Raw genomic sequence first — 54,831 nt, 5'->3', positions numbered from 1 at the left:
CAGGCACCCCACACCGCGCGCGTCCTCGTCAGCGACGAGTGGACGCAGGCCTACCCGCGCGAACTCGCCGCGTACCCGCTGCGCTCGCTGCACCACGACAAGTACTTCCCGCCGGTGCGCAGGATCGACGGCGCTCACGGCGACCGCAACCTCGTCTGCTCCTGCCCGCCCATCGAAGCCTTCGAAGACTAGGAATCCCCATGAGCGAGCAGAGCAAACACACGGCCCTGTACACCCAGCACGAGGCGCACGGGGCGTCCTTCACCGACTTCGGCGGGTGGCAGATGCCCCTGAAGTACCGGAGCGAACTCGAGGAGCACCACACGGTCCGCCGGGCGGCCGGTCTCTTCGACCTGTCCCACATGGGCGAGGTCCTCGTCAGCGGACCCCAGGCCGCCGCGTTCCTCAACTACGCCCTCGTCAGCAACCTCGCGGTGATCGCCGTCGGGAAGGCCAAGTACTCCCTGATCTGCACCGCCGACGGCGGGGTGATCGACGACCTCATCACGTACCGGCTCGCCGAGGACTCCTTCCTCGTGGTGCCGAACGCCTCCAACGCGGGCGTCGTCGCCGAGGAGCTCCGGCACCGCGCCGCAGGCTTCGACGTGACCGTCGAGGACCAGTCCGACACCACGGCCCTCATCGCCGTGCAGGGTCCCACCGCCGAGGCCGTCCTCCTCGAGCTGGCACGCCCGGACGATGCGGCGACCATCCGCGAGCTGAAGTACTACGCGGCCGTCGAGGTGGAACTCGCGGATCTCCCGGTCCTGCTGGCCCGCACGGGCTACACCGGGGAGGACGGCTTCGAGATCTTCATCGGCACCAGCTTCGCGGTGCGCCTCTGGGACGCCGTCCTGCAGGCCGGGGGCGCCCACGGGCTCCTGCCGTGCGGCCTGGCGGCCCGGGACTCGCTCCGGCTGGAGGCCGGCATGCCGTTGTACGGCAACGAACTCGGCCTCGACATCAGCCCCTTCGAGGCCGGCCTCGGCCCCGTGGTCAGCACCAAGAAGGCCGACGACTTCGTGGGACGCGCCGTGCTCGAACCCCTCAAGGCCGCGGAGCCCGCCCGCCGCCTCGTGGGGCTGCGCGCCGTCGGGCGCCGTGCCGCCCGCGCCGGGTACGACGTCGTCGTCGACGGGACCGCCGTCGGCACCGTCACCTCCGGGCTGCCGAGCCCCACCCTCGGCTACCCGATCGCGCTCGCGTACGTGGACGCCGCGTTCGCCGCGATCGGCACGGAGGTGCAGGTGGACCTCCGGGGCCGCCCGGAACCGTTCACCGTGATCCCCACGCCGTTCTACCGGCGCGAGAAGCCTGCCGGTACACCGCAGTGACCATCAGCGCCTTCGACCTCTTCAAGATCGGCATCGGCCCCTCCAGCTCGCACACCGGTGGACCGATGACCGCCGCCTACCGCTTCACCGAGATGCTCCGCACCCAGGGACTGCTGACCGACGTGCAGCGCGTGCAGGTGGATCTCTTCGGTTCCCTCGGCGTGACGGGCCACGGCCACGGCACGGTGAAGGCCGTGCTGCTCGGCCTGGAGGGTGACCAGCCGCATCTCGTGGACCCGACCTCGGCGGACGCCCGGGTCGCCTACATCGGCGAGTGCCGGTCCCTCAACCTCGCGGGTGAGCGCCGGATCACCTTCGACCCCGAGACGGACGTGCTGCTGCACCGCGGACAGCGGCTCGACTACCACACCAATGGCATGCGTTTCTCGGCATATATCGTCGATGACGAGCCCATTCTGTCCAGGGAATACTTCTCGGTGGGAGGCGGATTCGTCCTGGATGAGGACGAGATCGGCTCGGAGACGGCGGCCGTGGAGCCCGTCCCGGTGTCCCACCCGTTCGACACGGCCGACCAGCTGGTGGAGCTCTGCCGGCGGACCGGCGGGTCCTTCTCGGACGTCGTCCTCGCGAACGAGCTGTCCTGGCGGTCCGAGGCCGAGGTCAGGGAGGGGCTGCTCGCGATCTGGGCGGTCATGCAGGACACCATCCGGCGCGGCACGACGACGGGCGGCATCCTGCCCGGCGGGCTGAGCGTCCGGCGCAGGGCGGAGCGGCAGCGGCAGCTGCTCGAGAAGGCCGACGATCCGACCGACCGCCTCGGCACGATGGAATGGGTCACGCTCTTCGCGCTGGCCGTCAATGAGGAGAACGCGGCCGGCGGGCGCGTGGTCACGGCACCGACCAACGGCGCGGCGGGCATCATCCCGGCCGTCCTGAAGTACTACACGGACTTCGTCCCGGGAGCCGACGACGACGGCGTGGTCCGCTTCCTGCTCGCGGCGACGGCCATCGGCTCCCTGTTCAAGAAGAACGCGTCGATCTCCGGCGCGGAGGTGGGTTGCCAGGGCGAGGTCGGCTCGGCGTGTGCCATGGCGGCCGGAGCGCTGGCCGAGGTGCTCGGTGGGACTCCGGAGCAGGTCGAGAACGCCGCCGAGATCGGGATCGAGCACAACCTCGGGCTGACCTGCGATCCCGTGGGCGGGCTCGTGCAGATCCCGTGCATCGAGCGGAACGCCGTCGGTGCGATGAAGGCCATCACCGCCGCGCGGATGGCCGTCCGGGGGGACGGGCAGCACCACGTCTCGCTCGACGTCGCCATCAAGACCATGCGCGACACCGGCGCCGACATGATGGACAAGTACAAGGAGACAGCGCGCGGCGGATTGGCCCTGAACGTCGTGGAGTGCTGAGCGCGCGTGCCTGAGCTCCCGGTCCGCATCGAGGTCATCCCCGGCGACGGCCTGGAGGAACGGCTCCGGGCGCACCTGCCCGCCCCCGCCGTCGTCACCGTGACCTGCCTGCCGCACCACGGTCCCGGCGAGGCCGTGGACACCGCCGTGGGGCTCGCGGCAGCCGGATACACCGCCGTCCCGCATCTCGCCGCGCGCTCCGTGGCGGGCCGATCGGAGCTGGCCGGGCACGTCCAGCGCTGCACGGACGCAGGGATCCGGGACGTCTTCGTGGTCGGCGGGGACGCCGCCCGTGCGGCAGGCCCGTACGCCTGGAGCGGCGCACTCATGGAGGACATCGCGGATCTCTCCGGCGGCGCCCTCCGCATGGGGATCGCGGTGTACCCCGAGGGCCACCCGGGAACGGCCGAGGACGAGCTGGCGAGGACGCTGCGCGCCAAGCAGGAGTTCGCGTCCTGGTGCGTCACCCAGCTCTGCTTCTCCCCGGACACCCTGCGCGCCTACCTGCCGCGGCTGCGGCGCGACGGAATCACGGTGCCGGTCTGGGCCGGCGTCCCCGGACCGGTCCGCATCAGCCGCCTGCTCCGGCTGGCCGGCACGATCGGGGTGGGATCGTCGATCGGGTTCCTCCGGCGCTCCGCCGGTGGGGCCGACACCGGGTCCGTGGTGCGGCAGCTGCTGTCCTCGGCGTCCTACGACCCGGCGCCCCTGGTGGCGGCGCTCGACGGCGCGGGCTACGAGGGGCTCCACGTGTACAGCTTCAACGACCTCGCGGGGCTCGAGCGGTCGGGCATGGCACGAGCGCCACTGGCGTGATGGTCAGGGCCGGCCGTGTTCGAGGGGGAAGTGGTCGGGCATGGAGGCGGCGGTGTCCGGGGTCCGGTACTCCTCGACCGTGAGGTCTGAGATGGCCAGGACGTCCTGCTGGGCTTGGCGGGCAGACCAGGGATGGCCGTCGAGCCGGTACTGGTGCGCCCGGTTCGGTGACTAGGGCTCGACGATGATGCCGGCGCTGTATCCATCGGTCGTGGGGTTGGCGCTCATCCCTGGCGCGTCGGGCGGACAGCCGGTGGCGCGTGCGCGCCTGCTGCGATCCAGGCGTCGAGGTCGCGTGGTCGCTGGAAGGACAGGACGGGAGGCATCGACGGGTCGGCCCTGATCTTCCCGATGGCGTCCCGTTTCCGGGTGAAGGTCCTGAAGTGCCAACCGATGATGGAGTCCTTCGCGAGGGCGCGGCGGAGGGTTTCGGTGTTGCCGTTGCACACCGGGTCTCTGCGGACGATGCGGCGGATGGTCCGGCGGATGAGGCGTCCGAGGGAGAGCCACCGGGGGTAGTCGAGGAACACGATGAGTTCGGTGCGGGCGAGGATGAGGTCCCGCCAAGACGAGTAGGCGCTGTCCAGGACCCATCGGTCCTGGGCGGCGATGCCGGCCGCGATCCGGTACTGGTCCTCGATGGGGCGGTTCTCCCAGCCGGGGAGCCATCCGAGGTCGTCGTCGGCCGAGAACTCAGGGATGCCGGTAACGGCGGAATAGGCGTGGGTGGCGGAGCTCTTCCCGCTGCCGGTCACACCATGGAACAGAACCCGTTGGGCCGGTACACCCGTCATGGGATCCACCGTAGTGCCCTCGGCAACTGGAACGAGGACGTCGTACCGACCTGAGCCCGGCTCCACCCCGTCGACAGCAACGAAGATCCTGCCGAGTCGGCAGCAGTCCCCGTGAGGCCGACCTGTCTCTCTCCGGTCACGCCGTCCCGGTCGGGAGGACGCGAACAGCGACCGCCCATTCAGGCGGTCGCTTCGAGTGCGTTTCCTGGCTGGGGCGTCAGACGGCGGCCGCGGCCGGCTTCTGACGCTGAGGAGCGAGTTCCCCGATGATGCCGCGCAGGAGCTTGCGGAGTTCGAAGGACTCGAGCCCCTCGCCGACCATCAGTGTGCGCTCGATGTCCTCGGCCTTGGCGAGTGCCTCGACGCCGGCCGGGGTGATCGTGATGCGCTGGCTGCGGCGGTCGATGCTGTCGCGGATACGGGAGATGAACCCCTGGCGCTCGAGCTTCTCGATGGTCTTGCCGATCGTCTGGGCCTGGACGTGGACCGCGAGCGCGAGCTTGGCGCCCGTCATGGTGCCCGTTCGGGACAGGACGCCGAGGGTGGTGTAGCCGGCATGGGTGATTCCGATGTCGAGCAGCCTCTCGTTCCACGCGTGATCCACGAGGCGGGCGGCGGTGGTGAGCAGGCGGCTGGTCGACCACTCTTCCAATTCAGACATGCGATCTCCTCCCGAAGATTTGGGGACGCCCCTCCGGTGCTGAGCAGTGCCGGCGGGCGCGGTGTCATCGCAACCGACCGGTGGAACGGGGAACGGGGTCGACTGCCTTAGGTCAACTATGCGCTTCGATCTTCAAGTTTTCCCGTCGGCCCGTCCGAAGCTTCGGGCAAGAAAGTCGAGGGGGCGAGGCTTGCGCCTGCTGAAAGCGGGGATCTCGGGGCGACCCGGCCCGCCCCTGGGCTCATCAGGGCGCAGGACGGGATCCCGGGCAGCCGGGAGGGTGACGTGTCCCACCTGAATGGTCCGGAGCGTGGTCGGTCGTATCCCGGCACGCTACTGCCGCGTCTCAACGTTTCCTCACGGTCTGTTCACGGGACGATCAATTCGTCCGCGCCGACGGGCGGAATTGTGTGAAAGTCTTGTCCCATGTCCGTTTCCACGTCGCAGCGCTCCGCGCTCATCGTCGAGGATGATCCGGATATCCGGGAACTGCTGGCGACGACCCTTCGCATGAACGGATTCAGGGTCATCGAAGCGTCCACGGGGCTCGAGGGCCTGGCCGCCCTGAAGGAGCACCGGCCGGACCTCATCACCCTCGACCTGAACCTGCCGGACCTCGACGGTGTCGAGGTCTGCCGCCAGAGCCGGTCCCTCAGCGACGCGTACATCGTGATGGTGACCGCCCGGCAGGACGAGATCGACCGGCTGATCGGCCTGGAGATCGGTGCGGACGACTTCATCGGGAAGCCCTTCAGCCCGCGGGAGTTCTCGGCGCGCGTCTCGGCGATGTTCCGCCGCCCCCGCACCGCGCTGCCGCAGCAACCCGAGGCGCCGGGCAACGACCTGCTGCAGCACGAGGAGCTCACCATGGACGTGGAGGGGCGCACGGTGACCCTGGCCGGCCGGGAGCTGGCATTGACCCGGATCGAATTCGACCTGCTCGAGACCCTCCTCAGCGGTGCGCAGCGCGTCTGGACGCGGGAGGCGCTCCTGAACCGCGTCTGGGGGGACGGCTGGAGCCAGGACCACCACCTCGTCGAGGTACATATCCGCAACCTGCGCAAGAAACTGGGCGAGGACATGAGCAACCCCCGCTTCATCCGCACCGTCCGGGGCGTCGGGTACCGGATGATGCCGGGGGACGCGCGACGTTGAGCGTTGCGAGGTTCGTCCTGGCCATGGATGGTACCGGGCGGGCCGGACGGTCCTCCATCGGCTGGTGCTAGGAACGCGCGGATACCAGTTCGGGGTCGCTGGGATAGTGCAGACCCATCTGACGGCGTGCCTCGTCCAGCAGTTCCATCATGGCCACCGACTCCGCGGGGGTCATGTGGGGGCTCTCGGTCATCCCGGCCTGCAGGCAACGGGTCACTTCCCGCAGCTCGTAGCCGAACCCGTTCCCGAATGTCTCGAAGTGCTCCGTCCGCAATGTGCCCTGCCGGGGTTGGATGATGAGCTCGGCGGGGTTGAACAGGGGCGCGGAGGATCGAAGCCACCCTTCCGTGCCTCCCACGGTGACGATACTTGGGCATTCGGCGCCGATGGACGTGATGAGTTGGGCCTGCGCACCGCCGTCGTAGGTGAGGGTGACGGCGTTCTGCAGGTCGATGCCGTCGGAGGTCAGGACGCCCGTGGCCCTCAGGCTGCGGGGTTCGCCGAGGGCTCCGAGTGCCCAGGTCAGCGGATACACCGCGAGGTCCAGGAGTGCACCACCGCCGGCGGCCGGGTCCCACGTCCGCGACGCCGGGTCGAAGGCGGGGGCGAAGCCGACGTCGGCCTGCAACCATCGGGGCTCGCCGATTTCACCCGACCGCAGGATCTTGACGGCCCGGCGGAAGCTCGGTAGGAACCGTGTCCAGACGGCTTCCATGAGGAAGAGTCCGCGGGCCCGGGCGAGGTCCGCGAGTTCGCGGGCCTGCGTGGCATCCATGGCGATGGGCTTCTCGCAGAGAACGTGCTTCCCGGCGGTTAGCGCGGCCAGGGCGATGCTGTGGTGCTGGGCGTGGGGCGTGGCGATGTAGACCACGTCGACGGCGGGGTCGGCGAGCAGGCGTTCGTAGCCCGAAGTGTCACCGGTGTCCGAGTAGGCCTTCGTGAACCCGAACCGGAGGGCGAAAGCACGGGCGGAAGCTTCGCTGCGAGAGCTGACCCCATGGAGGACCGCGTCGTCGAGGAGGGCGAGGTCCTGCACCACCCGGGCGGCGATGGAACCGGTGGCAATGACGCCCCAGCGGATGGGACGTCCTGTCGCGGTGGACGGGGCAATCGTGCTGACGGGAGCAGGAAGCATCGGAGTGCCTTTCAGGGCTTGATGGACGTGCTTGATGGGCGTGCTTGATGGATGTGGAGGTGATGGAGGCAGGAGCCCACGTGCGGCACGCGCGATGCACACGGTAGGACGGTGGAGGTGCTTCGGAAGGACTAGACGGACTCGCGGATCACGAGTGAGGTGGGCAACACTGTCACGCGGTCGGTGGGCCTGCCCTCGATGAGGCTCACCAGGGTCTCCGCCATCTTCTTGCCGAGTTCGACGATGGGGTGATGCACCGTCGTCAGGGCTGGGGTCACGGAGGTCGCGAAGGAATCATCGTCGAAGCCGACGACGGCGATGTCCTCCGGGATGCGCAGGCCCCTGCCCTGGATCGCGGTGTATGCGCCGGCCGCCATCTGATCGTTGCCCGCGAACACGGCATCGATGGGCATCCCGCGGTCCAGCAGCCGGTGCATCGCCCGGGCGCCGGAGGCGAGCGTGAAGTCCCCGACCTCCACGAGGCTGTCGTCGAGGCCGGCCTCCCGGACCGCGGTGCGCCAGCCGGCGAGCCGGTCCAGGCCCGGAGGCATGTCCTGTGGTCCTGCGACGGTGGCCACGTGCTTCCGGCCGCTGTCGGTCAGCTGCCGGGTGGCGCTGTACGCCGCCTGTTCGTTGTCGACTTCCACGTAGTAGCTCTCCATGCCGCCGATCAGGGGCCGTCCGGCGAACACCATGGGGAGCGAATCGGAGAGGTGCGTCCAGGAGTGGTCGCCGCTGTGGTGCGACACCACCAGGACACCGTCGACGTTGCCGCCGAGCAGGAAGCTGCGGGTCTTTCCCGGCTTGGATTCCGAGGAGATCACCATGTTCAGCGTGTAGTCGGTATCAGCCAGATACAGGGCGATCCCCTGGACCACCGACGCGAAGAAAGGATCGGCGAAGACCTTCGACGTCGACTCGGGGACGATCAGCGTGACGGCGTTCGCCCGGCGCTTGGCAAGTGAGCGCGCCGCACGGTTCGGCGTGTAGTCGAGTGCGAGGATGGCTCTCTTCACGGACTGCGCCAGCTCCGGATCCACGCTCGGGCTCTCATTGACGACACGGGATACGGTCGCCCGCGAGACCCCGGCCAGGGCAGCCACCATTTCGAGGGTGGCTGCCGGCCGGGTCCTTCCTGCGTCCTGCGTCATCGTCATCTCCGGAACGTCGAAAAGTATGCCGTGAGGGCTACTTTAGGCGTTCGCCGGTGCAAGGTCGGGGTACTTCGCCGCTGCGATGACTCGGGCGTACGCCAGTCCACTGTCCTTCACCGTCCGCTCGAAGGTGTCGTAGTCCACGCGGACCACCCCGAAGCGCTTGCCGTACCCCCAGGACCACTCGAAGTTGTCGAGGAGCGACCAGACGAAGTAGCCGCGCACGTCGGCGCCCTGGTCGATGGCCTCGCCGACGGCTGTGATGTGGTCGAGGACGAACTGCGTCCGCTCGGCGTCGTGGACCGCTCCGTCGGGGGTCACGACGTCGTCGTACGCTGCGCCGTTCTCCGTGATGTACAGCGGCGGGAGGGTCGGATACTCCTCGCCGAGGCGCACCAGGAGTGTGCGCAGCCCATCCGGGTTGACCTCCCAGTTCATGGCCGTGCGCGGCAGGCCACGGCTCGGGAACGTGATGTCCTCGGACCCGATCCAGCACGACGACGTCGGGCGGGTCGCACCGCCGGAGTGCCCGTCATCGTGCTCGGTCGCGGGGTGACCGCTGATGAGGTCGTCGTGATAGTGGTTGACGCCCAGGAAATCGATCGGAGCGCCGATGATGTCCAGATCACCGGGCCGGATGACGTCCCGGAGGCCGAACTGCTCGAGGTCGTCGAGGGTGTCCTCCGGGTAGGCGCCGCGGAGGATCGGATCGAGGAAGATCCTGTTCTGCAGCGAGTCGAACCGGCGCGCGGCATCGAGGTCGACGGGATCGGACGGGTCCCGGGGGATCGAATTGCTGAGATTGAGGGTGATCCCGAGCTGCTGGGCACCGCGCCCCCGCAGCTCGTTGACGGCGAGCCCGTGGGCGAGGTGCTGGTGGTGGATCGCGGCGACGGCCGCCCGGGGTTCCTGACGTCCCGGGGCGTGCACGCCGGCCGCGTAACCGAGCAGGGACGAGCAGAACGGTTCGTTGAACGTGGTCCAGTGCTGCACGCGGTCACCGAGTACCGAGTACACGTCGTTCGCGTACTCGACGAAACGGTAGGCGGTATCGCGATCGGCCCAGCCGCCCTTCTCCTCGAGCGCCTGGGGCAGGTCCCAGTGGTAGAGGGTCAACCAGGGAAGGATCCCGGCGGTGAGGAGTTCGTCGACCAACCGTGAGTAGAAGTCCAGGCCCTCGGTGTTCGGCCCGCGATCACCCGGCCGGACGCGGGACCAGCTCGTCGAGAACCGGTAGGAGCCCAAGCCCATCTCCTTCATGATCGCCACGTCTTCCGGCATGCGGTGATAGTGCTGCACGCCGTCCTTCAGGGTCTCGCCGTTGGCGATGGCGCCCGGGAGGCGAGCGAAGGCGTCCCAGACGGAATCCTCCTTGCCGCCCTCGTGGCTGGCGCCTTCGACCTGGGCCGCGGCGGTGGCCGAGCCCCAGAGGAAGCCCTCGGGCCAGGTCCTTGCGCTGGGTGGGACCGGCTGGTGGTGTGTTGCGTCGAGTGGCATTAGCCCTTCACTGCTCCTTGCATGATTCCGGAAATGAGTTGACGTCCCGCGATGACGAAGAGCACCAGGAGCGGGAGGGTGGCCATGACGGCGCCGGCGAGGACGATGGAGTAGTCCACGTAGCGGGCCGATTGCAGCTGGCTGAGCGCCGTCTGCAGGGTGGGGTTGCCAGGACCGAGCACCAGCAGCGGCCAGAGGAAGTCGGTCCAGGCCGTCATGAAGGTGAACAGGCCGAGGATCGCCATCGCCGGGCGTGCTGCAGGCAGTGCAACGTGCCAGAAGGTGGAGATCATGGACGCGCCGTCCATGCGGGCGGACTCGATGAGCTCGTCGGGGATGACGTCCACGAGGTACTGGCGCATGAAGAACACGCCGAACGCCGTGACGAGCGTGGGGATGACGACGGCGCCGATCTCACCGGTCCAGCCGAGCGTCCGCATCAGCATGAACAGCGGGATGATCCCGAGCTGGGTGGGGATCGCCATGGTCGCGATCACGGCGACCATGAGCCCGTTGCGGCCGCGGAAGCGGAGCTTGGCGAATGAATATCCGGCGAGGGTCGAGAACACGACCACCGACACCGTGATGATCCCCGAGATCAGCACACTGTTGCCGAGCGCGAGCCAGAACGGGACGGTGTCGAAGACCTCGCCGACGTTCGTCCAGAAATTACCGCCCGGGAGCAGGGGCGGCCACGTCTGGCCGAGCGCCTCGTTGGACCGGCTGCCGATGATCACGGACCACCAGAGGGGGTAGGCGGAGGCCAGGAAGAAGGCCATCAGCAGTCCATAGGTCAGGAACCCCGGCCTGCGGCCGTTGCCGAGCAGACCGCGCCGCAGGCCACGTCCCCGGCGCTGGGGTGCTGCCGTCGTCGTGCGCTGCCTGGTATCGATGGCCGTCATCGCGTGGTCCTCTCGTCCTTGCCTTGTGATGTACCGGCCGATGCAGTGGATTCCGGTGCAGACTCGGCAACGGGTGCCGGTGGCTGCGGACGGACGGCGGGTAGCACCAGCGCCGGAGGTGCGGAACGCCTACGGCGCCGGCGGGGTTTCCTGCCCGATCCACGGTCGTCGCCGGTGGTGGCGATCCTCCGTGAGATCAGGTAGTTCACGAGACCGAACAGGACGATGATCAGGAACAGGAGCCACGCGATGGTGGATGCCTTGCCGAAGTTCGACCTCTGGAAAGCCATCTCGTAGAGGTAGAGCACCGTTGTCTGGAACTGCGCCGACGTTCCCCCGTACGTCCGCGGATCGAAGAGGCGGGGCTCGGTGAAGATCTGCAGCCCGCCGATCGTGGCGGTGATCACCACGAAGATCATGGTGGGCCGGATGCTCGGCAGCGTGATGCTGAAGAAGCGGCGGAATGTTCCGGCTCCGTCGATCGCAGCGGATTCGTAGATGTCGCGGGGTACGGACTGCATGGCTGCCAGCAGGATCAGGGCGTTGTAGCCGGTCCAGCGCCAGTTCACCATGGTGGCGATCGCGATGTGGCTCGGCAACGTCTCGTTCAGCCAGAGGATCCGGTCGATCCCGAAGCTCTCCAGGATGTTGTTGATCAGCCCGTACTGCTCACCGAACAGATTCGAGAAGATCAGGGCGACGGCGACGGGGGTCACGATGTAGGGAAGCAGGATGCTCATGCGCCAGAACGTCTTGGCGCGGATGTGCTGGTCCAGCACCGCCGCGATCGCAGTGGCGACGATCAGCTGCGGGATGGTCGAGAGCAGGAAGATGCTCATCGTGTTGAACAGCGAGTTCCAGAAGAAGCGGTCCTGGAGGACTTCCTGGAAGTTCCGCAGGCCCACGAATTCGCCCTGCCCCTTGAGCAGGTGCCAGTCGAAGAGCGAGACGAAGAAGGTGTAGCCGAGAGGGAACAGGCCTACCAGGGCGAAGAGGATGAAGAACGGGGAGATGTACAGGTAGGGCGAGGCCTTCATGTCGAAGACGTTCAGTCGCTGACGGAAGGTGAGGGCGGGTTTCGCAGGGGCAGGGCTGCCGGCTGCCGGGCGGTTCAGTGTCGTGGTCATGAGGTTCCAGACTCCAGGGGGGCCTCCGGTGCTGACGGAGGCCCCGCGGCCGGTGCTGCTAGTTGTTCACGACGCGGTCGTTGAGGAGGGAGACGGCTTCATCCCAGGCCTCGTCGGCTGTGCCTGCACCGGAGTCGAGGATCTTCAGGGCCGGAGCGAAGACGTTCTCCTGGATCTCCGAGTCCTGCGGGCCCTTGAACTGGGCCACGACGCCTTCGGCGCGCGATGCGAAGATCTCCCCGTACGGAGCGTCGTTGAAGAGCTCGTTGGGCACGGCGTCCTCGACGATCTTCTGCTGGGCCTCGAGCGTGCTCGGGAAGTTGTTCGCGGCCGCGGACTGCTTCACCTGCTGTTCCGGAGCTGTCAGCCAGGTGGCCAGCTTCGCGGCTTCAGCGGGGTGCTCGGAGCTCTCGGGGACGGAGAGGAAGGCGCCGCCCCAGTTGGACGCACCACCCGGGAAGACATCGGCGACGTCCCAGCCCGTCTCGGGGCCGCCACCGGCGGCTTCCAGCTGCTCCTTGATGGTTCCGAGCATCCAGGCCGGGCAGACGTGCACGGCGAAGGAACCATCCACGAAGGCCTTGCCCTTGCCCCAGTCGAACTGCTTCTGGTTCGCTGACAGGCCGTCGGCCGTGCCGGCGGCGAGGAGGTCGAACTGGGCGCGCATCGCCTCGTTGCCCTCGACGTTCAGCTCACCGTCAGCGGTGTAGTAGCCCTCCTCCATCTGGTTGACCATGGAGTTCCAGACGAACGCCGACTGGTCGTACCAGGCCTTGCCCGTCGTCTCGTTGTACTGGCGGCCCAGATCGAAATAGGTCTCCCACGTCGCGTCGTCGCCCCCGAAGAGTTCGGCGACCTCCTCGCGGTCCGTCGGGAAGCCTGCTGCCTCGAACAGCTCCCTGTTGAAGCACAGGGCCTGCGGGCCGATGTCCGTGCCGAGGCCGATCACGCGACCGTCGGGGTCGGTGCCCTGCTCGAACTTCCAGTCCACCCAGTTGTCCTTGACGTCCGCGACGCCGTACTCGTTGAGGTCCACGAACTGGTCCGAGACCTCCATGATCGAACCGAGCCAGCCCTCCTCGACGGCGACGACGTCGCTCAGACCCGAGCCGGCGGCGAGCTTGGTGAAGGCGTCGGTGCGGGCGTTGGCGCTGCCGTCGATGTTGTTGGCCTCGATGGTCACGCCGGGATTCTGCTCCTCGTACTCGGCGTACAGATCGTCGTAGCCGAACTGGCCGAAGGTCGTGACGGTCAGGGTAATGGGGTTGTCGGCACTGGCGGCCTCGTCACTGCCGCCGCTGCAGCCCGATGCCACGATGGCCAGGGATGCGACGCCGGCGAGGGCGGTGATTTTCCTGAGTCGCGAGAGTTCCACGATCACTCCTTTGTGTGTGTCGGAGCGACCGACGCCGGCGGCGTGAGAGCGCTCTCTGGGATGTCGCATCACTGTATGTGCTGTTTGTCACACTCGTCAAGAGAGCGCTCTCTCACACTTGGTGAGATAGCGGGATGGTGTCCGGAGGACGCCGGCGGTTGCTTCGCCGGGGCCGACCGGGTGGGCCACGGCTGCGCGTGTCCCGACAGCCGGCCTCCCGGTACCAGGGCGCCCGGAGCGATGTCGACTTGTCGCCGGATGGAACACTTGGAACGTGGCACATCTCGACGTATCCGGTATCGACTACTTCCTCTCCGACGGCAGGCAGCTGCTCAACGGCGTCGCCTTCAAGGTCGGCGACGGCCACAAGACGGCCCTGATCGGCCCGAACGGCACGGGCAAGACCACCCTCCTGCGCATCGTGTCCGGGGACCTGTCACCCGACGAGGGGGCGGTGAGCCGGTCGGGGACGATGGGCATCATGCGGCAGTTCGTCGGTCAGGTCCGTGACGACTCGACGGTCCGCGACCTCCTCGTCTCCGCCGCGCCGCCCCTGCTCGCGGCGGCCGCGCAGCGGATCGAGGACGCCGAACTCGCGATGATGGAGGCCGACGACGAGCCGACGCAGATGACGTACGCGCAGGCGATCGCCGACTGGGGTGACGCAGGCGGCTACGAGCTGGAGACCACCTGGGACGAGGTCACGATGGCCGCCCTCGGTGTGCCGTTCGACCGCGCCCAGTACCGTGCGGCGTCCTCCCTCTCGGGCGGAGAGCAGAAGCGGCTCGTGCTGGAGGCCCTGTTCTCGGGTCCCGACGAGCTCCTGCTCCTGGACGAGCCCGACAACTACCTGGACGTGCCCGGCAAGCGCTGGCTCGAGGGGAAGCTGCGGGAGTCGAAGAAGTCGGTGCTGTTCGTGAGCCACGACCGCGAGCTGCTCGCCAATGCGGCCACGCGCATCGTGACGCTGGAACCCGGGGTCCTCGGGGCCTCGTCGTGGACCCACGGCGGGGGGTTCGAGACCTACCTGAAGGCGCGGGAGGACCGCAACGCGCGGTTCGAGGAACTCCGCAAGCGCTGGGACGAGGAGCATCTCAAGCTCAAGGAACTCGTCAACATGTACAAGAACAAGGCTGCATTCCGCTCGGACATGGCGAACCGGTACCACGCGGCGCAGACACGGCTGGCGAAGTTCCTCGAAGCCGGCCCGCCCGAGGCCATCCCCCTCGAGCAGAACGTGTCGATGCGGCTGGCGGGAGGGCGGACCGCCAAGCGCGCCGTCGTCGCCCGGAAGCTCGAACTGACGGGACTCATGAAGCCCTTCAGCACCGAGATCTGGTTCGGGGACCGCGTGGGCGTGCTCGGCTCCAACGGCTCGGGCAAGTCCCATTTCCTGCGGTTGCTCGCCGCCGGCGGGTCCGACCCGGACAAGGAGCACCAGCCCGTGTCCGACGTCGACATCGCCGCCGTGCCGCACGAGGGCTCCGTGAAGCTGGGTGCGCGGATCCGCCCCGGGTTCTTCGCGCAGACGCACTCCCGCCCGGACCTCCTCGGCCGGACCCTCGTGGACATCCTGCACCGCGGCGACGAGCACCGGTCGGGGCTGGGTCGGGAGGCTGCGTCCGCCGTGCTGGACCGCTACGGGCTCGCCGCGCAGGCGGAGCAGCCGTACGACTCCCTGTCCGGCGGCCAGCAGGCGAGGTTGCAGATCCTGCTGCTGGAACTCTCCGGGGCCACCCTCCTGCTGCTCGACGAGCCGACGGACAACCTGGACCTTCATTCGGCGGAGGCCCTGGAGCGCGCCATCGACGCCTTCGAGGGGACCGTCATCGCCGTCACGCACGACCGCTGGTTCGCCAGGAGCTTCGACCGCTTCCTGGTCTTCGGATCCGACGGCAAGGTGTACGAGACGAAGGAGCCCGTGTGGGATGAGAGCAGGGTCGTCCGCGCCCGTTAGGATCCTTCGTCCACACGTCCTCCACACGCTTTCCACAGGGTTATCCCCAACCGGTGGATAAGTGGCGGCGCCGCCCGGGTGATCGGACGTGAAGTGCATCGGGGTGGCACGGGGCGAGGGGGAGGCGCGGACGGCGTGCGTTTGAAGTGCGCGGCAGCGCCCCCTACGGTTGCAAGATGAAGTCCTCCGTCCGAGCAGCCATGTTCGCCACCTATGCGATCTTCGGGCTCAACGGTCTCGTGTTCGCCAGCTGGGCCGCTCGGATCCCCGCCGCCTCGAGCACCCTGGGCCTGGGCGCCGGCCAGACGGGGACCCTGCTGCTCATCGGGGCCATCGGCTCGGTGCTGTCCCTGCCGCTGGCCGGCCTCGCCGCTGCCCGCTTCGGCACCGGCAACACCGTCCGCCTCGGGGGTACCGCGGCGGGCCTGGCGGCGGTCGCGGTCGCGCTCGGTCTCGTGACCGTCTCGGTGCCGGTGGTCGCCGTCGGGCTGTTCCTGTTCGGGAGCGGCATCGCACTCTGGGACGTGGGACAGAACATCGAGGGGGCCGACGTCGAACGCCGGGTCGGGCGGACCATCATGCCGCGCTTCCACGCCGCGTTCAGCGGCGGAGCCTTCGTGGGTGCCCTGATCGGTGCGGGACTGTCGGCGCTCGACGTACCGCTGTCCACGCACCTCGTCGCTGTCGCCGTCCTCAGCCTCGCCGTGTCGCTGTGGACGCCGCGATACTTCCTGCCGGACACCAAGAGCGGCGAGGCCGCCTCCGATGCGCCGCGGCGATCCCGGGGGAGTGGCCTCGGCGCGTGGGGCGAGCCCCGGACCCTGCTGATCGGTCTCGTGGTACTGGGCGCCGCGCTGACCGAGGGCGCCGCGAACGACTGGGTGGCGAAAGCCACGGTGGACGGACTGGGGACCGCGGAGAGCACCGGCGCCGTCATGTTCGCCGTCTTCGTCGCCGCCATGACGGCGCTGCGCTTCGTCGGCGGTCCCCTGATCGACCGGTTCGGCCGCGTGCGGGTCCTCCAGGCCGGCCTGGGCTCCTCCCTCGTGGGACTCGTGCTGTTCGTCGTCGCCCCTTCCGTACCGCTGGCCGCCGTCGGCGCCATCCTCTGGGGTGCGGGAGCGGCCCTGGGCTTCCCGATGGGCATGTCCGCCGCAGCGGACGAGCCCGAGCACGCCGCGGCGCGGGTCTCGGTGGTGTCCACCATCGGGTACACGGCGTTCCTCGCCGGCCCGCCGCTCCTCGGTTTCCTCGGCGACGTCGTCGGGATCCGCACGGCGCTGCTCGCCGTGGGGGTGGCCGTGCTGGCGTCCTTCCTCGTCGCGCCGGCCGCCCGTGAGCGGACCGCCGCCACCGAGGCATTGCGGACAAGTCCTGACCGAATTCCCTAGGTCACGCTGAAGGATAAGTTCTACCCTTTTCCTCATGGCGATTATCGAGGCAGAAGGTCTGAAGAAAACCTATTCATCGAAGAGCGGGCCCGTGCATGCGCTCGACGGCATGGATCTCTCCGTTCCTCAGGGAACAGTCAAGGCCCTGCTGGGGCCCAACGGTGCAGGGAAGACCACCGTGGTCAAGATCCTCACCACACTCATCCAACCGACGGCGGGCACGGCCCACATCGACGGCATCGACGTCCGCCGGAATCCGAAGGCAGCACGCCGCATCATCGGCGTCTCCGGCCAGTATGCAGCCGTGGACGAGAACCTGACCGGACTCGAGAACCTCGAGATGGTGGGCCGGCTGTACCATCTCGGTGGCCGTGAAGCGCGCCGCCGGGCGCAGGAGCTGATCGACCAGTTCGAGCTGACGGAGGCCGGCAACCGCCCCGTCAAGGGCTTCTCCGGCGGCATGCGGCGCCGGATCGACCTCGCCGGAGCGCTGGTCATCAACCCCAAGATCCTCTTCCTCGACGAACCGACCACGGGGCTCGATCCCCGCAGCCGGATCTCGCTGTGGGGCATCATCCAGAACCTCGTCAAGGACGGCACCACGCTGCTGCTGACCACGCAGTACCTCGAGGAGGCGGACCAGCTCTCGGACGACATCGCGGTGATCGACGGCGGCAGGACCATCGCCGAGGGCACCTCGGACCAGCTGAAGGCGCAGATCGGCGGGCATCGCGTGGTCGTGTCGCTCGTCGACGCAGCCGACGCCGGCGCCGCGGCGGGGATCCTCGCTCGCCACGGGGAGGGCGTGCCCGTGGTCGGTGCCGACGGCCGCAGTATCGAGGTGGCCGTGACCGAGGGCCCGCGGGCCCTCCAGTACATCCTGTCCGAACTCGGGGAGGGTGGTATCCAGCTGCACGACGCCGGCATGCGGCGTCCGAGCCTCGACGACGTGTTCCTGCAGCTGACGGGGCACCGCGCCGAGGACACCGACCAGCCAGCGCCCCAGAAGGAGGCGGCAGCATGAGCGTCCTTGCCCCCGAGGACCGGCAGCCCGAGAACCAGGGTCCATCCACGCCGCAGGGCACGCCCTCCGACCGGTCGTCCGAGCTGGCCATGTGGTTCTCCGACGGGTGGACCGTCACCAAGCGGAACCTCATCAAACTGAAGCGCTCGCCGGACATGCTGGTGTTCGCCGTCCTGCAGCCCATCATGTTCGTGCTGCTCTTCAGCCAGATCTACGGCGGCTCCATCCAGGTGGAGGGCAGCGACTACACGCAGTACCTGATGGCCGGCATCTTCGCCCAGACGGTGATCTTCGGGTCCACGTTCTCCGGCTCGGCGATGGCCCAGGACCTCAAGGACGGCATCATCGACCGCTTCCGCACCCTGCCCATGAGCTCGTCGGCCGTCCTCGTCGGACGGACCAACAGCGACCTCGTGCTCAACACGCTCTCCGTGTTGATCATGATGGGCACGGGCTTCCTGGTCGGCTGGCGCGTCAACACCCCGCTGACCAGCGTGCTCGCCGGCATCGGTCTGCTGCTGCTCTTCTCCTACGCCTTCAGCTGGGTCATGGCTCTGCTGGGCATGTCGGTGAAGAGCCCGGAGGTCATCAACAACGCCTCCTTCATGATCCTGTTCCCGCTCACGTTCATCTCGATCGCCTTCGTCCAGTCCCAGAACCTCCCGGGGCCTCTGGAGACCTTCGCCAACTGGAATCCGGTCTCAGCGCTGGTGCAGGCGGTCCGTGAACTCTTCGGCAACACGGGGACCGTCCCGACGCCCGACGTGTGGCCCATGCAGAACGCCCTTTTGACCGTGCTGATCGGGGCGGCTCTCATGCTCGTGGTCTTCGTGCCACTCAGCGTGCGGAAGTTCGCGTCCATCAGCAGCCGCTAGCGAACGCTGCGTCCGTCCGTCGCCGGCGTCGTCCGAAAGAGGTACTGCCGCACTCTCCGCGATCATCCCTGGGGCCGGTGACCCGCACCGGCCCCACGCCTACTGTTGGTAGGGGAGCCGCGCCCGCGGCATCCCGGACGTGGAACCATCACGAAGGACACTCTAATGATCGAGGCTCAGGCCCTCTCGAAGCGGTACGGCGCCAAGGTGGCGGTCGATGCTGTTTCCTTCACCGTGCAGCCCGGTAAGGTGACCGGTTTCCTCGGCCCGAACGGTGCCGGGAAGTCCACCACGATGCGCATGATCGTCGGGCTCGACAACCCCTCCGGCGGGCGCGTGACCGTCAATGGGCGGCCCTATGCCCAGCACAGGGCCCCGCTGCGGGAGGTGGGTGCGCTCCTGGACGCCAAAGCCGTCCATACCAAGCGTTCGGCCTACAACCACCTCCGGGCCATGGCGGCGACCCACGGCATCCCGAACAGCCGGGTCAGGGAGGTCATCGAGCTCACCGGACTCGGCCCGGTGGCGAAGAAGCGGGTCGGCGGGTTCTCCCTGGGCATGGGCCAGCGACTCGGGATCGCGGCCGCGCTGCTGGGGGACCCGCACACGGTCATCCTCGACGAGCCCGTGAACGGTCTGGACCCGGAGGGCGTGCAGTGGGTGCGTCACCTGGCGAAGGGGCTCGCGTCCGAGGGGCGCACGGTCTTCCTGTCCTCGCACCTGATGTCGGAGATGGCGTTGACGGCGGATCATCTGATCGTGATCGGCCGCGGCCGGATCATCGCCGACGCCCCCATCCAGTCCATCATCGACGGGCAGGGCAAGGCCCGGGTCAGGGTGCGGGCGGACCGCCCCCAGGACCTGCTCGGCGGCCTCGCCGGGGAGGGCGTCAGTTCCCAGGTGCTCGAGCCCGAACTGGTCGAGATCACCGGGGTCGAGCCCCGCCGTATCGCGGAGGTCGCCCTCCGGGAGCGCGTCCTGGTGTACGAGCTCACGCCGTTGCAGGTGTCCCTCGAGGACGCCTACATGCAGCTCACCCAGACCGAAGTCGAGTACCACTCGCATGCCCTGCCCGCCGCCGGCGAGGCCCCCGCGCTCGTGGAAGGACGCTGACCATGGCCACCTCGACACCCCCCGCTCCCGCCCGGCAGTCGCACAAGCAGGCCGAACCCGGTCCCGGCGTGAACTTCGGCCGCGTCCTGAAGTCCGAGTGGATCAAGGTCACCACCGTCCCCTCGACCGTCATCCTGATCGTCTCGACCGTCGTCGTGATGGTGGGGCTCGCTGCCCTCGCGGCCTGGGCCATCTCCATCACGCAGCAGGACCTCGGGTCCTCCGGTGCCCCCCAGGGCGGCCAGGGCGGGCCGCCCGCCGATTTCGACCCGGCCAGTCAGGCCTGGGAGATCCCGTCCTCCGGGCTCATCTTCGGGCAACTGCTGATCGCCTCCCTCGCCGTGGTCCTCATCGCCTCCGAGTGGGCCACCGGCATGATCCGGTCCACGATGGTCGCCGTCCCGAAGCGCGCCCCGGCCCTGCTGGCGAAGAACGCGATCATCGCGATCATCGCCTTCGTCGTCGGCGCCGTGTCCGCCTTCCTTTCCTATCTCGTGGCCCAGCCGATCCTCGCCGGGGAGGACCTGGACTTCGCCATCACGACCGAGGGCGTCCTGCCCAGCATCCTGAACTCCGGCAGCTACCTGGCGTTCATCGCCATCATCTCGATGGGCATCGGGACGCTGCTCCGCAACACAGCGGGCGGCGTGGTCACGGCGGTCGCCCTGTTCTTCGTGGTTCCCGTGATCATCGTGAACCTGCTGTCCGGCCTGGCCGACTGGATCCCCGATGCCGCCCGCTTCCTCCCCACGAACGCCGGTAACCAGCTGATCGCCATCTCGACCGAGAGCGACGCCCTGACCCAGTTCCAGGGTGGTCTCGTCATGGGGGCCTGGGCGCTCGTGCTCCTGGTTGCCTCCCTGCTGGTCACCAGGACGCGGGATGTCTAGGACGCCTTCCAGCCGGCGCCCGTGACGCGAAGCCATGACTGACCGACCCTTGGTGGGGGAGACCGCGGAACGAACGGCTGCGGTCTCCTTCACCGAGCTCAACGCCCGGCGGCTGGGGCCCTTCCGGCGGTTCTTCCGCAGCCATCCGCGGGCCATGGACGCCGTCGTCGTCCTGGTGTTCGTCCTGTTCGCCTTCCCGAACGCCGTTCTCGTCGTCCTCGACGACGACAACTGGCTCGGCGTGGCCGGTGTGGTGCTGGCCGCCACCGCGCTGGCGTTCCGCCGTGACCGGCCACTGCTCGTCCTTGCGCTCGTCGCGGTCCTCGACGTCCCGGTCAGCATCCTGACCGAGGGCGCCGGGAGCAGCGGGGTCGCCACCATGTTCGCCCTCTACACCGTGGCCGTGGCGTACCCGCTGCGGCAGGCGCTCGTTGCCGCCGCGGTGGCGACGGTCCTGTCGGTGAGCGCCCTGTTCCTCATCCCGGTCAGCACCTTCGGCGACGCGCCGGGCGTGATCTGGCTCCTCAGCGGATTCATCGTGATGTTCCTCGCCGTCGCCGTCGGCGTGGGGGTCACGGTGCGTAGGGATCGCCAGCACGAGAGCGTCCTGCGCGAGTGGGCCGCCCGGAACGCCGAGCTGGCGTCCGCGGGGGAGCGCAACCGGATCGCACGGGAGATGCACGACGTCGTCGCGCATTCGCTGACCGTCATGGTGGCATTGTCCGACGGCGCCGCCGTCGTCATGAAGCGCGATCCCGAGCGAGCGGCGGCGGTGCTCGGCGAGTTGTCGGGCACGGGCCGCACGGCCATCGCCGACATGCGTCGCGTCCTCGGGGTCCTGCGGACCGAGGCCGTGAGCGGGTCCCTCGAGCCGTTGCCGGCGTCGAGTTCGCTGGCGCAACTGCTGGACGGCTTCCGCGCCGCGGGCCTGCCGCTGAGGGTGACCACGACGGGGCCGATGCTGCCGGAGGATCCCGCGTTCCAGCTGACGGTGTACCGGATCCTGCAGGAGTCCCTGACCAACGTCCTGCGGTACGGCAAGGGCGTCACGCTGGTCGACGTCGTGATCGCCCGGACCGGGGACGCGGTGGAGCTCCGCGTGGCGGACGACGGACGGGGTGCCATGGGGCCCGTCGCCTCGCTCGGCTCCGGCCAGGGCATCGCCGGCATGCGGGAGCGTGCCGCCATCTATGCCGGCACCGTCGAGTGCGGCGGCCGTCCTTCGGGCGGCTGGCTCGTCGAGGTGTGGCTGACAGTTCCCGACGCCTCCGGCGGACCGGGCAATCAACGGGGGAAAGAGAAAGATGACCACGCAGCACGACACACCGACCACGCCCATCAGGGTTCTGCTCGCTGACGACCAGCCGCTCCTGCGGATGGGCTTCCGGCTCATCCTCGAGGGCGAACCCGACCTGGAGATCGTCGGGGAGGCGTCCACCGGGGCCGAGGCCGTCCGGCTCACCGCCGACCTGTCGCCCGACGTCGTGCTGATGGACGTGCGGATGCCGCAGGGGGACGGCATCGAGGCGACGCGCCGGATCGCATCGTCGGGATCGTCCGCGCGGATCATCATCCTGACGACCTTCGACCTGGACGAGTACGCCTTCGCCGGGCTGCAGGCCGGCGCCTCGGCGTTCCTGCTCAAGGACGTGGCGCCCGAGGGGCTGGTGCAGGCGGTGCGCGTCGTCGCGAGCGGGGACGCCGTCGTCGCGCCGCGCGTCACGCAGCGGCTCCTCGAGACCTACGTGCGGTCCCTCCCACCGGTGCAGAGGACGACGGCGGCACCGGACCGGCGCCTCGCCGAGCTGACGCCCCGCGAACGGGAGGTGCTGGAGGCGATCGCCGAGGGCCTGTCCAACGCCGAACTCGCGGCCCGGTTCTTCCTGTCGGAAGCGACCATCAAGACGCACGTGCGGCGGATCCTGACGAAGCTGGACCTCAGGGACCGCGTGCAGGCCGTGGTGTACGCGTACGAGAACGCCATCGTGGTGCCGGGTCCTGCGCATTGAGGGAGACCGTCCGAGCGGGTCCTGCTGCGCGCGGGTCCGGATCACGCCCTTCACGGCATCTGGTTGAATCGGGGGATGAGCCCAGCACCCGCGCACATCCAGGACCTCGGAGCCTATGTCTCGGCGTCGCCGTCGAGCTTCCACGCAGTGGCGGAGGCCGGCCGGCGACTGGTGGCCGCAGGATTCCGGCAGCTGGTGGAACAGGACCCCTGGGAGGGAGGGGCCGGGAGCTTCTTCGTCATCCGCGACGGCGCCCTGATCGCGTGGACCGTGCCGTCGGCGGCGGGTCCGACGACCGGGTTCCACATCCTCGGCGCGCACACCGATTCGCCGTCGTTCAAGCTCAAGCCCAGGCCCACCACCGGGAAGTACGGCTGGCTGCAGGCCGGCGTGGAAGTGTACGGCGGTCCCCTCCTGAACTCCTGGCTGGACCGCGAACTCGCATTCGCCGGCCGGCTCACCCTCCACGACGGCACTGAACACCTCGTGTCCACCGGGCCGATGCTGCGTTTCCCTCAACTCGCGATCCACCTCGACCGCGCCGTCAACGACGGCCTGGCCCTCGACAAGCAGCGCCACATGAACCCGGTCTGGGGTCTCGGAGAGCCCGCGGGTGCCGACCTCCTCGGACTCCTCGCCGCCGGCGCCGGCGTCGACCCGCGCGCAGTCGGCGGCTTCGACGTCGTCGTGGCCGACACGCAGGACCCGCGCGTCTTCGGCGCACACGGGGAGTTCTTCGCCTCCGGACGGCTCGACAACCTCTCCTCCGTCCATGCCGGGCTCACGGCGCTCATCGGGGCGTCGTCGGACGGGCCTGCGCACGGACCGATCGCCGTCCTCGCGGCGTTCGACCACGAGGAGGTGGGCAGCGGCTCCCGGTCCGGCGCCAGCGGGCCCTTCCTCGAGGACATGCTCCTGCGGATCTCGCTGGGGCTCGGCGCCGGGACGGAGGAGCGGCTGCGGGCCCTCGCGGTGTCCTTCTGCGTCTCCGCCGACGCCGGCCATGCCGTGCACCCCAACTACGCGGAGCGGCACGACCCCGCCAACCTGCCGGTCCTCAACGGTGGTCCGCTGCTGAAGATCAACGCCAACCAGCGGTACACCACCGACGCCCCCGGCGCCGCATACTGGGCGGCACTCTGCCGCGCCGCCGGCGTGCCGTACCAGGAGTTCGTGTCCAACAACGTGATGCCGTGCGGCTCGACGATCGGACCGCTCACCGCCACCCGGCTCGGCATCCGCACGGTCGACGTCGGGGTGCCGCTGCTGTCCATGCATTCGGCGCGTGAACTCTGCGGCGTCGACGATCCCGGGTACCTGGCACAGGTCAGCGGCACGTTCTTCCGCGGCGGGCAGTAGGGGACTCCCCCCGAGTTCGTCCCGGCCGGTCCGTCCGGTAGCATTGAGACGTCTGTGCCACAGCCGTTCGTCGGTCAGTACCGAGGACGGTGGCCGGACCAACGCAAAAGAACCTCCTGTTGCGGAAAGACCGCGACCGCTCAGCCCAGAGGAGGTGGGTTCACACATGCGTGCATATGAATTGATGGTAATCATCGACCCCGACGTCGAGGAACGCTCCATCGACCCAACACTCGAGAAGTTCCTGAATGTCGTCCGCAACGGCGGCGGCACCGTGGACAAAGTGGATATCTGGGGACGCCGGCGCCTTGCGTACGAGATCCAGAAGAAGACCGAAGGCATCTACGCCGTCGTCAACTTCACCGCGACCCCGGCCGTGGCTTCCGAGCTCGACCGCCAGCTGAGCCTCAACGAGACGATCATGCGCACCAAGATCATCCGCCCCGAGGAGCAGAAGGTTTCCGCCGAGTAATCTCGGTAGATCCCTCATCCATTCATCCCGCTCCGGCGGGAAGTGACTCAAGGAGGCACCATGGCAGGCGAAACAGTCATCACGGTGATCGGCAACCTCACCAACGACCCCGAGCTGCGGTTCACGCCGTCGGGATCAGCGGTGGCCAACTTCACCATCGCGTCCACTCCTCGCACGTTCGACCGCCAGACCAACGACTGGAAGGACGGCGAAACGCTGTTCCTCCGGGCATCGGTGTGGCGTGAGGCTGCGGAGAACGTCGCCGAGACCCTGACCAAGGGAACCCGTGTGGTTGCCCAGGGCCGACTCAAGTCACGTTCGTACGACACCAAAGAGGGCGAGAAGCGCACCGTCATGGAGCTGGAGGTGGACGAGATCGGTCCATCCCTGCGCTATGCGTCCGCGAAGGTCACCCGTACCCAGCGCTCCGGCGGCGGGAACAGCGGCGGCTTCGGGGGCAACTCCGGCGGCAATTCCGGGGGCAACTCCGGCGGTTCGAACTCAGGATCAGGTTGGGGCGGGGGCCAGCAGGCCCAGCAGCCCGCGGATGACCCCTGGGGTGCTCCTTCGGGCGCTCCCTCGGGTGGAAACTCGCAGGGCTGGGGTAACGGCCCCGACTCCGAGCCTCCCTTCTAGGCACCTCCAGGCAGCAGTTCCGTTCCCGGAACTGCTGCCGCGGTCACCGACAGGTGACTGGCACGTCCCATCCCGCAGAATCGTTCTGCGGGCTCCACCATCCAAAGGAGCACCACGATGGCTAAGGCTGAACTCCGTAAGCCCAAACCAAAGTCCAACCCCTTGAAGGCCGCTGACGTCACCGTCATCGACTACAAGGACGTAGCCCTGCTGCGTAAGTTCATTTCCGATCGCGGAAAGATCCGTGCCCGTCGCGTCACCGGTGTGACCGTCCAGGAGCAGCGCAAGATCGCCCAGGCAATCAAGAACGCCCGCGAAGTCGCCCTCCTGCCGTACTCCGGCGCCGGCCGCGGCTAGGGAAAGGGACACACTATGTCGAAGCTCATTCTGACCCAGGAAGTCACCGGACTCGGTGCCGCAGGCGACGTCGTCGAGGTGAAGAACGGTTACGCACGTAACTACCTTCTGCCCCGCGGCTTCGCCCTGATGTGGAGCAAGGGTGGCGAGAAGCAGGTCGAGTCGATCAAGGCTGCCCGCTCCGCCCGCGAGCACGCATCGCTCGAGGACGCCCAGCGTCAGGCCGCCGCACTGTCGGCGAAGCCCGTCACCCTGACCGTCAAGGCGGGTGGCTCCGGCCGCCTGTTCGGCACGGTCAAGGCCGACGACGTCGCGAAGGCCGTCGAGGCCGCAGGCCTCGGCAAGATCGACAAGCGCAAGGTCGAACTCCCGGCGCACATCAAGTCGGTCGGCTCGTACCAGGCCAATGTCCGTCTCCACGAGGACGTCGCAGCAGTCATCGACCTGGACGTCGTCGCAAGCTAGGCAGCCAGGGGTCCCCGGACGAGCGAAGCGAGTTCGGGGAAGGCCGCCTAGCGCTAGCAGCCAGGGGTCCCCGGACGAGCGAAGCGAGTTCGGGGAAGGCCGCCTAGCGCTAGGCGGCGCCGCACCAGCGTCACCGGATCCATCAGGGAGCCTCCGCCATCACGGCGGGGGCTCCCTGCCGTTTCGGGTCTCTTCCGGCCATTCGCACGAGAGCATGTTTCCCGTTCCGGCTCCGGATCCATGCCTGCCCGCGACTCCACCCACCCGGTCCGGACCGGCTCGGAAAGTACACTCCGGGGTATATGCCCTGCGCCGGCGCGGAACTTCCCGGATCTGTGAGTTTCCCGAGGGTTGCACTGCGGGTATATATGCGGCCACGCCACTGGAACAACGCCCGCGGCGGTCCTGTCAACAGCAGTCCTGTGGATGACCGATGTCTCACCACCAATCTCGGTCCACAGGCCGTGGACAACATCGTCGCAGGTCAGACGCTGATTCATGGTCGAGATGTTTTCTTGTCCACAGGGTTGTCCCCATCCTGTGCACAAGATATGCCGTGCAATCCACAGCTTATTCACACTTACCCACAGCCCCTGTTGGCACAGCGCTTGGCGGTGCCCCGGGAGGGGACTAGCGTTGCGGGGGATTCCCAAAAGTGAGGGTGTCGGGTGATAGGCCTGTTCCTGTCGGACCCGCCCCGGGTGTCCGGTTGACGCCTCGGCGCAACCGCTTCGACAGTAGGAGAAAGGCCCCTCAGTGTCCCTCGCACATGCAGACTCATCATCGGACACCCGGAGCCCCGAATTCTCGCGTACGCCGCCGCAGGACCTCGTGGCGGAGCAGTCCGTGCTCGGCGGCATGATGCTGTCCAAGGACGCGATCGCCGACTGCGTCGAGGTCCTTCGCGGCGTGGACTTCTACCGGCCCGCCCACGAGAGCATCTACGAGGCCATCATCGACCTCTACGGCCGTGGCGAGCCGGCCGACGCCGTCACGGTGTCCGACGAACTGACCAAGCGCGGCGAGATCTCCCGCATCGGCGGCCCTGCCTACCTCCATACGCTGATCCAGTCCGTGCCGACGGCGGCCAATGCGGGCTTCTACGCCGAGATCGTGCGGGAGCGGGCCGTCCTGCGCAGGCTGGTCGACGCGGGTACCAAGATCGTGCAGCTCGGCTACTCCAACGACGGCGAGGTGGACGACCTCGTGAATGCGGCCCAGGCCGAGGTGTATGCGGTGGCGGAACGCCGCACCGCCGAGGACTACGTGGCGCTCAAGGACATCATCGAGGGCACGGTCGACGAGATCGAGTCGGCCGGCCACAAGGGCGAGGGCATGACGGGCGTGCCCACCGGTTTCTACGAACTGGATGAGCTCACGCAGGGACTCCACGGCGGCCAGATGATCGTCGTCGCCGCCCGCCCCGCGATGGGCAAGTCGACCTTCGCCCTGGACTGGGCCCGGTCGGCAGCCATCAAGCACAACATGACCACGGTCTTCTTCTCCCTCGAGATGGGCCGCAACGAGATCGCCATGCGCCTCCTCTCCGCCGAGGCCACCATCGGGCTGCAGGATCTCCGCAAGGGCACGATCAAGGACGAGCAGTGGGGGAAGATCGCCACCACCATGGGGCGCATGAACGACGCCCCGCTGTTCATCGATGACAGCCCGAACATGTCGCTGATGGAGATCAGGGCCAAGTGCAGGCGGCTGAAGCAGCGTCACGACCTCAAGCTCGTGGTGCTGGACTACCTGCAGCTCATGTCCTCCGGGAAGCGGGTGGAATCCCGTCAGCAGGAGGTCTCGGAGTTCTCACGTGCCCTGAAGTTGCTGGCGAAGGAGCTCAATGTCCCGGTGGTGGCGCTGTCGCAGCTGAATCGTGGGTCCGAGCAGCGGACGGACAAGCGGCCGCAGGTCTCGGATCTGCGCGAGTCGGGGTCGATCGAGCAGGATGCCGACATGGTCATCCTGCTGCACCGCGACGACGTGTACGACAAGGAGTCGGCGCGCGCGGGTGAGGCCGACGTCATCGTCGCCAAACACCGTAACGGTCCCACCAAGACGCTCGTCGTCGGGTTCCAGGGCCACTACTCACGCTTCAACAACATGGCCGCGGACGGCGGAGGCTACTAGTCCTTCTTGGGTCCGAGCTCGAGGATGACCGTTTTGAGGCGATCGCGCAGGTCCTCGGAGGCGAGGCCGTCCTCGGCCATCAGTTCGTTCTCGATGTTCTTCGCCCGCTCCAGGGCCTTCAGCCCGGCCGACGTGATCGTGATGCGCTGGCTGCGCCGATCGGCGGAGTTACGGAGCCGGGTCACGAGGCCCCGCTTCTCGAGGCGATCGAGCGTACGCCCCACCGTCTGCGCCTGGACGTGGACCAGCTGGGCGAGTCGCACGCCGGTGAGGGTACCTTCACGTTCGAGCACTCCCAGCGTCGTGAGACCCGCGTGCGTGATGCCGATGCTCAGGAGCTTCTCGTTCCAGGAATGCTCGACAATGCGGGCTGCGGTCGTCAACAGGCGGCTGGTCGACCAATCGTTCAACTCAGGCACGATAGCGTGTCCTTCCCCTCGGTCGTCAGCGGGTAAATCCGCTCGTTCCTGCTACTTACTCTAGATAACAATACCCGAAATAGACAGCAGGCTTATTATAATTCCTGCACTACGGGCAAGAAGGTTGCTCACATCTTCCGGGGAGGCGGTAGGTGCTGCCCCTCCAACGGCAGGAGGACCCGGGGCGATGCCCCGGGTCCTCCTAAATCAGCACATGCTAGCGGTTGTTGCCCCGGCGCGTGCCTTCGTCGCCGTCGACGTCGATCTGCTCCTTGCGGACTTCTTCACTGACGGTCTCGTTGGTGGTGACGGTCTCCTTGTCGAGGCGCACGCGCTCGACGGGGACCGCTTCCTTCTCGACGACCGGGCGCTCGGCGTGGAGGGTCACTTCGTGCTCCTCCTCGCTGATGGCCGGGCCGTCGAGCGCGTCGCCACGGTTGGCGTCCGTGATGGGCTCGCGCTCCACGCGGACTTCCTCGCGGCTGACGGGGACGGTCTTCGTCACGTTCTCGGTGACGACGTACTTGCGCATGCGGGCACGGCCGGCCTCGCGGCTTTCCGTTCCGACGCGCAGCTGCTCCTCGGAGCGGGTCATCGCATCGTCCGTGGTGGGGCCGGAGGTGTCGTGGCCCACGGTCCCGCGGTCCGTGTCCGTCAGGTCCGCGCGGCGGCCGCTCGTGTCGAGGTCGACATCGCGGTCGTTCAGGCCGGCGGTGCCAGTCCCGGTCGTCGTGCGGGTCGTGTCCGTGTAGTTGCTGGTGCCGCCGCCGATCTCGTAGTGGCGGTAGAGGCGATCCTCTTCCTCCGGGCTGAGATTGCCGTCGGACTCGATGCGCGGGGCGTCCTTCACCTGGTGCTTGCTGTAGGGAACCCGGACGTCATGACCTTCGACGTCGGCGCCCTGGAGCGGGATGAAGGACTCGGAGGTGCCGAACAGGCCCGTCTTCGCCGTGACCCAGCTGGGCTCGCCGGTCTGGTCGTCGAGGTAGACCTGGCCGATCGAGCCGATCTTCTCTCCGTCCGAACCGAGCACGTTGCCGCCGTTGCCGAGCATGGTGTCGATGTTGTCCTGAGTAATCATTTCCTTCTCCTTCTGAGTAATCTCACTGTGAGGGTATGGATTTCTCGGCTGTGTTCCACCGGGAGGTTCCACCGGGGGCTAGAGCCCCCGAGACCACCGGCCTCTAGAGTAAGCATACTTAGTACCGGATGGGAAGCAGGCTTAGCGTTTTCTTCGGATCGAGCCGCACCGTGGCCGTTCATCCGCGGTGGTCGCGGCGCAGCAACTTTCGCGGCGCCGGTCGCGTCCGTATGATGGGCAGAAGGTCCAGCCACCGGCCTGAAACCCTTCGAATCGCCCCACGCGTGCGCTTGATGCGAAGGATCCGCTGCAGTCGTCAGCTTCGAGCGCCGGTAGGTCACTCGGGGACGCCGGACGACAGGGCGGAATCCGGAGCACCCATTGCCACGCGGCCGGCCGACTCGCCGAGCTCCCGTGAAAGGGTACTCATGTCAGCACCACGTCCCCCGTACATCCACGAGGTCATGATCGCCGCCGCGGATCTCGAGAACGCCGAGTTCGAGCGCGACCGCCTGGTGATCGCCTGCGGCGAGGCGATCCGGCAGGCTCTGGCCACCGGCCTCACGCACGCCGAGATAGGGCTGGCGGCCAATCTGCAGGAGGTGGAGGTCAGGCGCCTCGCGGAGGCTCCTGGCTACGGTCCTGACGTCCTCGGAGGCGTGGCCGGCTCGGCCCGGTCCGCCCAGGCCCAGGAAGCCTCGCTGATCAGCCTCGACCCGTCGCTCGTACGCGGGCTGCGCCACGACGGCGGGCGGGCGTTCATCGACCTGACGGCGGGCGCGGCCGGGGGGCCGGATGCCGCCAGCTGACGCGGGTCCCGGAGCCGGAAGAGGCGAGGGCAGGATCGCCCTGCTGGTCATCGACATGCAGAACGCCTTCTTCGAGGACGAGACCCTCGCCAGGCAGCAGGAGGGCCTTGTCGCGGCCTGCAACGGGCTGATCGGTGTCGCGCAGCGCGGAGGGGCCCCCGCGCTCGTGGTGCGCACCGAACACCTGCGGGACGGCTCGACGTGGACGCGGTCGATGCTCGACGACGGTCAGGGCTTTATCTTCCGCGGCAGTCATCAGGCGGACGTCGTTGCAGGGCTGCGCGTGGACGGCCTCGAGGTCGTGACGAAGTCCCGTGACAGCGCTTTCTTCGGCACCGATCTTGCGGTGCGGCTCCGCGCCCTGGGCGTGGACCACCTCGTCCTCGCCGGTGTCTCGACCCACAGTTGCATCGCGCAGACGGGGGCCGACGCCTTCGCACACGACTTCCAGGTCAGCTACGCCCTCGACGCAATCGGCAGCACGAACGAGCAGTACGCCGATGCGATGCTGGAGATCATCTCCGTGGGGTACCGCCAGTCCGTCCTCGGCCGGGTCGAGGCGGAGTCGCTGTTCGCGTGATGCGCGAGCTGCGACATCGGGGTGGAACGACGACGGCGGTCATCGGAGAAGCTCCGGTGACCGCCGTCAGTGCGTGGTGGATCAGCGCTGCTGGACGTTCGACTTGGCATCCTGCGCGCTGCCCTTGACGTCACTGGCGGCCCGCTGGCCCTCACCCTTGACGTCCTTGACGGCGTGCTGGCCCTCGTCCTTGACGGTCTGCACGGAATCGGCGGCCGATTCCTTCACGGACTGGACCGCTTCCTGTGCCGGCTCCCGGACCTCCTCGACGACCTGCTTGGCTGCCTCGGTGACCTTCTCCTTCAGGGGTGCAACCTGCTCCTTGAGTTGGGCGGCGGCCTGCTGCTCCTTCTGGCTGGCAGGGATGAGCGAGCCCACGAGGAGCCCGGCGCCGAAGGCGATCAGCCCCGCGGCGAGCGGGTTGCCCGCTGCCTTGTTCGAGATCTGGGCGGGTGCTCCCTGGACCGTGTGGCCGGCATGCTGGAGCTTGTCCCGGGCGGAACCGGCTGCTGAGTGAGCGCTGCCGAGGCCGCTGTCGAAGCCGCTGCCGGTCTTGTCCTTGGCGTGTCCGGCCTTGTCCTTGACCGCCCCCGTCACGTCCTCGGCCTTGCCGAGCACGGAATCCTTGACGTCTTCGGCCTTGCCCATGACGGTCTCCTTCACGTTGCTGAAGCTGTGCTTGACCTTGTCGGTCTGGCGCTGCGCGATGTTCGCGGGGTTCACCTTGTCGGCGATGGCGTCGACGTCCGTCCCCAATTCCTGGCGGGTGCGTTCGATATCTGCGCGGATCTCATCTGGCGTCTGGCTCATGGGGTGTGCTCACCTGGTTTCAGTGTCGGCGGAATCTCTTTGACGGTCTCCGCTGTCTGGGGGAGACCCTTGACCTGCTGCATTTCCTTCTTGCCCTTCATGGCGAGCACCGCGGCGACGATGCCCCAGAGGACGGCCACGATCACGGCGGCCCAGCCGAGCGGCATGAAGGCACCGAGGCCCCACATGAGGGCGAGGGACAGGAACAGGAGGACGAAGTGGCCTCCGACGGCTGCGCCGGCGAACATGCCTGCGCCCTTGCCGGCCTTCTTGGCCGACTCGGTGGCCTCGGCCTTGGCCAGGGCCACCTCCTGGCGCATGAGCTTGGAGAGATCCTTCGTCACCTCCCCGAGCAGCTCTCCTACCGACGCACTGGCGGAGCGCTGCTCGGCCTCTGTCGGCAGGGGTGCGGCGGCCTGATGGGCGCCACCGGTGTATGCCTCACTCATCAGCGCAGGCCCCCGTCATTCGGCCGGGTGCCCACGGGAGGGGTGCCGGGCGCGATGGTGGGGTAATCGTCCGTCGGGTCCACGAAGGCCGGGTTGGAGCCGGCGACGTGCTGTCCGCCCGTGGTCTCGCCGAAGCCCGCGGAGGCGGGGGTGCCGCTGTAGGCGTCGGAGCCGACCTGCGTGTACCCGGAGTACGTACCCGTCGTGGCGGTTCCGGCGGACGAGGAGTCCCGGCCGGAGGTGCCGGCCGAATCGCTGTTGCCCTTGGCGCCGCGGGTCAGACGGCCGACGACGAGGCCGGTGCCTGCCGCGATGGCGAGGAAGGTCCCCGGCTTGCGCCGTGCGAACGCCTTGACGTCCTCGAGGATGTCGGAGGCGTCGCGGTTCTCGAGCCAGCTCGCCGCCGATCCCGTGCGCTGCGATGCCTGCTTGACGAGGTCCGACACGAAGTGGTTGTCCGACTTGTCGGCCATGGACTGCAGTTCATCCGAGACGCCGCGAATGCCCTCGGTGATCTTCTGCTGCTGGGTCCCGGCCTGGGACTTGACCTCGGAGGTCACGGTACCGAGGAGGTTCTTTGCCTGCGAGCCGACCTCGGCCGCGACGTTCTTCGCTTCGGTGGCGGCGGTGCCGGCGACATCCTTGGCGTCGGCCGCGGCGGTGCCTGCGACGTTCTTCGCCGCTTCCTTGCCGTCCTGGCCTACCTTCTTGGCCTGGTCCTTGGCCGCAGACTTCTTGGAGTCGTCGGAACCGGTGGTGCCACCGGAGAATTCTGTGCTGCCGAGCTCATGGGTGCTGAGGTCCGCGGTGGACGACTCAGGCCCGGTGGTGGAGGGAACCAGGGGATCCTGCGGCCAATTCTGCGTAGTCATGGTTGTTCCTTACGTTGATATTGCCGTTAAAGCGGATGCTCCATCGTGTTCTCGATGCGATGGTCCGGCAGTTCGTGCTGGACTTGTTCCCAAAGCTAAGCATGCTTAGCTTCAATCTCGCAAGCTCTTTCTCCAGATACTGCAAGATAAAAACAAGTAGACTTAGCATCTTACGGAACGAGCAGGCCTGCCGCTAGCGTCGACACGACAGGATCTCCAGCGGCCGCTTCCAGAAGGAGCGGAATCCCCGGGGTCCCGACGCGGAGAGGAAAGCACCAGTGTTCTTCCACAAGCAAGAGCTCCAGTACAAAGCCACCCCCGACAAGCCCGACGCGGTCTACGCCCGCAAGCTCCAGGAGGTTCTCGGGGGCCAGTACGGCGAGATCACCGTGGCCCTGCAGTACAGCTTCCAGGCCTGGAACGCGCACATCCCCGGCAAGTACCGGGACCTCCTGTTCGGGATCGGCGCGGAGGAGTTCGGTCATGTCGAGATGCTCGCCACGATGATCGCCCAGCTCCTCGAGAAGGCGCCGCTCGGAATCACCGAGGACGCCGTTCAGTCCGACCCGGCCGTCGCGGCCGTACTCGGTGGCACGGACATGCAGCACGCCATCGTCGCAGGCGCCGGGGCACGGCCGGTGGACAGCATGGGCAATCCGTGGCAGGGGAGCTATGTGACCGCCAGCGGCAATCTGCTCGCCGACTTCACGGCCAACGCGAACGCCGAGATGCAGGGCCGGCTCCAGGTGGCGCGCCTCTATCACATGACCGACGACCACGGGATCCGGGACATGCTGTCCTTCCTGCTCGCCCGCGACACCATGCACCAGAACCAGTGGTTGGCTGCGGCCCGGGAACTGCAGGAGTCCAAGATGGAGGAGCTGCCCGTGCCGAGCAACTTCCCCCTCAAGAAGGAAGAGCGGAGCGTCGCCTACCAGTACCTCAATTTCTCCGACGGTAAGGCGGCATCCACGGGCAGCTGGGCCTCCGGCCCCACGCCGGACGGCAAAGGTGAGTTCACCTACCACGACGGCCCGACGACGAGTGCTCCCATGCCGCCGGCCACCCACCCCGATGCGCGGTTCTACGGGACCACCGAGATCCCGAACACCGTCGAGAAGATGGCGGGCACCCTGCAGGACAAACTGAACCGCGAATAGCCTTTCGCGGGCTACCGAGAGAGGGCAGTCTCATGACGAACACGAACAACCGCACGGTGGATGGTGGTCGTACCACCCTGCAGCGCGCCGCCCAGGCGGTGGGCGTCGTCTTCCTGTTGGTAGGAATCCTGGGCTTCATCCCGGGGATCACCTCCAATTACAGCAGCATGGCGTTCGCAGGACACCAGTCCGAGGCGCTGCTGCTCGGCATCTTCCAGGTGTCGATCCTCCACAACATCGTCCACCTGCTCTTCGGTGTCGCCGGCCTGGCGATGGCGAAGACCGTCTCGGGCGCCCGCGCCTACCTGCTGGGTGGTGGCGTGATCTACGCGATCCTGTGGATCTACGGACTGATCATCGACCAGCAGTCGGCAGCAAACTTCGTTCCGGTGAACGATGCCGACAACTGGCTCCACCTCGTGCTCGCGATCGGCATGATCGCCCTCGGGCTGATCCTCAGCCGCGACACCTCGAGGAGCACGAACCGCGCCTGACCCGGTTCCTCCACCGGGAGGAGCCCCACGCGCTGAATGAAAGAACGACGACACCGGATCTGCGGGTGCCCACGGGCGCCGGCCGACCCGGCGTCGTCGTGCGGTGGCACGTGCCGCGGGTGCCCCCGACCGCAGACGCGAAGTATGCTTAGTATCGCGGCCCGGATCAGTGGGCGCGTCCGCCCACAGAAGAGGTCCTTGATGAAGCAGCCCTCCCCGCGCGGAGAACTCAGCGCCCTCCTCCTGTCCGTCATCGCAGGATCCGTGGCGTCCGCACAGGATGCCCTTCCCCGACTCGACGCGCTCACCGGGGAGTCGATCTCCCGGACGCCGGACATCCTGCACGACGACGACCTCCAGCTCGCACTCTTCTGCCTGTACGAGCTGCACTACAGCGGCATCGACGGGGCGGGTGACGACTGGGAGTGGGACCCGGACCTCCTGCGGATCCGGCACCGCATCGAGGCCGCCTTCGAACAGAGGGTCCGCGACGAGACCGTCGTCCCCGCCTTGCCCGAGCCCACGAGCGAAGCGGTCTGCGCGGAGCTGTTCCGGCTGACCGGCGAGGACGGTGGGCCCAGCATGTCCCGTTTCGTCGCGAAGTCCGCGACGGACGACCAGCTGCGGGAGTTCCTCGTACACAAGTCCGTCAACCAGCTGAGGGAAGCAGATCCGCACACCTTCGCGATCCCGCGGCTGTCCGGACGTTCGAAGGCCGCGATGGTGGAGATCCAGGCGGACGAGTACGGCAACGGACTGCCGGCCCGGATGCACTCCGCGCTCTACGCCCGGACGATGCGCGAACTCGGCATGGACGACGCCTACGGTGGCTACCTCGACGCCGTCCCGGCGATCACGCTGGCCGTCAACAACCTGATGTCGCTGTTCGGCCTCCACCGCCGCCTCCGGGGTGCGATCGTGGGGCACCTCGCCGCCTACGAGATGACCTCGTCCCAGCCCAACCGCCTGTACTCACGGGGCTTCAAGCGCCACGGGTACGGCCCCGACGTCACGGAATACTTCGACGAGCACGTCGAGGCCGACGCCGTCCACGAGCAGATCGCCGGGCGGGACATGGCCGGCGGGCTCGTCGAGTCCGATCCGCGCCTGCTCGAGGACGTCCTCTTCGGGGCTGCCGCTGGTCTCGCGATCGACACCCTCATGACGGTGCACATCATGGAGTCCTGGGAAGCCGGGCGGTCCTCGCTGCGTGCCTCGGACGTGGCCGCCTGATGGGCGTGGACAGGGTCGCGGACCAGCAGGATACCGAGGGCACCCAGGAAGCACGCGCCGGCCACCCGCTGAACTCGGGGTCCGCCGCGCCCGTGTCCGTCGTGGCGTGTCCCGACGGACCGCTGCTCGTCCGCGGCGACTTCACGCTCCTCGGCGCCGACGGGGAGGAACTGCCCCGGACCCGGCGCACCGTGGCCCTCTGCCGGTGCGGTGCTTCCGTGCTCAAACCCTACTGCGACGGCTCCCACAAGCTGATCGGCTTCCGCTCCGAGCCCTGATGCGCGTCCGTTCCGCGCGCCGCCGCGGATGGACGATCCCGACATGTGCGGCATGCTGGTGGGAACACCGAGAGGGGCCAGGCATGGCGATCGACCTGAACAGCGACGTCGGAGAATCCTTCGGCAACTGGTCGTCGGGCGACGACGCGCGCATCATCGAGTCGGTCTCGAGCGTGAACGTTGCCTGCGGTTTCCACGCCGGGGACCCCATCGGGATCCGTGCCACCTGCGCGTCGGCGGCCGGGGCCGGGGTGACGGTGGGCGCGCACCCCGGCTACCGGGATCTCGCCGGCTTCGGCCGCCGCTTCATGGACGTCGACCCTCGTGAACTGACCGACGACGTCGTCTACCAGATCGGGGCCCTGCAGGCCCTCGCACGGGCCGCCGGGACGAGCGTGCGCTACGTCAAACCCCACGGTGCCCTCTACACCACGATCGCCGTCCACGAGCTCCAGGCCCGCGCCGTGGTCCGGGCCGTCCGTGACGTCGACGACACCCTGCCGCTGCTGGTCCTGCCGAACAGCGTGATCGAGGCCGAGGCACGCGCGGCAGGGCTCCGCACGGTCGCCGAGGCGTTCGCGGACCGCGCCTACACGCCCGACGGCAAGCTGGTGCCGCGGCGCGAACCGGGAGCGGTGCTGCACGAGGAGGCCGACGTCGTCGCGCATGTCCTGCGCCTGGCCACCGACGGCGAGGCCGTGGCCGTGGACGGCAGCCGGATCGCGATCACCGTGGAGAGCATCTGCGTGCACGGGGACACCCCGGGCGCCGCCAGTATGGCCGCAGCGGTCCGGCGAGCCCTTGATGCCGCCGGCGTGACGGTCGGTGCGTTCGCCTGACACCGCCGGCCCCGGATGGCCGGCCGACCTGACCCTGAGGCCCGTGGGCGACCGCGCCGTGCTCGCCGAACTGCCGGGCCTGCCGGAGGTCCTCAGCCTCCAGGCCCACCTGCGGGACCACCCGGTCGAGGGCCAGGTGGACGTGGTCGCCGCGGCGCGCACCGTCCTCGTCACCGTGCGCGAGGCCCGGCAGCTGGACGCCCTCACGACCCGGCTCCGCACGCCCGGCCCGGCCGTTCCGGCCACCCGGGAGGATGGGCTCGTCACCATCGAGGTCCAGTACGACGGCGCCGACCTCGCCGGCGTCGCTGCCCTGACGGGTTTGAGCGTCGACGCGCTGATCACCGCCCACACGGGGACGCCGTGGTTCGCGGCGTTCGGGGGCTTCGCACCGGGCTTCGCGTACCTCACCGGAGGCGACCCCCGGCTGGAGGTCCCGCGCCGGGACGTGCCGCGGACGGTGGTGCCGGCCGGCGCGGTCGCGCTCGCCGGAACGTTCTCGGCCGTGTACCCGCGGGAGTCCCCCGGCGGCTGGCAGCTGATCGGCCGCACGGACGCCGTGCTGTGGGACACTCATCGGGACCCTCCCGCACTCCTCAACCCGGGCACGCGGGTCCGCTTCACGGCGGTCCGGGAGGTGGTCGAGCTGGGCGCCGTGCGCAGGGCCGGCGGAGCCAGGAGTCAGGGGCGTCGGGTGCCGGCGGAGGAACGCACGCGTCCCCGCGCGGAGGCGCCCGCCGGGCTGACCGTCGTCGACCCCGGCCTCTCCAGCACGCTGCAGGACCTGGGACGGCCCGGGCTGATGGGCCTCGGGATCGCCGGGGCCGGAGCGCTGGACCGCGCCGCGCTCCGCCAGGCGAACAGGCTGGTGGGCAACCCGGCGGGAGCGGCCGGGGTCGAGACGCTCCATGGGGGACTCGCGGTCGAGGCGGGGGAGGACCACGTGCTCGCCGTCACGGGCGCCGACGTCGGCCTGCTCATCTCCTCGCCGGACGGACGGGAGCGCGAGCCGGCCCTGTGCGCGCCCTTCCTCCTGCGGGCGGGCGAGGTGCTCCGGCAGTCCGCGCCCGCGACCGGCCTGTACGCCTACACCGCCGTGCGGGGCGGGTTCGGGGCCGAGGCGGTCCTCGGCAGCCGGTCGACCGACTCGATGTCGGGCCTCGGGCCGCCCGCGCTCGCGCGGGGCACGCGGTTGCCGGTGGACACCCCCGTGCCGGGGTCGACGGTCGGGGATCCGGAGGTTCCCCGCCGATCGGTCACACCGGAGATCCTGCGGGTGGTGCCCGGCCCGCGGGACGGCTGGTTCGACGCCGGCCTCGCGGGCCTGTGCGCCCCGTCGTGGACGGTGACGGCCCGGTCCAACAGGATAGGCCTGCGCCTCGACGGGCCCGCGCTGACGCGGCGTCTCGGGGGGGAGCTGCCGAGCGAAGGCACCGTGCGGGGTGCGCTGCAGGTGCCGCCGTCGGGGCTGCCGGTGCTGTTCCTCGCCGACCACCCGGTCACGGGCGGCTACCCGGTGATCGCCGTCGTCGTCCCCGAGGACCTGGACCGGGCTGCGCAGCTCCCTCCGGGATCCCCGGTCCGCTTCCGGAGGTTCCACTGACGGAATCCCCTGCACATGGAGTTTCGCTGAACGAAATCCAGGTGAAACCCCCGGCCCGTAGCGTTGGACCGCACACCACTTCCACAGGAGGCCGCCGTGCAGACGCTGAGGATCAGACAGGTTCCCTGGAGCAATCCCGTCGGTCGGGGGCTGCGGGAGGCCTTACGCGCGGAGACCGACCGCGGGCGGGTGCCATCCACCTCCGCAGGGACGGAGGACGACGGCGCGGGTGTCGTCGTCTTCCTGATTGTCTACGAACGGGCCACCGGAGCGCCGGTCGGCTGCGGCGGCCTGCGGCGGGGCGCTGATGGAAGCACGGGCGTCGAGCACCTCTACGTGCTCCCGTACGCGCGTTGGTCAGGAGTGTCCTACGCCATCACCGAGGCACTGGCCTCCTGGGCGCTGGAGCACGGCGTCCGTCCCGAGGGCTCCCTCACACGGCCAGGAATTCTGCGCCCCTAGGGGGATCACCGAGCAGAGGGGGTGCGGCCATCGGGCGCACCCCCTCTGCTCGGTCCTGCGACGGCTACTTGCGCGGTGCGCCCAGATCCACGGGATCCTCATCCGTCAGGTAGGCGAACTCGGAGTGCGCGGTGAGGTCGATGCCGCGCAGTTCGTCGGCCTCCTCGATCCGCAGGCCGATGGTGCGCTGCAGGACCTGGGCGATCACCCACGTGACGGCGAAGGAGTAGGCCAACACCGCCACGGTCGCGAGCGCCTGGACGCCCAGCAGCTCGAAGCCACCGCCGTAGAACAGGCCCGAGACGCCGTTGGGGGCATCCGCCGTCGCGAACAGGCCGATCAGCAGCGTTCCCAGGACGCCACCCACCAGGTGCACACCGACGACGTCGAGCGAATCATCGAAGCCGAGGCGGAACTTCAGCTCGATCGCGAGGGAGCAGACCGCGCCGGCGATCGCACCGATGGCGAGGGCACCCATCGGGCTGACCGCACCGCACGCGGGGGTGATGGCGACCAGCGCGGAGACCAGGCCGGAGGCGGCCCCCATGCTGGTCGCCGCACCGTTGCGGACCCGCTCGACGGCGGCCCAGGCCAGCAGGCCGGCCGACGCCGCGACGGCGGTATTCAGGAAGACCACCGACGCGGACTGTCCGGCGGAGAGGGCGGAGCCCGCGTTGAAACCGAACCAGCCGACCCACAGCAGGCCCGCGCCCACGAGGACGAGCGGGCGGCTGTGCGGCCTGGCATGATCCACGGTCGGCCAGCCGTGGCTGCGGCCCAGCACCGTCGACAGGGCGAGGGCTGCGATCCCGGCGTTCATGTGCACGGCCAGGCCGCCGGCGAAGTCGATCGCGCCGAGGCCGTTCGCGATCCACCCGCCCACGACCGAGCCGTCCTCGGAGCTGAAGGCGAAGACCCAGTGGGCGATCGGGAAGTACACCAGCGTGGCCCACACGCCGGCGAAGATCATCCAGGCGCCGAATTTCATGCGGCCGGCGGCCGCACCGGCGACCAGCGCCGTCGTCACGCAGGCGAAGAAGAGCTGGAAGGCCGCGAACAGGATCGGGGGGATGGGCGCGGAGGGGTCCTCGGCGAGCAGCTGGCCCAGTCCGGCGTACTCCGTGACGTCCCCGATGAGCCCCAGTCCTCCGATCGAGTTGCCGAAGGCCATGGAGTAGCCGAACAGGGCCCACAACACGGCGACGAGGCTCGCCCCGCCGAAGCACATCATCATCATGTTGAGGATGCGGCGGGACCCCACCATTCCTCCGTAGAACAGGGCCAGGGCCGGGATCATCAGGCAGACGAGCGCGGTGCTGGCGAGAATCCAAGCGACGTTTCCAGAATCCATGGGGAGTCCTTTCCGTGACAGCGCCTGGGCGTACCGGACGGGACCGGGCCCGGATCGCACTGCTGGTGTGCGTCGACCCGGGATGGCACGCCGCGCTGAGTCATGGTAGGCAGTGCGAGGTTTCAGGTCCCGGCGGGTCCGATGAACTCTGGGTAACGCCGAGTCCCACCCCTAGCCACCGGCGACGGACTGCATGATCATGATCGTCGCACCCGCGGGAACAGCCGTGGCCAGGCCGTCCAGCCGGCGCACGTCCTCGCCGTCGACATAGATGTTCACGTACCGCCTCAGCACGCCGGTCTCCTCGCGGATCCGCTGGTCCAGCAGGGGGCGTCCCTCGCCCAGCCCGTCGAGCACCGACGCCACGTCGGCGTCGTCGGCGATGCTCAGGCGGATCGCGCTGCGTCCGTCCACGTACTGGCGCAGGAGCGTGGGGATCAGGACGATCACCGAGGGCAGCGGCGAGGTCTCGGGCACGGTGACCACCTGCTCAGCCGGGCACGACGGCGGCACGCACGGAGAGCACGTCCGGCAGGTGGCTTGCCACTTCCTGGAAGGTCCGCCCCTCGTCCGCGCTCGCATAGACGGACCCGCCGCGCGTCCCGAAGTAGACGCCCGGGACCTCCGCCGTGTCGACGCAGGCGGCGTCGCGCAGCACCGCGTTGTACTCCGCCTGCGGGAGTCCGGCGCCGCTGCCCTCCCAGGTGGCTCCGCCGTCGTCGGTCCGGTGCACCTGGAGGTGCCCGTCGGGCGGGATGCGCTCGCCGTCGGCCTTCAGGGGGATGACCCACGCCGTGCCGCTGCGGTGCGGGTGCGTGAGCATGACGAAGCCGAAGTCGGCCGGAAGGCCCTCGGCGATGGACTGCCAGGAATCACCGCGGTCGGTGCTCGCGTAGACGCCATGGTGGTTCTGGGCGAACAGGCGGTCGGGGTCCACGGCGTCGCGGGCCACCTTGTGCACGCACTGGCCGAACTCCGGGTCCGGATCCGGCATGAAATACGCGCTGATGCCCTTGTTGCGGGGTTCCCAGGACGCCCCGCCGTCGTCGGACCGGTAGACGCCCCCCGTGCTCATCGCCACGTGGACGGTGTCGTCGGCCGGGCTCGGCAGGACGGTGTGGGCGGCCGCACCACCGAAGCCCGCGCCCCATTCGCCGCGATGGGGATGGTCCCACAGGCCGCGGTTGAGGGTGAACGTCTCACCGTGGTCGGTGGACCTCCACACGGAGATCGGCTGGCATCCGGCCCAGACCACACCGGGGCGGTCCTCCGCGTCGGGCTGGATCTGCCAGATCCGCTCCAGCGCGGCGCCGTCGTCCGCGCCGAACCGGATCCCGCCCTCCCGGGGTTCCGCCCAGGTCTCACCCAGGTCGTCGGAGTGGGCGATGCAGGGACCGAAGTGCCACGACATCCGGCCCGCGAACAGGCGGGTACGCCCACCCCGGGTGTCGATCCCGACACTCGGGATCTCCTCCATGAGGAACTTCGGGCCGGAGAGGGTCCACTCCTGCCGATCGGTGCTCGACGCGAGCCACAGACCCTTCTTCGTGCCGATGGCGAGGAGTGTGGTTGCTGGAGTTGGCATGTCTTCCCCCGTGCATGGGAGCGGCCGAGAAGCCGCGCGTGTGATGCATATCACTTGGGACCCTGCCACCGGCCACTCGTTTTGTACAGGGCCCGCTACCCCCTTTTGTCCGCATCCCCGGAATGGGCCGGAGCGCTGTGCCAGAGTGGGACGGTGCGATCGCTGGGGAGCGGACATCACGTCCACCTGGAGGCATCGTTGCGTCAGACCGAACTCGGGAACACCGCGCCGTCGCGGTTGTGTCCCGGTCCCGGGCATGCACCCCGCGCACGGCGGCACTGCGTCGGCAAGCACTGCGTCGACGTACGCGACGGGTTGCTCGTTCTGTGGTGGGCACCCGGCTCGTGCCTGACCCTCGCGGACGTCCTGGCCGCCTATGAGGGGATCCGCAGTCTGTCCGACGGCTACGTCCTGCCACTGGTCGTGCATCTGCAGGGCCTGGGCGGGATCGCGCCCGCCGCCCGGATGGCCATCCTCGAGGGCTCCCTGACCTCACGCATCGCGTTCGTCGGCACCGGTCCGGTGGATCAGGTCATCGCCGCTTTCCTGGCATACGCGCGGTCGGAGACGCACTACTTCGAGAGCGCCTCCGACGCGGAAGCCTGGGCCCGTCGCATATCGCCCGCGACGGGGATGTCGCCTTAGTCGGCTTCTTTTCCTTGAATCAGGAGGAAGGACGGACATCCGCCGATAGCGTCCCGAGCGGGACGAATATATCCCGGGTCAGCCTGGCGGCATCACCCGGGTAACTACCTCAGCGGCTCTCGTTATAGGCGTCGATGATGGACTGCGTGATCCGCCCACGCGAGCTGGGATTGAACCCGTGCTCCTGGGCCCACTTGCGGATCTGCTGCGTGTCCTCGCGCTTCGAGCGGGAGGACGACGATTTCTGGCCGGCGGACTGTTGCCTGCCGGACGAAGCCTTGCGCCCCTTGTCCACATAGGCGGACAAAGTCGTACGCAATGACTCCGCATTCTGCGCCGTGAGATCTATCTCGTAATCGGTGCCGTCGAGGGCGAATCGCACGGTCTCCTGTGCTTCCTCGCCGCTGAGGTCGTCGACCAATTGAACCTGTACCCGCTGGGCCATCATTTTCTCCTGTAACGTCCGAAGTCCGAATAATCAGCCCCATTGATACGACTCTATCCCGGTGAGCAGTGCGGGCGGAAAAAATCTCCCCATTGTCCATTCCGGCGCGAATGCGGAATGCGAATTACGGCTCCCGGACGTCGGTGTGCTATTCACCCGGGCGGATCAGGTGGCTGCGGCGCCGTCGGCCTCGAACGCGCGGACCACCGCGTCATGCGGTACACGTTCGTGAAGCCGGGTCGCGCCACCCTCGTCCTGGATACGCTCGGCCAATCGGCGCGCCCAGCGGTGCTCGAGGACGAGCAGGAGGCCCACCTCCCCGTTGCCGACGGAGGCGGAGGCGAAGGCGACGTCCCGGTCGCTGAGCAGGGTCATCGGCGACGGGTGGGCCAGCAGGTTCTGCAGGGATGCAGGCAGGCCGTCGTCGACGTCGGCGAAGGACACGGTGCCGTCGGTCGCGCGGGCGATCAGCACGATGTCGATCAGGGCCACTGCGCCGCTGTCGAGGGCTTCATGCAGGGCGTCCACCACCCGGGAGCCGCCGTCGAGGGTGGGTGTCGAGAAGACCAGGACGTCCACGGGGCCAACCCTCATGACTCCCCTCCCGCCCGGCCGTTTCCTGCTCGTCGCTGCTGCAGACGGTGCAATCGTCCGCCGGGGCGGGTGGCGGATCGTCACCCGCGTGGGGTGACCGTCCGGCCAGACGGGGGACTTTGGACTCAGGCCGGAATCAATCCCGGGGTGAACTCTTGGAGGAAGGCGCCATCAGGTCGACGATGCCTCACCTCCTGCACGGGTGGGTGCGCGGCAGGAGAGCAACGCCGGACAGGTGGTAGGCATGAACAGCATCATCAGGGCGAAGACGACCGTTCCGGGGATCGGTGCGCACGAACTCGACCGGCCCCGGCTGATGGCGCGCCTCGACGCGCTCAAGCAGGCCGGGTGCCGCGCCGTCACCATCGGCGCTGCTGCCGGCTCGGGGAAGACGACGCTCGCCGCCCAGTGGGCACGGAGACGGCGGGCGTCCGGGGACCACGTCGCGTGGGTCTCCCTGGATCCCTCGGACAACGCCCCGGGGCGTTTCTGGGGCCTCGTGACGGAAGCGCTGGAGCCGTCGGACGGCATGCCATCGGACCGGTGGACCTCACCCTCGCCGGCGGCGGCGGCGGCGCGGATCGGGTGGCTCGATGCCCTTCTGGATCATGCGGGCAGGGGAACCGTGAACTCCGTGCTGGTCCTCGACAACTGCGAGCACCTGCGTGACGCCGGATTGCTCCTCGAGGTGGACTACGCGGTGCAGCGTGCGCCGCAGGGGTTCACTGTGGTCTTCTGCGGCAGGCAGCTGCCGGAGCTGCCCTCGTTCTACCGGCTGGACCTCGACGGCGCCCTGGGGCGGGTAGGGCAGGAGGAGTTGATGCTGCGGCGGCGGGAGATCGCACGACTGTTCGCTCCTGTGCGCTCCGACATGGACCTGCTTCTCGAGGTGACCGAAGGGTGGCCCGCCGCCGTCGTCCTCGCGCACGCGATGGGGGAGGGGGACGCTCCGGCCGCCGCGGTGACGGGGGGGACGGCCTACCTCGACCGGCTGTGCGGGCAGCTCTTCCCGTCCTTCCCCGAGGAGGTCCGCACCGCCCTCGGCGTCATGGCCTTGATCGAACCCTTCACGGTGGATGATCTGTGCACGGCGCTCGCCAGCACGGACGCGCCGCGCGTGTTCGACGCTGCGGTCCGGGCCTCGGGCCTCGTCCTCCCCACGGACACCCCCGGGTCCTTCCGGCTGCATCGCCTGCTGTCCCGGTGGCTTCTGGGCGGGGGATCGGGCGCCGCCGCGATCGACCGTCCTGTGGTGCACGCCCGGATGGCACGCCGTCGCCTCCGCCAGGCGCGGCACGCGGAGGCGCTCGCCCATGCCGGGAGGGCCGGCGACGCCGGCCTGCTGCGTGACGTCGCCGCCGTCTCGGGACTGCACCTGCTGTGGAGCAACGACCTCGCCGCCCTGGACTGGATCCTGCGCGACCTCGCATCCGTCGAGTCGGCGGAGCTCGGGCTGCTCGACAGCCTCCTCTCCCTCGCCAACGGTGACCCGGGTGGCGCCCGACTCAGGCTCGAGCACGTCGACCACGGAGAGGACCAGGGCGGCCTCGACATGCCCTTCAGCGCTCTGCGGAGCGGGCTCGAGGCGCATCTCATGCTCGGCCGGGGCCGCCCGGAGGAAGCGCTGGAGCATCTCCGGGGCGTGCGCGTCGCGGAACTGCCGCCCGACGTCGGACTCTTCGTGTCCAATGTCCTCTCGGCTGCGCTGATCGCAGCCGCGCGCCTCGACGAGGCCGTCGACGCCGCGAGGGCCTGCGTCGCGACCGCCGACGAGCGGGACAACCCCGGTGCCCGGGTCGACGCCCACACCACCCGTGCTGTGCTCGCCGCGGCGATGGAGGACTTCGCGCCCGCGGCACGCGATGCCTGGGCCGCCATCCGGGTAGGGGAGCAGCAACGGCTGCGTTACAGCCCGCGGCTCCGGCCTGCCCACCTCGTCATCGCCTGGGGCGCGTACCACCAGCTCGACGACGCCGCCGCGCGGTTCCACAACGCGTTCGTGTTCAGGGCGACGTCGACCCCGCCCATGGTGGCGCACTCCGCGTCGAAGCTCCGGCTCATGCTGTCCTTCGCCTCCTCGGAACGACCGGTCGAGGTGGCCGAGGCGCTCCTGGACAGGATCCGCTTCGATCTCGCGCACGGCGCGCAGCCGCGGGATATCGCCGTGTGCTCGCTGCAGGTGGCCGAGATGATGCTGTCCCTCCGCCGGGTGGACGACCTGACGATGCTGAAGGTGGACCTGCGCAGGTACCAGGGCATCAGCGGGGAGCTGCAGGTGATCTCGGTCTGGGAGCACCTGCTGGCCGGCCAGCTGAACCGCTCACGGCAGCTGCTGACCCAGGTGACCTCCGAGTACGTGAAGTGCCAGAGCAAGGTCGGGATGACGACGGCCCTTGCGATGCTCGCGCGCCTCGAGCTGCTCGAGAACCGCCCGTTCAAGGCCAGGGAAGCGCTGGACCGCGCCCTCGCCCTGGCTGCCGAGCGGGGGTCGGTGCGGGGGATCGGATTCGCCGGCGAGACCGTGAGGAACGCGCTCGAGAGGGACCGGCACCACTACCCGCGCTTCACCCGGGAGGTGGACCTGCTCGTGAACCAGCGGCGCCGGCCGGTCCGGGAGATCGCCGGCCCCCCGCTCACGCCGCGGGAGATCGAACTGGTGGCACTCCTCCCCACCTTCGCGACCGTCGACGAACTGGCCCTGGATCTGCAGATCTCCACGAACACGGTCAAGACACACCTGCGCGGCATCTATCGCAAGCTGGGGGTCGGGACGCGGAGGGAGGCCATCGCGGCGGCCGACAGGCTCGGACTCCTCGCGCCCACCCCTGCGCCGCTGCGCGTCCTGCGGAGCGCGTCGGCGCGTGGAACCGCCGGCCTCACCCCTGCGGGGTGAGCCCGTCGGGAGACCCGGTACGCCGGGTGAGACCCTGCATACCATGCTGGGACATCGGGGGCCGAGGACAGGACGTGCCGTGGACATCAACCTCTGGGAGATCGTGTGGGTGGTGTTCGCCGCCGCCCTGTTCGCCGCCTATCTGGCCTTCCTGTTCATCGTCCTCATCGACATCTTCAGGAACGAGTCCTTCTCCGGCTGGTCGCGCGCCCTCTGGGTGGTCCTGCTGGTACTGCTCCCCTTCCTGGCCTCCCTCGCCTACCTGTTCGCCCACGGGCAGACCATGGCATTGCGTACGGCCCGGGGATCCGGACCCGATGCCGGAGCCGCAGCGGTTCCCGCACCCCGCGATCCGACGGCGCAGGTCGCCTCCGCGAACGAACTCCTGCGACAGGGCGCCATCACCCAGGAGGAATACGAGCGGCTCAAGCGGCACTCGCTCCAGCAGGCATCCGGGACCCTCTCGACCGGTACCACGCCCCGCACGCCGACCGGCTGATCACCCGCTGGAATAGGAGATGGTGTGGAGTCCGACGGCGCTCCGCCTGATCCAGGATGCCGTGATCGTCCTCCGGTGCCCGGCTACTGCTCCGCAGCCGGGCGCTCGTCGATGACCGCCGGCAGTCCGAAGGCTTCGAACAGCTCCGGGTAGAGGAAGTTGTGGTGGCCGACGATGCGCCCGCCGTCGGTCTCGATGACCTGGATGGCCCACGGCTTCCACAGGCCGGGTTCCACGACGTGGTAGTTGGCGAATCCGCCGGCGCCGTTGACATCGACGGGGATCAGGCGACCGCCCTCGCAGACGCTGCCCTTTCCGACGAACCAGGCGCGGACGTCCGCCGGTCCGGAGAGCCACAGGTCGAACGGCGGCATGGAGAGGACCACGTCCTCCCGCAGCAGTGAGACGAGCAGGTCCATGTCGTATGCCTCGAAGGCCCGCAGGTACCGGGCGAGCAGCACCTTGTGATCCGGATTCTCCAGGGGCATGTGCGGGGCGGGCGCCTGGGCCGCCATCGTCCTGCGCGCACGCTGCAGGGCGCTGTTGACGGACGCGGGGGTGACCTCGAGCAGAGCCGCGACCTCGGCCGCCGACCACCGCAGCACCTCGCACAGGATCAGGGCGCTGCGCTGGAGGGGTGGAAGGTGCTGCAGGGCCGCCACGAAGGCCAGGCGCACGGTGTCGCGGAGCTCGGCGACGGCGGCGGGATCACCCGAGGTGTCGATCACCCGTTCGTCGGGGATCGGCTGCACGAACACGCCCTCCGTGAGGGGAGCACCGAGGACGGCGTCTGCCGTGCGCGTGGATGGGCCGAGGTCCATGGGGCGGGCTCGGCGCTGCGGGCTGCGCAGCATGTCGACGCAGACGTTGTGCGCGATCCGGAAGAGCCATGTGCGCAGGGCCGACTGCCCGGCGAAGGAATCCTTCTTCGACCAGGCCTTGAGCATCGTCTCCTGCACGGCGTCCTCGGCCTCGGACGCCGCCCCGAGCATCCGGTAGCAGTATCCGGTCAGGTCGCGTCGCGAGGATTCCAGGAGCTCCTCGAACGAGGCCGTTCCGGGGGCGGCATCCTGCAAGGCAGGAGAAGTGGGTTGCTGCATCCCCCGAGCCTAGTCACGCTGGTCCACGGGCGGGAGGGAGCGGCCCCGGATTCTTCCGCGGACCGATGAGTCCGGACCGGTCGCAGCGTCTACTCTGTGGAAACGTCACCGTGAACCTCAGATCGGGAGCACCCATGCGCAGACTCACAGCAGGCCTTTTCTCCTCCGTCGACGGCGTCGTCGAATCCCCCCACCTGTGGCAGTTCGACAGCTTCGACCCGGAACTCGGCGCCGGCATGAACGCGATGATCGAGCGGGTGGACACCGTGCTGCTGGGACGGCGGGGCTACGAGGAGTGGGCGGCCTACTGGCCGCAGGCCGAGGCGACCGACCCGTTCGGCAGCTTCATCACCCCGGTGCAGAAGTTCGTGGCGTCGCGCACCCTCAGCGGCGAGCTGGGATGGACCAATGCCTCCCTCATGACCGCGCCCCTCGAGGAGTTCGTTGCCGACCTGAAGGAGACCGACGGCGCGGATATCGCTGTCTGCGCCAGCATCTCCCTGGTCCGGCAGCTCCTGTTCGCGGGGCTGCTGGACTCGCTGATGCTCATGACCCACCCTGTGGTCGCCGGTGCCGGTCGCCGCCTGTTCGAACCGTCGGACCCCGTCACGCGGCTGGAGCTGCAGGACACCACGATCACCAGCAAGGGCAATGTCCTCGCGTCCTACGGCCTCCGCAACGACTAGGAAGGGATAGTCATGTCGTTTCAGGCATATCTCGATGCCATCGAAGCCACGACCGGTCTGACGCCCAGGCAACTGGTCGATCAGGCGAAAGAGCGCGGTCTCGACGGGCCCGGGACGAAGGCCGGGCAGGTCGTGGCCTGGCTCAAGGAGGACTACGGCCTCGGCCGCGGCCACGCGATGGCGCTGGTCCACGTCCTGAAGAACGGGCCCACCATCAGCGACAGGCACGTGGCGACCGGTGGATCCCACAGCGACGAATCCACCGAACTGTGGCTGGACGGGAAGGCGACGAAACCGGAGGCGGCCTCCCCCTGACGACGTCCGGACGCGCCTAGACTGCTGGCCATGGCCGTCCTGATCGATCCACCGACCTGGCCCGCGCACGGCACCGTGTTCTCCCATCTGGTCTCGACGTCGTCCCTCGAGGAACTCCATGCCTTCGCGGCGGCCGCGGGCATCCCGCGACGCGCCTTCGACGAGGACCACTATGACGTCCCGGAACGGCGGTACCGCGACCTCGTGGCGCAGGGTGCGCAGGAGGTGGCCGGGGCGGAGCTGGTGCGTGCCCTGATCGCCAGCGGCCTCAGGGTCCCGGCCCGACGTCGGGCGCCGAAGCTCCGTGCCGCGCTGTTGACCCGCTGGGAGGCTCTCCTGCCGGCAGTCCCCGGCCTCGGCCGGGAACTGCTCGACCGCTGGGCCGAGGGGCACCGCGAGTACCACAATCCTGCCCATCTGCTGGCGGTCCTCGAGGCGCTGGACGTGCTGCTGGAACCGGCCGATGAACCCGTGCGGGGCGCCGTGCTCCTGGCGGCCTGGTTCCACGACGCCGTGTACGAGGGCGTTGCCGGCCAGGACGAGCGCGCGTCCGCGTCGCTCGCCGTGCAGCGCCTTCACGGCATCGTGCCCGACGCCGTCGTCCGGGACGTCGAGCGCCTGGTCCTTCTCACGGCGACGCACGAGCCGGCACCCGAGGACCGGGCCGGCCACCTCCTGTGCGACGCGGACCTCGCGGTGCTCGCCGGCGCCCCGGAGGACTATGCCCGCTACGTGGCAGCGATCCGCGCGGAGTACCGGCATGTTCCCCGGCGGGCATTCACCGACGGGAGGCGTGCCGTCCTGCAGCGCCTCCTCGGACTCGACCCGCTGTATCGGACGACCACGGCGCAGGCCGAATGGGCGGGACGGGCGCGCAGCAACCTGGCCCAGGAACTCGAGTCGTTGTGACCCGGTCCATGGGCCCTGTCCGGCGCCCGGCGTGACCCCTACGATCGCCCTATGGGATCCGTGGAGGACGCACTCGCCGCGCTGGAGGAACCTGACCAGGCGTGCCTGCGTGCCGTGGTCGCCACGGCCCGGGGCGCCCGGCCCGACGCCGTCGACGGCGTGAGCTACGGCATGCCGGCACTTGTCCTCGCCGGGAAGCCCCTGCTTGCCGTGGCCGCCACCGCGGGGCATCTGTCGCTGTATCCATTCTCCTCGGGGGTGATCGACGCCGTGGCGCCGCGGCTCGAGGGCTTCTCCCGGTCGAAGGGGACCATCCGCTTCACGGCCGACCATCCGCTCCCGGAGGACCTGGTCCGGGAGATCGTCCGCCTCCGGAGCCTCGAGATCGCCGGCTCGTAGCAGGGCTCCGATCCGTCACGCAACCCCGCCCCGACGGGAGGAAACTGCTTCCCCGGGCCGCACGGCCGATGCCACCATGAGGAGATCGAGGATGGCCGGCATCGCACGTCGGCACCTTCCCGGGCAGTCAGGAAGCCGGCCGTCGGGGAGCCTCGTCGCATCGCCGTCCCGGCGGTGGCGGTCGACCGGCTTCCAGCCCCCGTCCGGGCCACCCGAAGGAATCTGCCAATGCAAGGTCTGCACACCCATACTGCGATGAGACACGCGGATCTCCCCCTGCCTCTGGTCTGGGACCACCTCCAGAACCTGGGAGGCGGCATCGATCGTCTCGAGGTCGACGCCTACCTCCACGGCCTGATGGCCCTGCCGCTCGCTGATCGCAACGACGTGACGCAGGCCGTGAACGAGCTGCTCGACGACCTGGAGGCGACGGGCCACCACGCCTGCTGCCGAGCGCCCTACAGCGCCGTCGACCCCGACACGACGGCGCGGGGCGCCTTGGCCTACCCGTCGTGCACGGTCACGGGACGCGGTCGATGGGGACGGCCGATCATCACGCCGGGCCGACCCGCCGCGCCCGCCGGGCGTCGGCCCCAGGGGCTGTCGCCGCTACCGCCCCTCCGTCGGGACCGCTGACGGCGCCTGCCCACCACGACGGTCGCGACGATCCCATGGACGCGGCGGGGCCGGACCCGGAAGCCCGCCCTCTCGAGGAGCCGGGGGCACTGCAGCTCCTGGTCCTCGGCCACGCCGGTCAGGGAACCTTGTTGCCGCCCCGGTCCTGCATGCACCTGTATTCGACGTCCGCTGCGTAGCTCCGGAGCGCCCGCGCTCCTCGGGGTCCGCGTCGACCGGGATCGCCCCTCCCGTACCTCGACATCGCCCACGGTTGCGGCAGGCGCCCGGCCCCGATTTCTGTGGGTACTATTCTCTTGGTCGTTTAGCAGCAGGCGGCCCCTCACCTCCCCCCTGCCCGCAGCACGGCGACCGGCAGGGGGTTGATGCAAAGGTCTGCCTGTTGGTTGGTTACCAGAAAGAGAACGGTCCGGGAGTATCGGGCATGCTGCAGGACATGGTCCTGGACAGCGACGACGTCGAGGAGTTCCTGACGAAGCTCGTCACCGTCGCCGGGCGCAGCCTGTCGGCCGACGACGAGGTCCTGTGCGGCGTCACCCTGCTGCGGGCCCGGACCAAGACCACGGTCGCGAGCAACGGTCCGGACGCCCAGAAACTGGACGAGGTCCAGTACGAGTACGACGACGGTCCGTGCCTGCGCGCCGCACGAGAGGGCTCCGTCCAGTACGTCTGCGACTTCGACGCCGAGGAACGCTTCCCCGAGTACAGCCGGGCGATCGCCGGGCACGGGATCAGGTCCGCGCTGGGCGTGCCCATCCCGCTCGAGGGCGAGGCGACGGCGGCGCTCAACTTCTATTCGCCTCTGGTGGACGCCTTCGATGAGGACTCCGTGGCGGCGGCGCGCCACTTCGCCGAGGAGGTCTCGACGTCGCTCCGCCTCGCGGTGCGCATCGCGGAACTGACCGAGTCCAGCGCCGACATGCGGGCCGCGATGCAGAGCCGGACCACGATCGACCTCGCCGTCGGCGTGATCATGGGGCAGAACCGGTGCTCCCAGGATGCCGCGATGTCCATCCTCAAGGCTGCGTCCAGCGCCAGGAACATCAAGCTGCGCGACGTCGCCGCGTCCGTCCTGGAGTCCCTGGGTCAGGGGCCGGTGAAGTTGCACTTCCAGTAGGCGGTACCGCCAACGGTAGGGGAGGAAGAACGTGAACGAGCGGAACCAGCGGGAACCCGTCGTCGACGCCGTGCGTCGATCGGGTCTGTCCGGCCCCGAGGCGGCGCGGGAGGCCGTGGACCTCGACCCGCCCCTGGCCGATCACCGGGCCGGCGGCGTGACCCCGGACTTCATCCGGCTCCTGGGCGCGGCGGGCTCCGCCTTCCTCGACGCGGAGGCGGCAGAACGCGGTCGCCTCGATTCGCTGGAGCAGCTGCACCTCCTCGACACGCCCCCCGAGGAGCGGTTCGATGCGATCACCCGCCGGGCGGCGGAGCGGTTCGGTTGCGAGATCGCGACGCTGGCCCTGATCGCCCGGAACCGGCAGTTCATCAAGTCCGCGGTGGGCGAGGCGCACCAGGACCTCGATCGGACGCGGGTGTTCTGCAACGCGACCATCCGGTCCTCCGGTCCACTGGTCCTGCCCGACACCCTCGAGGACGGGCGTTTCCGGGACCACCCCTTCGTGGCCGGCGCACCGCACATCCGCTTCTATGCCGGCGCTCCGCTGCGCGGTCCCGGCGGCTGGCTGGTCGGCACGATCTGCGTCATGTCCCTCTCGCCCCGCCCGTTCACCCCTTCGGATCACCAGGACCTAGAGGCTCTCGCGCAGGAGATGCAGCACGAGGTCTATCCGGACTGGAAAGCCTGGAGCCTCTACTGAGCCGCGCGGACGAGGCCCTCAGCGCTCCACCGGACGGTCCGCGAGCGTCACGTCCGCCGTCCGTGTCTCCGAGCCCCGTCGGATCCCGACCGGGACCGTCTCGCCCGGATCGTACCGGCGCAGTGCTGACAGGAGATCCTCCGGGGTAACGATCTCCTGGTCCCCGATGCTGGTGATGATGTCCCCGGGGCGGATGCCGGCGTCGTCCGCCGGCCCGCCCTGCGATACGGACAGGACCACCACTCCCGTGGCGTCCTCGAGGTTCAGCTGCTCGGCGATCTGGGGGGTGATCGGACCGGGAGCCAGTCCCATGAACGCGTGGTCCGCGGTGCCGTCCTCCCGGAGCTCCTCGGCCACTTCCGTGGCGATGGAGGCGGGGATGGCGAAACCGAGGGCGACGGCGCCCTGCGAGGGCGGGATGTAGGCCTCGCTGATGCCCATGATCTCGCCCTGACCGTTCACGACGGCGCCGCCGGAGTTGCCGGGGCTGATGGCCGCATCCGTCTGGATGAGGTCCACCAGGGACTGGCTCGTGGCCGCCGAGCCGGGGATCTCCCGGTGCAGGCCCGAGACGATGCCCGAGGTCGCGGTGCTCTCGAAGCCGAGCGGGGACCCGATGACGACGGCGAGCTCGCCGATGCGGGGCAGGTCCGGCTGGAACGTCGCGGCCGGGAGGTCACGCCGGTCCGCCTGTACGAGGGCGAGGTCGGACACGGTGTCCGCGGCCTGGACCGTCCCGGACACCCGCCGGCCGTCCGCGAAGGCCACTTCGACGTCATCGTTGCCGCGGATCACGTGCTCGTTGGTGAGGATCAGCCCGTCCTCCGTGTAGATCACGCCGCTGCCGAGTCCCTCCTCGGTGAAGATGGTGACAACGGAGGGCTGCACGGCCTCGACGATGTCCGGGATGCCCATGTCCTCTTCGGCGCCCGATGCGGCCGCACCGGTGCCGACGCCGGCGCTGGGGGAGGGAGAGCCGGTGCCGCCCGGCACCTGCGGCGGCGCGGCGGCGTCCTCTCCCGTATCCGTGCAGCCGGTGACGGCCGGCAGGAGGGCGCACATCAGGGCGATCAGCGGTGCGCGGGTCCCGGTGTTCCGCGTCATGAGGAGGTCCTCTCTACACCCTGCCGCGTCAGAAGCGGCCGTCGGTGCCCTGGTCGCGTCGGCGGAGCGGGTTCTCACGCCAGTCCTGACGGTCGGAGGTGTCCGGGCCGTAGCCGGGGCGCAGCAGCGGCTCGTCGGGATCGTCCTCGGGGTGCGGCCCGCGGGGTGCGCCCGTGCGGTGGGTGAGCCAGTACCCCCAGCCGATGCAGGCCGCGGCGGTGAGGATGATCAGCAACCCGATGGCAAGGAGGAGCGGTGCCTCCGCGGGCGCCTGCGTGCCCGTGGACTCGGCCCGCGCGAAGTCCGACACCGCCTGCGGAACGAAGAGGGTGCTGATGAACAGCAGGGCGAGACCTGCCAGGTACTGCTTGACGCCGAGTTTCATGACTTCCCTGGGTGTCCTTGCGGTCGGTTCGGGGTTCATCCCAGCTTAGGCCCTGGCGCCGCACCTCTACGCTGGACTGGTGCGTGAATCACTGCCCAGCAACCGCCGGCTCAGCCGCAGTATCCTCCGGCTCGCCGTCCCGGCCCTGGGCGCCCTGATCGCGGAGCCGCTCTTCCTGCTCGCCGACTCGGCGATCGTGGGACATCTCGGTGTCGAGGAGCTCGCCGGGGTGGGGCTCGCGTCCACGGTGCTGCAGACCGCCGTCGGGCTCATGGTCTTCCTCGCCTACTCCACGACGCCGGCCGTCGCGCGCCTCCTCGGTGCGGGTCGCCTGCCCGAGGCGCTCGCGGCAGGGCGCGACGGCGTGGGCCTCGC

General features: G+C 69.0%; 60 protein-coding genes (2 of these 60 cut by a window edge). 39 read left to right on the top strand and 21 right to left on the bottom strand.

The features are described 5' to 3' along the window. The 4 genes in view from gcvP to AC4D2E_RS16505 are tightly spaced (at most 8 nt apart) and all read left to right on the top strand, a layout consistent with a single transcriptional unit that may run on beyond the window. Positions 1–192 carry the 3' portion of an aminomethyl-transferring glycine dehydrogenase gene (gene gcvP / locus AC4D2E_RS16520; protein WP_490953311.1) on the top strand. It extends 2,670 nt beyond the left edge of the window, so the window shows 192 of its 2,862 coding nt (coding positions 2,671–2,862); the start codon falls outside the window, past its left edge; the stop codon is at positions 190–192. 8 nt (positions 193–200) lie between these two features. Beyond that, positions 201–1,334: a glycine cleavage system aminomethyltransferase GcvT gene (gcvT, locus tag AC4D2E_RS16515; protein ID WP_490953310.1), complete on the top strand. Its 1,134-nt coding sequence runs from the start codon at positions 201–203 to the stop codon at positions 1,332–1,334. Further along, positions 1,331–2,704, top strand: a complete 1,374-nt coding sequence (locus AC4D2E_RS16510) for an L-serine ammonia-lyase (protein WP_490953309.1) — start codon at positions 1,331–1,333, stop codon at positions 2,702–2,704. Before gcvT ends, AC4D2E_RS16510 begins: the two co-directional genes overlap by 4 nt. Before the next feature lie 6 nt (positions 2,705–2,710). Continuing rightward, positions 2,711–3,520 carry a methylenetetrahydrofolate reductase gene (locus AC4D2E_RS16505; RefSeq protein WP_490910466.1) on the top strand — a complete coding sequence of 270 codons (810 nt, stop codon included), beginning with the start codon at positions 2,711–2,713 and terminating at the stop codon, positions 3,518–3,520. Positions 3,521–3,744: 224 nt separating this feature from the next. Here AC4D2E_RS16505 and AC4D2E_RS16500 read toward each other — a convergent pair whose 3' ends face one another. Beyond that, positions 3,745–4,314 carry a P-loop NTPase family protein gene (locus AC4D2E_RS16500; RefSeq protein WP_490910465.1) on the bottom strand — a complete coding sequence of 190 codons (570 nt, stop codon included), beginning with the start codon at positions 4,312–4,314 and terminating at the stop codon, positions 3,745–3,747. A gap of 217 nt (positions 4,315–4,531) precedes the next feature. Beyond that, a complete protein-coding gene (locus AC4D2E_RS16495; RefSeq protein ID WP_104167593.1) occupies positions 4,532–4,975 on the bottom strand; it encodes a MarR family winged helix-turn-helix transcriptional regulator in 444 nt (147 codons plus the stop codon). 426 nt (positions 4,976–5,401) lie between these two features. Between AC4D2E_RS16495 and AC4D2E_RS16490 the strand changes: the two genes are divergently transcribed. After that, complete coding sequence (locus AC4D2E_RS16490) at positions 5,402–6,130, top strand: response regulator (RefSeq protein WP_490953308.1); 729 nt, start codon at positions 5,402–5,404, stop codon at positions 6,128–6,130. Positions 6,131–6,197: 67 nt separating this feature from the next. On the opposite strand, the gene AC4D2E_RS16485 is transcribed toward AC4D2E_RS16490, so the two are convergent. From AC4D2E_RS16485 to AC4D2E_RS16460, 6 genes are all read right to left on the bottom strand, one after another. Then, positions 6,198–7,265, bottom strand: coding sequence for a Gfo/Idh/MocA family protein (locus AC4D2E_RS16485; protein WP_490953307.1), 1,068 nt, complete (start codon positions 7,263–7,265; stop codon positions 6,198–6,200). A 131-nt stretch (positions 7,266–7,396) separates the two neighbouring features. Further along, a complete protein-coding gene (locus AC4D2E_RS16480; protein WP_104167596.1) occupies positions 7,397–8,416 on the bottom strand; it encodes a LacI family DNA-binding transcriptional regulator in 1,020 nt (339 codons plus the stop codon). A gap of 42 nt (positions 8,417–8,458) precedes the next feature. After that, positions 8,459–9,916 carry a GH1 family beta-glucosidase gene (locus tag AC4D2E_RS16475; protein ID WP_490953306.1) on the bottom strand — a complete coding sequence of 486 codons (1,458 nt, stop codon included), beginning with the start codon at positions 9,914–9,916 and terminating at the stop codon, positions 8,459–8,461. Further along, entirely contained in the window at positions 9,916–10,818 is a 903-nt protein-coding gene (locus AC4D2E_RS16470; protein WP_490953305.1) for a carbohydrate ABC transporter permease, read from the bottom strand. Before AC4D2E_RS16470 ends, AC4D2E_RS16475 begins: the two co-directional genes overlap by 1 nt. Further along, positions 10,815–11,945, bottom strand: a complete 1,131-nt coding sequence (locus tag AC4D2E_RS16465) for a carbohydrate ABC transporter permease (RefSeq protein WP_490953304.1) — start codon at positions 11,943–11,945, stop codon at positions 10,815–10,817. The genes AC4D2E_RS16470 and AC4D2E_RS16465 overlap by 4 nt, the downstream gene beginning before the upstream one ends. A 58-nt stretch (positions 11,946–12,003) precedes the next feature. After that, complete coding sequence (locus AC4D2E_RS16460; protein ID WP_490953303.1) at positions 12,004–13,320, bottom strand: ABC transporter substrate-binding protein; 1,317 nt, start codon at positions 13,318–13,320, stop codon at positions 12,004–12,006. Positions 13,321–13,594: 274 nt separating this feature from the next. Between AC4D2E_RS16460 and AC4D2E_RS16455 the strand changes: the two genes are divergently transcribed. The 14 genes from AC4D2E_RS16455 (at position 13,595) to dnaB (ending at position 28,001) form a co-directional block, all read left to right on the top strand. After that, the gene (locus AC4D2E_RS16455) at positions 13,595–15,277 is read left to right on the top strand and encodes an ABC-F family ATP-binding cassette domain-containing protein (protein WP_490953302.1); all 1,683 of its coding nucleotides are present in this window, start codon (positions 13,595–13,597) and stop codon (positions 15,275–15,277) included. 176 nt (positions 15,278–15,453) lie between these two features. Next, positions 15,454–16,668, top strand: coding sequence for an MFS transporter (locus tag AC4D2E_RS16450; protein ID WP_490953301.1), 1,215 nt, complete (start codon positions 15,454–15,456; stop codon positions 16,666–16,668). A gap of 34 nt (positions 16,669–16,702) precedes the next feature. After that, complete coding sequence (locus tag AC4D2E_RS16445) at positions 16,703–17,692, top strand: ATP-binding cassette domain-containing protein (RefSeq protein WP_490953300.1); 990 nt, start codon at positions 16,703–16,705, stop codon at positions 17,690–17,692. An 89-nt stretch (positions 17,693–17,781) separates the two neighbouring features. After that, a complete protein-coding gene (locus AC4D2E_RS16440; RefSeq protein WP_181033661.1) occupies positions 17,782–18,567 on the top strand; it encodes an ABC transporter permease in 786 nt (261 codons plus the stop codon). 165 nt (positions 18,568–18,732) lie between these two features. Further along, positions 18,733–19,680, top strand: coding sequence for an ABC transporter ATP-binding protein (locus tag AC4D2E_RS16435; RefSeq protein ID WP_104167605.1), 948 nt, complete (start codon positions 18,733–18,735; stop codon positions 19,678–19,680). 2 nt (positions 19,681–19,682) lie between these two features. Continuing rightward, positions 19,683–20,570, top strand: coding sequence for an ABC-2 transporter permease (locus AC4D2E_RS16430; RefSeq protein WP_104167606.1), 888 nt, complete (start codon positions 19,683–19,685; stop codon positions 20,568–20,570). A 34-nt stretch (positions 20,571–20,604) separates the two neighbouring features. Continuing rightward, positions 20,605–21,927: a sensor histidine kinase gene (locus AC4D2E_RS16425; protein WP_490910458.1), complete on the top strand. Its 1,323-nt coding sequence runs from the start codon at positions 20,605–20,607 to the stop codon at positions 21,925–21,927. Further along, positions 21,875–22,579: a response regulator gene (locus AC4D2E_RS16420; protein WP_104167608.1), complete on the top strand. Its 705-nt coding sequence runs from the start codon at positions 21,875–21,877 to the stop codon at positions 22,577–22,579. Before AC4D2E_RS16425 ends, AC4D2E_RS16420 begins: the two co-directional genes overlap by 53 nt. A 75-nt stretch (positions 22,580–22,654) precedes the next feature. Then, positions 22,655–23,938 (top strand): M18 family aminopeptidase, encoded by a 1,284-nt coding sequence (locus AC4D2E_RS16415; RefSeq protein ID WP_490953299.1) that lies wholly within the window; start codon positions 22,655–22,657, stop codon positions 23,936–23,938. A gap of 166 nt (positions 23,939–24,104) precedes the next feature. Next, a complete protein-coding gene (gene rpsF / locus AC4D2E_RS16410; RefSeq protein ID WP_043442549.1) occupies positions 24,105–24,410 on the top strand; it encodes a 30S ribosomal protein S6 in 306 nt (101 codons plus the stop codon). A gap of 60 nt (positions 24,411–24,470) precedes the next feature. Next, positions 24,471–25,046, top strand: a complete 576-nt coding sequence (locus AC4D2E_RS16405) for a single-stranded DNA-binding protein (protein ID WP_104167610.1) — start codon at positions 24,471–24,473, stop codon at positions 25,044–25,046. A gap of 117 nt (positions 25,047–25,163) precedes the next feature. Beyond that, positions 25,164–25,403 (top strand): 30S ribosomal protein S18, encoded by a 240-nt coding sequence (gene rpsR, locus AC4D2E_RS16400; RefSeq protein ID WP_005273147.1) that lies wholly within the window; start codon positions 25,164–25,166, stop codon positions 25,401–25,403. 15 nt (positions 25,404–25,418) lie between these two features. Further along, positions 25,419–25,868 (top strand): 50S ribosomal protein L9, encoded by a 450-nt coding sequence (gene rplI / locus AC4D2E_RS16395; protein WP_043442543.1) that lies wholly within the window; start codon positions 25,419–25,421, stop codon positions 25,866–25,868. A gap of 756 nt (positions 25,869–26,624) precedes the next feature. Then, on the top strand, positions 26,625–28,001 hold the full coding sequence (dnaB, locus tag AC4D2E_RS16390; protein ID WP_394250533.1) for a replicative DNA helicase: 1,377 nt from the start codon (positions 26,625–26,627) through the stop codon (positions 27,999–28,001). Here the strand turns inward: dnaB and AC4D2E_RS16385 are convergent. Both AC4D2E_RS16385 and AC4D2E_RS16380 read right to left on the bottom strand, forming a co-directional pair. Then, positions 27,998–28,420 (bottom strand): MarR family winged helix-turn-helix transcriptional regulator, encoded by a 423-nt coding sequence (locus AC4D2E_RS16385; protein WP_490910456.1) that lies wholly within the window; start codon positions 28,418–28,420, stop codon positions 27,998–28,000. The genes dnaB and AC4D2E_RS16385 overlap by 4 nt on opposite strands. A gap of 217 nt (positions 28,421–28,637) precedes the next feature. After that, positions 28,638–29,501, bottom strand: coding sequence for a DUF2382 domain-containing protein (locus AC4D2E_RS16380; protein WP_490953298.1), 864 nt, complete (start codon positions 29,499–29,501; stop codon positions 28,638–28,640). A gap of 428 nt (positions 29,502–29,929) precedes the next feature. Here AC4D2E_RS16380 and AC4D2E_RS16375 point away from each other — a divergent pair, with 428 nt between their 5' ends. Then, entirely contained in the window at positions 29,930–30,310 is a 381-nt protein-coding gene (locus tag AC4D2E_RS16375; RefSeq protein ID WP_490953297.1) for a hypothetical protein, read from the top strand. Further along, positions 30,297–30,890 (top strand): cysteine hydrolase family protein, encoded by a 594-nt coding sequence (locus AC4D2E_RS16370; RefSeq protein ID WP_490953296.1) that lies wholly within the window; start codon positions 30,297–30,299, stop codon positions 30,888–30,890. The genes AC4D2E_RS16375 and AC4D2E_RS16370 overlap by 14 nt, the downstream gene beginning before the upstream one ends. Positions 30,891–30,971: 81 nt before the next feature. Here AC4D2E_RS16370 and AC4D2E_RS16365 read toward each other — a convergent pair whose 3' ends face one another. From AC4D2E_RS16365 to AC4D2E_RS16355, 3 genes are read right to left on the bottom strand one after another with little or no spacing between them, the layout of a single operon-like run. Beyond that, positions 30,972–31,700 (bottom strand): DUF3618 domain-containing protein, encoded by a 729-nt coding sequence (locus AC4D2E_RS16365; protein ID WP_104167616.1) that lies wholly within the window; start codon positions 31,698–31,700, stop codon positions 30,972–30,974. Beyond that, complete coding sequence (locus AC4D2E_RS16360) at positions 31,697–32,149, bottom strand: phage holin family protein (protein WP_104167617.1); 453 nt, start codon at positions 32,147–32,149, stop codon at positions 31,697–31,699. Before AC4D2E_RS16360 ends, AC4D2E_RS16365 begins: the two co-directional genes overlap by 4 nt. Beyond that, positions 32,149–33,021: a hypothetical protein gene (locus AC4D2E_RS16355; RefSeq protein WP_490910452.1), complete on the bottom strand. Its 873-nt coding sequence runs from the start codon at positions 33,019–33,021 to the stop codon at positions 32,149–32,151. Before AC4D2E_RS16355 ends, AC4D2E_RS16360 begins: the two co-directional genes overlap by 1 nt. Positions 33,022–33,299: 278 nt before the next feature. Between AC4D2E_RS16355 and AC4D2E_RS16350 the strand changes: the two genes are divergently transcribed. The 7 genes from AC4D2E_RS16350 to AC4D2E_RS16320 all read left to right on the top strand — a co-directional run bounded on the left by AC4D2E_RS16350 (position 33,300) and on the right by AC4D2E_RS16320 (position 39,090). Continuing rightward, positions 33,300–34,181, top strand: a complete 882-nt coding sequence (locus AC4D2E_RS16350; protein WP_104167619.1) for a manganese catalase — start codon at positions 33,300–33,302, stop codon at positions 34,179–34,181. Positions 34,182–34,213: 32 nt separating this feature from the next. After that, positions 34,214–34,675 carry a DUF4383 domain-containing protein gene (locus tag AC4D2E_RS16345; protein WP_490953295.1) on the top strand — a complete coding sequence of 154 codons (462 nt, stop codon included), beginning with the start codon at positions 34,214–34,216 and terminating at the stop codon, positions 34,673–34,675. Positions 34,676–34,876: 201 nt separating this feature from the next. Continuing rightward, entirely contained in the window at positions 34,877–35,908 is a 1,032-nt protein-coding gene (locus AC4D2E_RS16340; protein WP_490953294.1) for an iron-containing redox enzyme family protein, read from the top strand. Next, entirely contained in the window at positions 35,908–36,186 is a 279-nt protein-coding gene (locus AC4D2E_RS16335; RefSeq protein ID WP_490953293.1) for a CDGSH iron-sulfur domain-containing protein, read from the top strand. The genes AC4D2E_RS16340 and AC4D2E_RS16335 overlap by 1 nt, the downstream gene beginning before the upstream one ends. 83 nt (positions 36,187–36,269) lie before the next feature. Beyond that, a complete protein-coding gene (locus AC4D2E_RS16330) occupies positions 36,270–37,025 on the top strand; it encodes a LamB/YcsF family protein (protein WP_490953292.1) in 756 nt (251 codons plus the stop codon). A 43-nt stretch (positions 37,026–37,068) separates the two neighbouring features. Next, on the top strand, positions 37,069–38,628 hold the full coding sequence (locus AC4D2E_RS16325; protein WP_490953291.1) for a 5-oxoprolinase subunit B/C family protein: 1,560 nt from the start codon (positions 37,069–37,071) through the stop codon (positions 38,626–38,628). Between the two features lie 189 nt (positions 38,629–38,817). Further along, positions 38,818–39,090: a hypothetical protein gene (locus AC4D2E_RS16320; protein WP_490953290.1), complete on the top strand. Its 273-nt coding sequence runs from the start codon at positions 38,818–38,820 to the stop codon at positions 39,088–39,090. A gap of 64 nt (positions 39,091–39,154) precedes the next feature. Here the strand turns inward: AC4D2E_RS16320 and AC4D2E_RS16315 are convergent, their stop codons facing one another. The 3 genes from AC4D2E_RS16315 to AC4D2E_RS16305 form a co-directional block, all read right to left on the bottom strand. Further along, positions 39,155–40,441 (bottom strand): ammonium transporter, encoded by a 1,287-nt coding sequence (locus tag AC4D2E_RS16315; protein WP_490953289.1) that lies wholly within the window; start codon positions 40,439–40,441, stop codon positions 39,155–39,157. Positions 40,442–40,612: 171 nt separating this feature from the next. After that, entirely contained in the window at positions 40,613–40,918 is a 306-nt protein-coding gene (locus AC4D2E_RS16310) for a MoaD/ThiS family protein (RefSeq protein WP_258069845.1), read from the bottom strand. Between the two features lie 13 nt (positions 40,919–40,931). After that, entirely contained in the window at positions 40,932–42,026 is a 1,095-nt protein-coding gene (locus tag AC4D2E_RS16305) for a WD40/YVTN/BNR-like repeat-containing protein (RefSeq protein WP_490953288.1), read from the bottom strand. Between the two features lie 198 nt (positions 42,027–42,224). Between AC4D2E_RS16305 and AC4D2E_RS16300 the strand changes: the two genes are divergently transcribed. Next, the gene (locus AC4D2E_RS16300) at positions 42,225–42,671 is read left to right on the top strand and encodes a hypothetical protein (RefSeq protein ID WP_490953287.1); all 447 of its coding nucleotides are present in this window, start codon (positions 42,225–42,227) and stop codon (positions 42,669–42,671) included. Positions 42,672–42,780: 109 nt separating this feature from the next. Here the strand turns inward: AC4D2E_RS16300 and AC4D2E_RS16295 are convergent, their stop codons facing one another. Together AC4D2E_RS16295 and AC4D2E_RS16290 are read right to left on the bottom strand one after the other, a co-directional pair. Beyond that, a complete protein-coding gene (locus AC4D2E_RS16295) occupies positions 42,781–43,119 on the bottom strand; it encodes a histone-like nucleoid-structuring protein Lsr2 (protein ID WP_490953286.1) in 339 nt (112 codons plus the stop codon). A 162-nt stretch (positions 43,120–43,281) separates the two neighbouring features. Continuing rightward, positions 43,282–43,710 (bottom strand): DUF6325 family protein, encoded by a 429-nt coding sequence (locus tag AC4D2E_RS16290; RefSeq protein ID WP_490953285.1) that lies wholly within the window; start codon positions 43,708–43,710, stop codon positions 43,282–43,284. Positions 43,711–43,954: 244 nt separating this feature from the next. Between AC4D2E_RS16290 and AC4D2E_RS16285 the strand changes: the two genes are divergently transcribed. Both AC4D2E_RS16285 and AC4D2E_RS16280 read left to right on the top strand, forming a co-directional pair. After that, complete coding sequence (locus tag AC4D2E_RS16285; RefSeq protein WP_490953284.1) at positions 43,955–46,603, top strand: LuxR C-terminal-related transcriptional regulator; 2,649 nt, start codon at positions 43,955–43,957, stop codon at positions 46,601–46,603. Positions 46,604–46,682: 79 nt separating this feature from the next. Continuing rightward, the gene (locus tag AC4D2E_RS16280; protein ID WP_490910441.1) at positions 46,683–47,102 is read left to right on the top strand and encodes an SHOCT domain-containing protein; all 420 of its coding nucleotides are present in this window, start codon (positions 46,683–46,685) and stop codon (positions 47,100–47,102) included. 83 nt (positions 47,103–47,185) lie between these two features. Here the strand turns inward: AC4D2E_RS16280 and AC4D2E_RS16275 are convergent, their stop codons facing one another. Further along, positions 47,186–48,202 carry a sigma-70 family RNA polymerase sigma factor gene (locus tag AC4D2E_RS16275; RefSeq protein WP_490910440.1) on the bottom strand — a complete coding sequence of 339 codons (1,017 nt, stop codon included), beginning with the start codon at positions 48,200–48,202 and terminating at the stop codon, positions 47,186–47,188. A gap of 134 nt (positions 48,203–48,336) precedes the next feature. On the opposite strand from AC4D2E_RS16275, the gene AC4D2E_RS16270 reads away from it, so the two are divergent. From AC4D2E_RS16270 to AC4D2E_RS16240, 7 genes are all read left to right on the top strand, one after another. Further along, positions 48,337–48,888 (top strand): dihydrofolate reductase family protein, encoded by a 552-nt coding sequence (locus AC4D2E_RS16270; protein WP_490953283.1) that lies wholly within the window; start codon positions 48,337–48,339, stop codon positions 48,886–48,888. Between the two features lie 12 nt (positions 48,889–48,900). Beyond that, the gene (locus AC4D2E_RS16265; RefSeq protein ID WP_490953282.1) at positions 48,901–49,203 is read left to right on the top strand and encodes a DUF4287 domain-containing protein; all 303 of its coding nucleotides are present in this window, start codon (positions 48,901–48,903) and stop codon (positions 49,201–49,203) included. A 30-nt stretch (positions 49,204–49,233) separates the two neighbouring features. Further along, positions 49,234–50,112 (top strand): DUF4031 domain-containing protein, encoded by an 879-nt coding sequence (locus tag AC4D2E_RS16260; protein WP_490910437.1) that lies wholly within the window; start codon positions 49,234–49,236, stop codon positions 50,110–50,112. Positions 50,113–50,163: 51 nt separating this feature from the next. Next, positions 50,164–50,511 carry an iron chaperone gene (locus AC4D2E_RS16255; protein ID WP_490910436.1) on the top strand — a complete coding sequence of 116 codons (348 nt, stop codon included), beginning with the start codon at positions 50,164–50,166 and terminating at the stop codon, positions 50,509–50,511. Positions 50,512–50,766: 255 nt separating this feature from the next. Further along, positions 50,767–51,147: a hypothetical protein gene (locus AC4D2E_RS16250; protein ID WP_490953281.1), complete on the top strand. Its 381-nt coding sequence runs from the start codon at positions 50,767–50,769 to the stop codon at positions 51,145–51,147. 424 nt (positions 51,148–51,571) lie between these two features. Continuing rightward, positions 51,572–52,264, top strand: a complete 693-nt coding sequence (locus AC4D2E_RS16245; protein ID WP_490910434.1) for an ANTAR domain-containing protein — start codon at positions 51,572–51,574, stop codon at positions 52,262–52,264. 31 nt (positions 52,265–52,295) lie between these two features. Continuing rightward, complete coding sequence (locus AC4D2E_RS16240; protein ID WP_490910433.1) at positions 52,296–52,967, top strand: GAF domain-containing protein; 672 nt, start codon at positions 52,296–52,298, stop codon at positions 52,965–52,967. A gap of 18 nt (positions 52,968–52,985) precedes the next feature. On the opposite strand, the gene AC4D2E_RS16235 is transcribed toward AC4D2E_RS16240, so the two are convergent. Next, the gene (locus AC4D2E_RS16235) at positions 52,986–54,071 is read right to left on the bottom strand and encodes a S1C family serine protease (RefSeq protein WP_490953280.1); all 1,086 of its coding nucleotides are present in this window, start codon (positions 54,069–54,071) and stop codon (positions 52,986–52,988) included. 28 nt (positions 54,072–54,099) lie between these two features. Further along, positions 54,100–54,456, bottom strand: coding sequence for a hypothetical protein (locus AC4D2E_RS16230; protein ID WP_490953279.1), 357 nt, complete (start codon positions 54,454–54,456; stop codon positions 54,100–54,102). 79 nt (positions 54,457–54,535) lie between these two features. Here AC4D2E_RS16230 and AC4D2E_RS16225 point away from each other — a divergent pair, with 79 nt between their 5' ends. After that, a protein-coding gene (locus AC4D2E_RS16225; protein WP_490953278.1) for an MATE family efflux transporter crosses the window boundary here: on the top strand, positions 54,536–54,831 show its 5' portion. Its footprint extends 1,072 nt past the window's final position; 296 of the gene's 1,368 nt are visible here — the first part of the coding sequence; the start codon lies at positions 54,536–54,538; its stop codon lies off the right edge, out of view.

It is taken from the genome of Arthrobacter sp. TJ-265 (assembly GCF_058269135.1).
Note: the sequence above shows the minus strand (reverse complement) of the source record. Positions and strands in the feature narration are given on the sequence as shown.

Excerpts from the sequence above, each read along its gene's own strand:
- AC4D2E_RS16305 (WP_490953288.1), bottom strand. The coding sequence starts at position 42,026 with ATGCCAACTCCAGCAACCACACTCCTCGCCATCGGCACGAAGAAGGGT.
- AC4D2E_RS16375 (WP_490953297.1), top strand. The coding sequence starts at position 29,930 with ATGTCAGCACCACGTCCCCCGTACATCCACGAGGTCATGATCGCCGCC.
- AC4D2E_RS16245 (WP_490910434.1), top strand. The coding sequence starts at position 51,572 with ATGCTGCAGGACATGGTCCTGGACAGCGACGACGTCGAGGAGTTCCTG.
- AC4D2E_RS16275 (WP_490910440.1), bottom strand. The coding sequence starts at position 48,202 with ATGCAGCAACCCACTTCTCCTGCCTTGCAGGATGCCGCCCCCGGAACG.
- AC4D2E_RS16415 (WP_490953299.1), top strand. The coding sequence starts at position 22,655 with ATGAGCCCAGCACCCGCGCACATCCAGGACCTCGGAGCCTATGTCTCG.
- AC4D2E_RS16440 (WP_181033661.1), top strand. The coding sequence starts at position 17,782 with ATGTGGTTCTCCGACGGGTGGACCGTCACCAAGCGGAACCTCATCAAA.
- AC4D2E_RS16370 (WP_490953296.1), top strand. The coding sequence starts at position 30,297 with ATGCCGCCAGCTGACGCGGGTCCCGGAGCCGGAAGAGGCGAGGGCAGG.
- AC4D2E_RS16490 (WP_490953308.1), top strand. The coding sequence starts at position 5,402 with ATGTCCGTTTCCACGTCGCAGCGCTCCGCGCTCATCGTCGAGGATGAT.
- AC4D2E_RS16470 (WP_490953305.1), bottom strand. The coding sequence starts at position 10,818 with ATGACGGCCATCGATACCAGGCAGCGCACGACGACGGCAGCACCCCAG.
- AC4D2E_RS16230 (WP_490953279.1), bottom strand. The coding sequence starts at position 54,456 with ATGAAACTCGGCGTCAAGCAGTACCTGGCAGGTCTCGCCCTGCTGTTC.
- AC4D2E_RS16265 (WP_490953282.1), top strand. The coding sequence starts at position 48,901 with ATGTCGTTTCAGGCATATCTCGATGCCATCGAAGCCACGACCGGTCTG.
- AC4D2E_RS16260 (WP_490910437.1), top strand. The coding sequence starts at position 49,234 with ATGGCCGTCCTGATCGATCCACCGACCTGGCCCGCGCACGGCACCGTG.
- AC4D2E_RS16335 (WP_490953293.1), top strand. The coding sequence starts at position 35,908 with ATGGGCGTGGACAGGGTCGCGGACCAGCAGGATACCGAGGGCACCCAG.
- AC4D2E_RS16290 (WP_490953285.1), bottom strand. The coding sequence starts at position 43,710 with ATGAGGGTTGGCCCCGTGGACGTCCTGGTCTTCTCGACACCCACCCTC.
- AC4D2E_RS16345 (WP_490953295.1), top strand. The coding sequence starts at position 34,214 with ATGACGAACACGAACAACCGCACGGTGGATGGTGGTCGTACCACCCTG.
- AC4D2E_RS16475 (WP_490953306.1), bottom strand. The coding sequence starts at position 9,916 with ATGCCACTCGACGCAACACACCACCAGCCGGTCCCACCCAGCGCAAGG.
- AC4D2E_RS16295 (WP_490953286.1), bottom strand. The coding sequence starts at position 43,119 with ATGATGGCCCAGCGGGTACAGGTTCAATTGGTCGACGACCTCAGCGGC.
- rplI (WP_043442543.1), top strand. The coding sequence starts at position 25,419 with ATGTCGAAGCTCATTCTGACCCAGGAAGTCACCGGACTCGGTGCCGCA.
- AC4D2E_RS16255 (WP_490910436.1), top strand. The coding sequence starts at position 50,164 with ATGGGATCCGTGGAGGACGCACTCGCCGCGCTGGAGGAACCTGACCAG.
- AC4D2E_RS16360 (WP_104167617.1), bottom strand. The coding sequence starts at position 32,149 with ATGAGTGAGGCATACACCGGTGGCGCCCATCAGGCCGCCGCACCCCTG.
- AC4D2E_RS16270 (WP_490953283.1), top strand. The coding sequence starts at position 48,337 with ATGCGCAGACTCACAGCAGGCCTTTTCTCCTCCGTCGACGGCGTCGTC.
- AC4D2E_RS16445 (WP_490953300.1), top strand. The coding sequence starts at position 16,703 with ATGGCGATTATCGAGGCAGAAGGTCTGAAGAAAACCTATTCATCGAAG.
- AC4D2E_RS16250 (WP_490953281.1), top strand. The coding sequence starts at position 50,767 with ATGAGACACGCGGATCTCCCCCTGCCTCTGGTCTGGGACCACCTCCAG.
- AC4D2E_RS16430 (WP_104167606.1), top strand. The coding sequence starts at position 19,683 with ATGGCCACCTCGACACCCCCCGCTCCCGCCCGGCAGTCGCACAAGCAG.
- AC4D2E_RS16420 (WP_104167608.1), top strand. The coding sequence starts at position 21,875 with ATGACCACGCAGCACGACACACCGACCACGCCCATCAGGGTTCTGCTC.
- AC4D2E_RS16405 (WP_104167610.1), top strand. The coding sequence starts at position 24,471 with ATGGCAGGCGAAACAGTCATCACGGTGATCGGCAACCTCACCAACGAC.
- AC4D2E_RS16465 (WP_490953304.1), bottom strand. The coding sequence starts at position 11,945 with ATGACCACGACACTGAACCGCCCGGCAGCCGGCAGCCCTGCCCCTGCG.
- AC4D2E_RS16480 (WP_104167596.1), bottom strand. The coding sequence starts at position 8,416 with ATGACGCAGGACGCAGGAAGGACCCGGCCGGCAGCCACCCTCGAAATG.
- rpsR (WP_005273147.1), top strand. The coding sequence starts at position 25,164 with ATGGCTAAGGCTGAACTCCGTAAGCCCAAACCAAAGTCCAACCCCTTG.
- AC4D2E_RS16235 (WP_490953280.1), bottom strand. The coding sequence starts at position 54,071 with ATGACGCGGAACACCGGGACCCGCGCACCGCTGATCGCCCTGATGTGC.
- AC4D2E_RS16500 (WP_490910465.1), bottom strand. The coding sequence starts at position 4,314 with ATGACGGGTGTACCGGCCCAACGGGTTCTGTTCCATGGTGTGACCGGC.
- AC4D2E_RS16315 (WP_490953289.1), bottom strand. The coding sequence starts at position 40,441 with ATGGATTCTGGAAACGTCGCTTGGATTCTCGCCAGCACCGCGCTCGTC.
- AC4D2E_RS16330 (WP_490953292.1), top strand. The coding sequence starts at position 36,270 with ATGGCGATCGACCTGAACAGCGACGTCGGAGAATCCTTCGGCAACTGG.
- AC4D2E_RS16450 (WP_490953301.1), top strand. The coding sequence starts at position 15,454 with ATGAAGTCCTCCGTCCGAGCAGCCATGTTCGCCACCTATGCGATCTTC.
- rpsF (WP_043442549.1), top strand. The coding sequence starts at position 24,105 with ATGCGTGCATATGAATTGATGGTAATCATCGACCCCGACGTCGAGGAA.
- AC4D2E_RS16365 (WP_104167616.1), bottom strand. The coding sequence starts at position 31,700 with ATGAGCCAGACGCCAGATGAGATCCGCGCAGATATCGAACGCACCCGC.
- AC4D2E_RS16340 (WP_490953294.1), top strand. The coding sequence starts at position 34,877 with ATGAAGCAGCCCTCCCCGCGCGGAGAACTCAGCGCCCTCCTCCTGTCC.
- AC4D2E_RS16485 (WP_490953307.1), bottom strand. The coding sequence starts at position 7,265 with ATGCTTCCTGCTCCCGTCAGCACGATTGCCCCGTCCACCGCGACAGGA.
- AC4D2E_RS16495 (WP_104167593.1), bottom strand. The coding sequence starts at position 4,975 with ATGTCTGAATTGGAAGAGTGGTCGACCAGCCGCCTGCTCACCACCGCC.
- AC4D2E_RS16425 (WP_490910458.1), top strand. The coding sequence starts at position 20,605 with ATGACTGACCGACCCTTGGTGGGGGAGACCGCGGAACGAACGGCTGCG.
- gcvT (WP_490953310.1), top strand. The coding sequence starts at position 201 with ATGAGCGAGCAGAGCAAACACACGGCCCTGTACACCCAGCACGAGGCG.
- AC4D2E_RS16355 (WP_490910452.1), bottom strand. The coding sequence starts at position 33,021 with ATGACTACGCAGAATTGGCCGCAGGATCCCCTGGTTCCCTCCACCACC.
- AC4D2E_RS16285 (WP_490953284.1), top strand. The coding sequence starts at position 43,955 with ATGAACAGCATCATCAGGGCGAAGACGACCGTTCCGGGGATCGGTGCG.
- AC4D2E_RS16435 (WP_104167605.1), top strand. The coding sequence starts at position 18,733 with ATGATCGAGGCTCAGGCCCTCTCGAAGCGGTACGGCGCCAAGGTGGCG.
- AC4D2E_RS16380 (WP_490953298.1), bottom strand. The coding sequence starts at position 29,501 with ATGATTACTCAGGACAACATCGACACCATGCTCGGCAACGGCGGCAAC.